At 64.4% G+C, this 57,671-nt stretch carries 53 protein-coding genes and 1 pseudogene (1 of these 54 only partly in view); 13 read left to right on the top strand and 41 right to left on the bottom strand.

What is annotated here, in order from left to right; all coding sequences use genetic code 11:
- The 20 genes from asnB (E5A74_RS04870) to E5A74_RS04775 form a co-directional block, all read right to left on the bottom strand.
- Positions 1–160 carry the beginning of an asparagine synthase (glutamine-hydrolyzing) gene (asnB, locus tag E5A74_RS04870; RefSeq protein WP_166745607.1) on the bottom strand. Its footprint begins 1,682 nt before the window's first position, so only the first 160 of its 1,842 coding nucleotides appear in the window; its start codon is at positions 158–160; its stop codon lies beyond the left edge, outside the window.
- Positions 160–1,155 (bottom strand): methyltransferase domain-containing protein, encoded by a 996-nt coding sequence (locus tag E5A74_RS04865; protein ID WP_166745606.1) that lies wholly within the window; start codon positions 1,153–1,155, stop codon positions 160–162. Before E5A74_RS04865 ends, asnB (E5A74_RS04870) begins: the two co-directional genes overlap by 1 nt.
- A 34-nt stretch (positions 1,156–1,189) precedes the next feature.
- On the bottom strand, positions 1,190–2,275 hold the full coding sequence (locus tag E5A74_RS04860; RefSeq protein WP_166745605.1) for a glycosyltransferase family 4 protein: 1,086 nt from the start codon (positions 2,273–2,275) through the stop codon (positions 1,190–1,192).
- 40 nt (positions 2,276–2,315) lie between these two features.
- Entirely contained in the window at positions 2,316–3,632 is a 1,317-nt protein-coding gene (locus E5A74_RS04855; RefSeq protein ID WP_135983092.1) for a glycosyltransferase family 39 protein, read from the bottom strand.
- A 13-nt stretch (positions 3,633–3,645) separates the two neighbouring features.
- Positions 3,646–5,100, bottom strand: coding sequence for a lipopolysaccharide biosynthesis protein (locus E5A74_RS04850; RefSeq protein ID WP_135983091.1), 1,455 nt, complete (start codon positions 5,098–5,100; stop codon positions 3,646–3,648).
- 2 nt (positions 5,101–5,102) lie between these two features.
- Entirely contained in the window at positions 5,103–6,200 is a 1,098-nt protein-coding gene (locus tag E5A74_RS04845; RefSeq protein WP_166745604.1) for a glycosyltransferase, read from the bottom strand.
- Between the two features lie 23 nt (positions 6,201–6,223).
- Positions 6,224–7,186 (bottom strand): class I SAM-dependent methyltransferase, encoded by a 963-nt coding sequence (locus tag E5A74_RS04840; RefSeq protein WP_135983089.1) that lies wholly within the window; start codon positions 7,184–7,186, stop codon positions 6,224–6,226.
- Positions 7,187–7,199: 13 nt separating this feature from the next.
- Complete coding sequence (asnB, locus tag E5A74_RS04835; protein WP_135983088.1) at positions 7,200–9,065, bottom strand: asparagine synthase (glutamine-hydrolyzing); 1,866 nt, start codon at positions 9,063–9,065, stop codon at positions 7,200–7,202.
- Between the two features lie 90 nt (positions 9,066–9,155).
- Entirely contained in the window at positions 9,156–10,361 is a 1,206-nt protein-coding gene (locus tag E5A74_RS04830) for a glycosyltransferase family 4 protein (RefSeq protein ID WP_135983087.1), read from the bottom strand.
- On the bottom strand, positions 10,358–11,155 hold the full coding sequence (locus E5A74_RS04825) for an AglZ/HisF2 family acetamidino modification protein (protein ID WP_135983086.1): 798 nt from the start codon (positions 11,153–11,155) through the stop codon (positions 10,358–10,360). Before E5A74_RS04825 ends, E5A74_RS04830 begins: the two co-directional genes overlap by 4 nt.
- The gene (gene hisH, locus E5A74_RS04820; protein WP_135983085.1) at positions 11,155–11,757 is read right to left on the bottom strand and encodes an imidazole glycerol phosphate synthase subunit HisH; all 603 of its coding nucleotides are present in this window, start codon (positions 11,755–11,757) and stop codon (positions 11,155–11,157) included. The genes E5A74_RS04825 and hisH overlap by 1 nt, the downstream gene beginning before the upstream one ends.
- The gene (locus E5A74_RS04815; RefSeq protein WP_135983084.1) at positions 11,754–12,929 is read right to left on the bottom strand and encodes an N-acetyl sugar amidotransferase; all 1,176 of its coding nucleotides are present in this window, start codon (positions 12,927–12,929) and stop codon (positions 11,754–11,756) included. Before E5A74_RS04815 ends, hisH begins: the two co-directional genes overlap by 4 nt.
- Before the next feature lie 10 nt (positions 12,930–12,939).
- The gene (locus E5A74_RS04810; RefSeq protein ID WP_135983083.1) at positions 12,940–13,854 is read right to left on the bottom strand and encodes a methionyl-tRNA formyltransferase; all 915 of its coding nucleotides are present in this window, start codon (positions 13,852–13,854) and stop codon (positions 12,940–12,942) included.
- Between the two features lies 1 nt (position 13,855).
- Positions 13,856–14,929, bottom strand: coding sequence for a DegT/DnrJ/EryC1/StrS family aminotransferase (locus E5A74_RS04805; RefSeq protein WP_206365759.1), 1,074 nt, complete (start codon positions 14,927–14,929; stop codon positions 13,856–13,858).
- A gap of 19 nt (positions 14,930–14,948) precedes the next feature.
- Positions 14,949–15,920, bottom strand: a complete 972-nt coding sequence (locus tag E5A74_RS04800; RefSeq protein WP_135983081.1) for a dTDP-glucose 4,6-dehydratase — start codon at positions 15,918–15,920, stop codon at positions 14,949–14,951.
- Positions 15,917–16,873 (bottom strand): Gfo/Idh/MocA family protein, encoded by a 957-nt coding sequence (locus tag E5A74_RS04795; RefSeq protein ID WP_135983080.1) that lies wholly within the window; start codon positions 16,871–16,873, stop codon positions 15,917–15,919. The genes E5A74_RS04800 and E5A74_RS04795 overlap by 4 nt, the downstream gene beginning before the upstream one ends.
- On the bottom strand, positions 16,870–17,367 hold the full coding sequence (locus E5A74_RS04790; protein ID WP_135983079.1) for an acyltransferase: 498 nt from the start codon (positions 17,365–17,367) through the stop codon (positions 16,870–16,872). Before E5A74_RS04790 ends, E5A74_RS04795 begins: the two co-directional genes overlap by 4 nt.
- Positions 17,368–18,480 carry a DegT/DnrJ/EryC1/StrS family aminotransferase gene (locus E5A74_RS04785; RefSeq protein ID WP_135983078.1) on the bottom strand — a complete coding sequence of 371 codons (1,113 nt, stop codon included), beginning with the start codon at positions 18,478–18,480 and terminating at the stop codon, positions 17,368–17,370.
- 38 nt (positions 18,481–18,518) lie between these two features.
- Positions 18,519–19,796, bottom strand: coding sequence for a Vi polysaccharide biosynthesis UDP-N-acetylglucosamine C-6 dehydrogenase TviB (gene tviB, locus E5A74_RS04780; protein WP_135983077.1), 1,278 nt, complete (start codon positions 19,794–19,796; stop codon positions 18,519–18,521).
- Between the two features lie 79 nt (positions 19,797–19,875).
- Positions 19,876–20,244, bottom strand: coding sequence for a MarR family EPS-associated transcriptional regulator (locus E5A74_RS04775; protein ID WP_135983076.1), 369 nt, complete (start codon positions 20,242–20,244; stop codon positions 19,876–19,878).
- Between the two features lie 202 nt (positions 20,245–20,446).
- On the opposite strand from E5A74_RS04775, the gene nusG reads away from it, so the two are divergent.
- Positions 20,447–20,968, top strand: a complete 522-nt coding sequence (gene nusG, locus E5A74_RS04770; protein ID WP_135983075.1) for a transcription termination/antitermination protein NusG — start codon at positions 20,447–20,449, stop codon at positions 20,966–20,968.
- Between the two features lie 15 nt (positions 20,969–20,983).
- Here the strand turns inward: nusG and E5A74_RS04765 are convergent, their stop codons facing one another.
- From E5A74_RS04765 to E5A74_RS04700, 14 genes are all read right to left on the bottom strand, one after another.
- On the bottom strand, positions 20,984–22,057 hold the full coding sequence (locus E5A74_RS04765; protein ID WP_135983074.1) for a hypothetical protein: 1,074 nt from the start codon (positions 22,055–22,057) through the stop codon (positions 20,984–20,986).
- A 163-nt stretch (positions 22,058–22,220) separates the two neighbouring features.
- Positions 22,221–24,383: a GumC family protein gene (locus tag E5A74_RS04760; RefSeq protein WP_240699645.1), complete on the bottom strand. Its 2,163-nt coding sequence runs from the start codon at positions 24,381–24,383 to the stop codon at positions 22,221–22,223.
- Positions 24,384–24,458: 75 nt separating this feature from the next.
- Complete coding sequence (locus tag E5A74_RS04755; RefSeq protein WP_240699644.1) at positions 24,459–25,037, bottom strand: polysaccharide biosynthesis/export family protein; 579 nt, start codon at positions 25,035–25,037, stop codon at positions 24,459–24,461.
- Positions 25,038–25,202: 165 nt separating this feature from the next.
- A complete protein-coding gene (locus E5A74_RS04750) occupies positions 25,203–26,642 on the bottom strand; it encodes an O-antigen ligase family protein (protein ID WP_135983071.1) in 1,440 nt (479 codons plus the stop codon).
- Positions 26,643–26,744: 102 nt separating this feature from the next.
- The gene (locus E5A74_RS04745) at positions 26,745–27,932 is read right to left on the bottom strand and encodes an exopolysaccharide biosynthesis polyprenyl glycosylphosphotransferase (RefSeq protein WP_206365758.1); all 1,188 of its coding nucleotides are present in this window, start codon (positions 27,930–27,932) and stop codon (positions 26,745–26,747) included.
- Between the two features lie 411 nt (positions 27,933–28,343).
- A complete protein-coding gene (locus E5A74_RS04740) occupies positions 28,344–29,354 on the bottom strand; it encodes an NAD-dependent epimerase/dehydratase family protein (RefSeq protein ID WP_135983069.1) in 1,011 nt (336 codons plus the stop codon).
- A gap of 252 nt (positions 29,355–29,606) precedes the next feature.
- Positions 29,607–30,416 carry a HesA/MoeB/ThiF family protein gene (locus E5A74_RS04735; RefSeq protein WP_135983068.1) on the bottom strand — a complete coding sequence of 270 codons (810 nt, stop codon included), beginning with the start codon at positions 30,414–30,416 and terminating at the stop codon, positions 29,607–29,609.
- Positions 30,413–30,778 (bottom strand): hypothetical protein, encoded by a 366-nt coding sequence (locus E5A74_RS04730; protein WP_135983067.1) that lies wholly within the window; start codon positions 30,776–30,778, stop codon positions 30,413–30,415. The genes E5A74_RS04735 and E5A74_RS04730 overlap by 4 nt, the downstream gene beginning before the upstream one ends.
- Positions 30,775–31,221: a dUTP diphosphatase gene (gene dut / locus E5A74_RS04725; protein WP_135983066.1), complete on the bottom strand. Its 447-nt coding sequence runs from the start codon at positions 31,219–31,221 to the stop codon at positions 30,775–30,777. Before dut ends, E5A74_RS04730 begins: the two co-directional genes overlap by 4 nt.
- Position 31,222: 1 nt before the next feature.
- Entirely contained in the window at positions 31,223–32,002 is a 780-nt protein-coding gene (locus tag E5A74_RS04720) for an alpha/beta hydrolase (RefSeq protein WP_240699643.1), read from the bottom strand.
- A 7-nt stretch (positions 32,003–32,009) separates the two neighbouring features.
- Positions 32,010–33,182, bottom strand: coding sequence for a bifunctional phosphopantothenoylcysteine decarboxylase/phosphopantothenate--cysteine ligase CoaBC (gene coaBC / locus E5A74_RS04715; protein ID WP_135983064.1), 1,173 nt, complete (start codon positions 33,180–33,182; stop codon positions 32,010–32,012).
- Positions 33,179–34,294, bottom strand: coding sequence for a hypothetical protein (locus E5A74_RS04710; protein WP_135983063.1), 1,116 nt, complete (start codon positions 34,292–34,294; stop codon positions 33,179–33,181). Before E5A74_RS04710 ends, coaBC begins: the two co-directional genes overlap by 4 nt.
- A 44-nt stretch (positions 34,295–34,338) precedes the next feature.
- Entirely contained in the window at positions 34,339–35,874 is a 1,536-nt protein-coding gene (ubiB, locus tag E5A74_RS04705; RefSeq protein WP_135983062.1) for a 2-polyprenylphenol 6-hydroxylase, read from the bottom strand.
- 5 nt (positions 35,875–35,879) lie between these two features.
- Positions 35,880–36,611, bottom strand: a complete 732-nt coding sequence (locus tag E5A74_RS04700; protein ID WP_135983061.1) for a class I SAM-dependent methyltransferase — start codon at positions 36,609–36,611, stop codon at positions 35,880–35,882.
- Between the two features lie 45 nt (positions 36,612–36,656).
- Between E5A74_RS04700 and mutM the strand changes: the two genes are divergently transcribed.
- The 4 genes from mutM (at position 36,657) to dnaA (ending at position 40,310) form a co-directional block, all read left to right on the top strand.
- Positions 36,657–37,466, top strand: a complete 810-nt coding sequence (mutM, locus tag E5A74_RS04695) for a bifunctional DNA-formamidopyrimidine glycosylase/DNA-(apurinic or apyrimidinic site) lyase (protein ID WP_135983060.1) — start codon at positions 36,657–36,659, stop codon at positions 37,464–37,466.
- A gap of 9 nt (positions 37,467–37,475) precedes the next feature.
- Entirely contained in the window at positions 37,476–38,153 is a 678-nt protein-coding gene (locus E5A74_RS04690; RefSeq protein WP_135983059.1) for a hypothetical protein, read from the top strand.
- A 94-nt stretch (positions 38,154–38,247) separates the two neighbouring features.
- The gene (rpsT, locus tag E5A74_RS04685) at positions 38,248–38,511 is read left to right on the top strand and encodes a 30S ribosomal protein S20 (RefSeq protein WP_135983058.1); all 264 of its coding nucleotides are present in this window, start codon (positions 38,248–38,250) and stop codon (positions 38,509–38,511) included.
- A 458-nt stretch (positions 38,512–38,969) separates the two neighbouring features.
- The gene (dnaA, locus tag E5A74_RS04680) at positions 38,970–40,310 is read left to right on the top strand and encodes a chromosomal replication initiator protein DnaA (RefSeq protein WP_135983057.1); all 1,341 of its coding nucleotides are present in this window, start codon (positions 38,970–38,972) and stop codon (positions 40,308–40,310) included.
- A gap of 232 nt (positions 40,311–40,542) precedes the next feature.
- Here the strand turns inward: dnaA and E5A74_RS04675 are convergent, their stop codons facing one another.
- The 5 genes from E5A74_RS04675 to secB form a co-directional block, all read right to left on the bottom strand.
- A complete protein-coding gene (locus E5A74_RS04675) occupies positions 40,543–41,583 on the bottom strand; it encodes a CAP domain-containing protein (protein ID WP_135983056.1) in 1,041 nt (346 codons plus the stop codon).
- Between the two features lie 101 nt (positions 41,584–41,684).
- On the bottom strand, positions 41,685–42,506 hold the full coding sequence (locus E5A74_RS04670) for a ThuA domain-containing protein (RefSeq protein ID WP_135983055.1): 822 nt from the start codon (positions 42,504–42,506) through the stop codon (positions 41,685–41,687).
- A gap of 25 nt (positions 42,507–42,531) precedes the next feature.
- Positions 42,532–43,536, bottom strand: coding sequence for a tryptophan--tRNA ligase (gene trpS, locus E5A74_RS04665; RefSeq protein WP_135983054.1), 1,005 nt, complete (start codon positions 43,534–43,536; stop codon positions 42,532–42,534).
- Positions 43,537–43,538: 2 nt separating this feature from the next.
- Complete coding sequence (gene murJ, locus E5A74_RS04660; RefSeq protein ID WP_135983053.1) at positions 43,539–45,122, bottom strand: murein biosynthesis integral membrane protein MurJ; 1,584 nt, start codon at positions 45,120–45,122, stop codon at positions 43,539–43,541.
- Positions 45,123–45,247: 125 nt separating this feature from the next.
- Positions 45,248–45,757, bottom strand: coding sequence for a protein-export chaperone SecB (gene secB / locus E5A74_RS04655; protein WP_135983052.1), 510 nt, complete (start codon positions 45,755–45,757; stop codon positions 45,248–45,250).
- Positions 45,758–45,922: 165 nt separating this feature from the next.
- Here secB and E5A74_RS04650 point away from each other — a divergent pair, with 165 nt between their 5' ends.
- Genes E5A74_RS04650 through E5A74_RS04635 form a run of 4 tightly spaced genes read left to right on the top strand, consistent with a single transcriptional unit; the run spans position 45,923 to position 50,219 of the window.
- Positions 45,923–46,567, top strand: coding sequence for a Tim44/TimA family putative adaptor protein (locus tag E5A74_RS04650; protein WP_135983051.1), 645 nt, complete (start codon positions 45,923–45,925; stop codon positions 46,565–46,567).
- A gap of 10 nt (positions 46,568–46,577) precedes the next feature.
- Positions 46,578–47,894, top strand: a complete 1,317-nt coding sequence (gene mltA, locus E5A74_RS04645; protein WP_135983050.1) for a murein transglycosylase A — start codon at positions 46,578–46,580, stop codon at positions 47,892–47,894.
- Positions 47,891–48,490, top strand: a complete 600-nt coding sequence (locus tag E5A74_RS04640; protein ID WP_240699642.1) for a Smr/MutS family protein — start codon at positions 47,891–47,893, stop codon at positions 48,488–48,490. The genes mltA and E5A74_RS04640 overlap by 4 nt, the downstream gene beginning before the upstream one ends.
- 55 nt (positions 48,491–48,545) lie before the next feature.
- Positions 48,546–50,219 carry a putative bifunctional diguanylate cyclase/phosphodiesterase gene (locus tag E5A74_RS04635; RefSeq protein WP_135983049.1) on the top strand — a complete coding sequence of 558 codons (1,674 nt, stop codon included), beginning with the start codon at positions 48,546–48,548 and terminating at the stop codon, positions 50,217–50,219.
- Positions 50,220–50,301: 82 nt separating this feature from the next.
- Here E5A74_RS04635 and dapE read toward each other — a convergent pair whose 3' ends face one another.
- Positions 50,302–51,420, bottom strand: coding sequence for a succinyl-diaminopimelate desuccinylase (dapE, locus tag E5A74_RS04630; protein WP_135983048.1), 1,119 nt, complete (start codon positions 51,418–51,420; stop codon positions 50,302–50,304).
- Between the two features lie 30 nt (positions 51,421–51,450).
- Between dapE and E5A74_RS04625 the strand changes: the two genes are divergently transcribed.
- Positions 51,451–51,903, top strand: coding sequence for a cupin domain-containing protein (locus E5A74_RS04625; RefSeq protein ID WP_166745603.1), 453 nt, complete (start codon positions 51,451–51,453; stop codon positions 51,901–51,903).
- 66 nt (positions 51,904–51,969) lie between these two features.
- Positions 51,970–52,116 (top strand): hypothetical protein, encoded by a 147-nt coding sequence (locus E5A74_RS20800; RefSeq protein WP_166745602.1) that lies wholly within the window; start codon positions 51,970–51,972, stop codon positions 52,114–52,116.
- Positions 52,117–52,131: 15 nt separating this feature from the next.
- Here the strand turns inward: E5A74_RS20800 and E5A74_RS04620 are convergent, their stop codons facing one another.
- On the bottom strand, positions 52,132–52,800 hold the full coding sequence (locus tag E5A74_RS04620; protein WP_135983046.1) for a glutathione S-transferase family protein: 669 nt from the start codon (positions 52,798–52,800) through the stop codon (positions 52,132–52,134).
- Positions 52,801–52,921: 121 nt separating this feature from the next.
- Here E5A74_RS04620 and E5A74_RS04615 point away from each other — a divergent pair, with 121 nt between their 5' ends.
- The gene (locus E5A74_RS04615; RefSeq protein ID WP_135983045.1) at positions 52,922–54,886 is read left to right on the top strand and encodes an alpha/beta hydrolase family protein; all 1,965 of its coding nucleotides are present in this window, start codon (positions 52,922–52,924) and stop codon (positions 54,884–54,886) included.
- Positions 54,887–55,124: 238 nt separating this feature from the next.
- Positions 55,125–57,671: pseudogene (locus E5A74_RS04610) on the top strand (hypothetical protein); the annotation flags it as partial.

Here is a 57,671-nt window from a genome sequence, read left to right as displayed (position 1 = left end):
CGATCGCGAGGCGACGATGGCCAAGTCCGACGAGCCCGTCGTCGGAGTGCCAGATGCCTTCGCCGTCCGGGCCGCGGTGCGCCATCGTATCGCGCATCGATACGAGCTGGTGCATCGAGACTGGCGCACGCGACGACAGATACCCCACGATTCCGCACATCAGCGGCGACTTCCAGTCGGTTTGATGCCACGCCCCACAAAGAAGCCCTTGTGAAACGTCACGATGTCTTCGAAGCCCGACTTCTCGAACCATCCCCGCAAAGCAGCCATGGATTGCGGCTGGTCATAGGCGGGCGCCCACATATCGAACGTGTCCAGCAACGCCCATTCCCGCTGCTGCCGAGGATCGAGAGGATAGTCCCCTTCATAGTTTACGACCGGGATCAGATAACGAAGATAGTGGCCGAGCCGGGGAATTCTTCCGACGACCTGGCTCACCGGATAGAGGATCGGGAATATCTTCTCCACGAGGCGGTACGAACGCTCGGCGCTCAGCTGCCTGGTTAGAGGACGGATCCAGTATTTGACGAAGAAGATGTTTTTCCAACCCGCCGGGTAGACGTCGACGGCGAGCCTGCCGCCCGGCGCCACGATGTCGGCAAGCTTGCGGAAGCTGATTGCCGGGTCCGGGGTGTGCTGGATGACCCCAAGACAATAGGCCAGCGGGAAGGTGTTTGGCGCAAACGGAAGGGCATTGATGTCGGCCTGAATGAAGTCGATGTCGCCCTTGTCGCGCAGATTGGCGCGTGCGGCGTCGATCGCGTGCGAAAAGTCGATTGCGATCACCCGTGCACCGCGTTTGAGGGCGACTTCCGCGAAACGGCCCGCGCCACAGCCCGCGTCGAGCACCAGCCGGTCGGCCAAATCTGCTTCGCGCCAGCCGGTATATTGATCGAACCTGTTTTCGGAGATCGGGTGCCCGCTATGGCTGTCCAGCTGGGTCTTGCTGAACATGTTCCACTGGACTCCAAAATTGTGCGCATAATTCTCCGCGGGAACGAAGCGGGCGACGCCGCCTGTCAGCGGATAAGTCGCAGCGCACTCCTTGCAGCGCAACGTCCCGGTTTCGACATCGTCGGCCGTTTCATTGGTCTCCAGTGCCAGGGATGCACTGCATTTGGGGCAGCGAAGGATGTCGAGTGTCGACTTGCGCATGTTCCTCCTTAATGTCGAATGCAGACGGCGTGGCTTACGCCGCGCGAAGCGTCCCGAGTTTCTCTTGCAGCGCATCGAAATGCGTCGGGACCTTCTCAATCACGCTGAGCACGGTATCGAGGCCGCGCGCGCCGATCCGTTGCCTGAGTTCCCGATCCCTCGCTAGCTCACGAACGGCAGCCGCGATCGCGTCGCTGTCGTTGACCGGTATCGCGAGGCAATTCTCGCGGTCCTTCATGACGGCCGGGATGCCGCCGACCATCGTCGTGATGATGGCGCACGATTTCAACATCGCTTCATACAGGACGCGCGCGAAGCCTTCGTGGTGCGAAGGGAGAATAAAGATATCCGCGGCGTCGAACGCGTTCATCACGGCGGCGCGATCGGTGACTTCTCCGGCGAGATGGACTGGTAGTTCGCGCGCATCGGCCAGCTCGCGCGCGAGCGGCTCTCCCAAGGCGCCAAGGCCGATGAGCGACATTTCGAAGTCAAGGCCTTCTGCGTGGAGCGTTTTCGCGGCCTCGATCAACTCAGGGACGCCTTTCTCCGCGTCGATCCGCCCGACGAACAGGAGTCGGAGCCGCGATCCCGCCTCCGACGGCAGACCGCGCCGATGAGCTTCCCCAGCATCGAGGTCGCGCGAGGACCGCACCACCGTCACATCCCGATTGAAGGCCTCGGCCTCTCCCGCCAGCGTCTCCGAAACCGTCATCACGAAGCGCGCCTTTCGCAGCACGCGGCCGTCAATTCCCTCCTTGTTTCCCAGCTGTCCGCCGCGGAGAAATACGCCGTAGGGTTTGTCTAAAAACAGACATAGCCGGGCAATCAGCTTGGGCAGCGTGCCCGGGTAAAACAAATAGATCAGGTCCGCGCGCCAGAAAGCCCACAGCAATCGGATCGCCCCCTGCAGGATTTTGGCTGCGCCGCGGTCGAGCCCGATCGTCGTGACCCGGCGCGGCGAGAGGATGTAGCCATAATAGTTGAGGCCAGCGGCGACGGGTTCCACCGGTTGAGCGAAGCTGAGTTGCGCGATCTCCGCGAGATCATCGAGCAGATGCCCGCACCCGCGGTCCACATGATAGGAACCGTCATCGCCGATGCCGCTCGGCCCGTTACCCACAACGAATAGCCGCGGCTGCCTTTGTCTGGTCCTCATTGGGTCAGCCACGCAGGAAATGAAGGGCGAGATAGGCAAGCGCCGCAGCAGCGAAGGTAGCGTAATAGTGCAGAAAGAAGCGCGTCGACGCATTCGCCACCGCGACCTCGCGTTGCGAGCGGGCCCACCAATATCCGATCGATGGATAGATGAAGAAAAGGGCCTGGCCGCCGTACCGCGGGATCAGGCCGCCGTAAATGACCGCAATAACGAGGAAATAGACGAGGCCGGCGAGAAGGAGCCTGGTCAGCAATGGCGTGGTGACCTGTCGAATTCGAAGCACCGCGAAAAGAAGCCACGGGAGGACAATCCCGAACCAGAGGATATTGAGATTGCGGAAGAAGAAGGTTGCGGGAAGGTCGTCTACGAATTGCGAGCTCCACACGTCGAATGGGAGCAGCACCTGGACTGCAGCTGGAATCGGAAAGAGCAGTATCTTGGCGGCAAATGGAAGAAGGATGTAGTATCCGATTACTTGTCCGGCAATTCCGGTAAGATCGAGATCTCCTTGCCCGAAGCGCGCGGTGATGACATTATTCTCGGTGACTGAACTCACCAGGAAGTTGCTGTCCAACTCATAGATGGTGAACTGGCGCGCGAAAGGCGCGATCACGACGAGCACCCCAAGAAAAACGATAAGAAGATGCGCGCGCTTCTTGAGCAACTGCGTGCCAATGAAGGCGAAGAGAATGACGATAAACATGAGCGCTGTCGCGCGCATGGAGATGATCAGCCCCAAGGCCACCACGGCATAGGCTATGGCGCCAACTCCTACCCGGTCTTCGCGAAACATCTTGGTGATCGACAGCAGGATGAGGGCGAAGGCCAGCGAGAGCGCCGGCTCTTTCAGTAGTACCAGCGAATAGAAGATGTGCGGCGTCGTCAACATACAGGCCAGCGACGCCAGAAAGGCCGCCTTGGGCGAGCTCGTCAGGAGTAATGTCGCGCGGTAGAGACAGGTAATCGCCAGAAGCAGGAAGATCGCATTTGCGATCAGCCCCGTCAGGAGCGTCGGCGAGAAAATCAAGAACAATATGGCGAGGATCAGCTGATAGCCGAGATAGTTAGAGCGGATCAGCGCCTGGAAGTTCGTTATGCCGTCCTGAACCAGGATCTGTGCCTGTTCGAAATATCCCTCGCCGTCGCTGCCCCCCAGATACGGGTGCATCCAATCGCTGCCGATGATGCTCGTGTTCGCGGTGACCGCGACGCCGATTGCGACAAACACCCCGTACAGGATCAGTGCGTTGGTGAACGCCGTGCTACGCTGCCCGCGTGCGAGCAGGAACGCAGCGCCCGGGATCATGATCAGGCTGATCAAAAAGTTGAGCACGTTAGTCGTTCGCTCCCTGGCGGCGCAGATGATATTTGGGGACCAGTTCGATCAGGTGCCGCCGCTCTTCGGCGTCCAAAACCAGCGTCCAGCCGCATGCGAGCACGATCAATGCGCCGCCCGCGGCGGCAAACATGGTGGCGTCGGGCGCCAAAGGCTTGGCCAACTCCGCCCCGATGCCGAGCAGCAGGCCGAGCATCGCCACAAGCAGAATGCGGTTGCCGTGCCATTCGATCGGATGGGCGGATTGGGCGAGGCGATACTCGACCAACGTCTTGACAGAAAATGAGATAACCGTCCCCCATGCCGCGCCTGCGATGCCGTACATATGCGTCAAAAGCGGGGTGAGTAACAACGCCAACGCGGTCATCACGCCGTAAGTGATCAGCTTGAGGTGGCTTTTGAGCGAGATGTCGATGCCAACCTGGGCGATGTCGCCCAAGCCTTTGACAACCAGCCCGAGGCAGATGGGGAATACCGCGGTTCTCCCGTCGAGAAATTCGTTCGTAGTCAGTATCTTGAGCAGCGGAACGGCAATGGCCGTCACCGCGAGCGCCGCCGCGACGCCAAAGATCGCGAAGAGCTTCAGGACCAGTCGATAAATGCCTTCGGCGCCCGGCTCGCGGAAATGTGAGAATGCGAACGGAACCCAGACGATCTGGAAGGCGCTGATCGGCAGCGTGAGAAGGATCGCGATGCGGCCGGCCGCGGCATAACGGCCGAGATCGGACTCGGTAAGGAGCGAGACGATCGATTGCCGTTCGATGAACGGCATGATGGCGTTAAGGGCGCAGATGATCCCGATAGGCCATCCGTAGCGGAGCATCGCGCCGAGTCCCTGCCGGTCCAGCGTGAGCCCGAACATCCCTTTCGTGGCATAAGCGCCATGGAGGACGGTCGCGAGGCGTGCGGCAAAGAAGATGGCGAGGACTTCCCCGGCGGAGGGGCTGCGGCTCAGGCATATCCAGGCCAGGAGCGCCATGGTGAGCAGAGTCTGGCCGACAGTGGAAATCAGATAATTATACTTGTCGTCATTCCAGATCATTAAATACTGGATATGCGAGATCAACGCCGCCAGCGCGGCCTGCCAGAACACAAGTCCAAGAAGCATCCCCTGCGGATAAGGTAGCGCCCCAAACATGAAAATACCGGCAGCGAAAAGGAGTGCCATGGGAACGGCTTGGATGGACACGATCTGGGACATCGTGCGCCGCTTTTCGATCAGATTGTCCGATTGAAAGTAAAATCGATTACCGACGGAGTCCAAGCCAAACACGGCAACGGCTGCGACAAGGTTAACTATCGTAACATAATAGTCCAAGGTGCCGAATTGCTCAGCGCCCATCGCTTTCGTCAGGATGGGGAATGTAACAAGCCCTGAAACCCGTGAAAGGACGCCAGAGACCCCATAGACGCTCATCCTTTTCAAAAGGAATCGGATATTGCCGGCAACCATCCTTATCTTCCCGAAGCGGAAGCGATGGAGTCGGTCAGGGCTCGCCAATCCTGCCTTACCACATCGGCGGAAAGGCGTGTCCGCACTGCGAGCGCACGCATCGCCAACCGTGCGCGGAGCGCGTCGTCCGCGATCAGCGTCTCGAGAGCGGCCGCGAGCGCTTCGGCGTCGTTCACCGGAACGAGTATCCCGTTCTCGCCTTGGGTGATGATTTCTCCGGGCCCGTAATCGCAATCGGTCGAGATGGCCGCGCAACCCATGGCCATCGCCTCGATCAATGCATTGGGGAATCCTTCGAAACGCGAGGCGAGGGTGAATATGCTGCTGCGCGCCAGGATCGCATCGACATCCTCTGTGAAACCGAGGAAATCGACCGCGCCCTCGAGCCCGAGGTCCAACGTCAACGCCTCGAGATGGTCGCGTTCCGGACCGTCCCCCAGCAATGCCAGGCGCCAATGCGGATTTTGCCGATGCACGGCGGCAAAGGCGCGGATGAGGACGGCATGCCCCTTATATTCGAAGAAGGAGCCAACGCAGGTGATCAGCGGCAACCGATCGGTCATTGGTAAAGGATCGGGAAGGGGCGTTCGAATCATGTTCGGAATGATTGTCGCCCGGGTTCCGCACTGGGCGAGGCACCACTCGGCAACGCCTTGGGTCTGGACCACGATGGCCGCCGCGCGGCGATAGGCCGCAAGGGCCAGGCGCCGCCAATGTGGCTTGAGCGCAAACATCTCTTCGGGATTGGTTCGAATCGAGGCGACGACAGGATGACCGGTCAGTCGCGCGACATGCATCACCAGAATGTTCGACACTTCGGAAAAACTGATGATCACATCCGGGTTGAGCCGCCAGATCAGTCGCAACGCCCTCAGCCATGAGGCGGCGAGAGCGAGGCCCCAGGCGACTTTGCCTCCTCCGGGCTCGCGTTTGCGCAAATGGACGCGCGTGACGAGCGGCGACAAAACATATCTGTCGGGGACTTCAGCGGATGCCCAACTAGCCAGCCAGACGCGCTCTCCATCCGCCGCGAAGCCGTTGGCAACTTGCGCGAGCTGCCGCTCGGCACCGCCACCGCCGAGGCTTTCATTGACGAGCAAAATGGATCGCGAGGGTCGTGGCATCAGGCATTGGTCGCCGACGCAACTGCCTTGATGGCTCGCCCGACATAACCGGTTCCGCCCACGAACACTTCGATGTCCGTGAGCTTTGCTTGCTCCAGCAGCGCCTGATAGCTCCGTCGAGTGACGTGCCGCTTGAAGTGATCGGTGTTGCGATCATGCGTATCCAGGCGCGACCATTCGTAGAGCGTATCCTTTGGAAGGTCGAAGTCCCCATAGTAGAAATTGATCGGCGACACGCGGCGCAGCAGCAATTGCGCCAAGCGATTATTCCGCACGCTCCAATGGATGGGAAAGAAGATTTTGGTCAGCTGATCGGTGACGTCGATCTGGCGCGCCGGAGAAAGCCTTTTGATTACGGCCCACCACGGCAAATAGAGCGATGTGAAATTGCCAAGGTGCCATTTATAGTGGTCGGTCACCAATTGTCCGCCCGGCTTCAGGACGCGGGTCAACTCGGTCAGGCTCGCAAGGGTGCTTGGCGTATGTTGCAGCACGCCGAGGCACACGACTGCATCGAACGTGTCGTTGGCAAAGGGAATGTGCCGGATGTCCGCCTGAAAAAGCGTCAGGCGATCATGGGACCCGTTATTTTCGAAGTTGGCCTCGACGGCGCTGCTGTAGTCGAAGGAATAGACCAGCGCGCCATGCTTGAGGAGAATCTCGGTGAAGCGGCCGGCGCCCGAGCCCGCTTCCAGGACCCGCTTGCCGGCCAGTTCGGAAAGGTCGCATCCGAACGCAATCCGCAGTCGATCTTCGGTGATGGTTGTGTCGGTGGCACTGTCCAGCTGCGTTCGCTTGAACTTGTTCCACTGCAGGCCGAAGGCTTCGGCATAATTGTCCGAGGCGACAAAGCGGGGAATGTCATGCAAAATCGGGTAGGGGCGCGCTCCGCCGATCAGAGCCGAACCTTCCCGACGCAGGGCCGCGCCGGTGGTCGGGCAGATAAAATGACCCAGATCCATCACGTTCCTCGAATTAACTGTGTAGCGGGAGCTCTACGCCGTGCTGACGCCGCCACTCCTCGAATAGCGTCAGGCCGAAAAGCTGCTCGCGAACTTGACGCCCTTTGTCCAGTCCCGCGAACAGACTCGCGACTTCGCTCCGCGAGAATGCCGAATCCGGATCGTACAGGACTTGCTCGACATGGGCGCGCCAGGGGCCGGCCCGCAGCCAGCGATCCAAGGGAATGGTGAAGCCCTGTTTGCGGACCGCGTCGAACCCGGCAGGGAGAACGCGTTTCGCTAGCTGGCGCAGGATGATCTTGCGTGCCTTGGGTGTCGCCTTCAGTGACGAAGGAACCCGGCCATAGGCGAATTCAATCACCTCGCGGTCGAGGAAAGGCGCGCGGATCTCGAGCGAATTCAGCATTGAGGCCCGATCGACTTTGACCAGAATGTCTTCAGCCATATAGTTGGCAAAGTCATAGCGCGTCATGCGCTGCACGGCATCCGTTTCAGCCGGAACCCGCCCCGCCCGCACGGCTTCCGCAGAAATGGGTGGCTTGCGTTCAATCAGGCCCGATCGCGCCTTTTCATCGAGCTGGATGGAGATCGGAGGCAGATCCCCCGTCAGGTCGGTGCCGAGCATGCGCAGCGCGCTGCGCATGCGGACTCCCGTAGGCAAGAGGTGCGTGGCGGCGCTCGCGAGCAGGCGCCTCGGCCACAAAGGTGTGTACCGCGAGACTTGCTCGAGCCGCGCCACCCTGCTGGCGCTGTAATAGCCGCCGAAGAGCTCGTCCCCGCCATCGCCGCCGATCGCAACCTTGCAATGTCGCGCGATTTGTTCGGACACCAGATAGGTCGGGATCATCGAGGAATCGATGATCGGCTCGTCATATTGGTAGGCCATTTTGGTGAGAATGTCCGGCTGGGGCATGTCCACAGCCAGAACCGTGTGATCCGTCGCGAAGTGATTGGCGACGAAGGCGGCATGTGCGGTCTCGTCGACATCGGCATATTCGGGAAAGCCGACGGTGTAGGTCTTCAGGCGTCCGCCAGCGCGCACGGCCAGAGCCGTGATGAGGCTCGAATCGACGCCGCCGCTGAGCAGCAGCCCGACCGGCACGTCCGCGACGAGCTGCCGCCGCACAGCACCTGTGAGCAGCGCTTCGAGCTCCTCGACCAACGCTTGCGAGTCTGGAGAGGCGCCCCCCGCATAGGCGGGAAGATCCCAGTAGCGCCAGGTCCGCGCGGTGCCGTTGGCGCAATTGAATTCGAGCGCGTGCGCCGCCGGCAGCTTGGACACGCCGGCGATCAGGCAGCGATTGCCGGGAACATAACCAAGACCGAGATAGCAATCGAGCGCGGCCGGATCGACAACGCGCTCGAAATCGCGATCCGCGAAAAGACCCTTGAGCTCCGATGCGAAGCGAAGCTCGCCGTCGCGGAGACGGTAAAAAAGCGGTTTCTCACCGGCGCGATCGCGTGCGAGGATCATCCGATTTTCCCTGACGTCGTGCAAGGCGAGTGCGAACATGCCGTCGAGCCGCGTCAGGAAGTCGCGACCCCACTGGCGATAGGCGGCCAGAACCACTTCGGTATCGGATGTCGAACGGAAGCGATGCCCCAATGCCTCGAGTTCGGCCCTCAACTCGATGTGATTGTAGATCTCGCCATTATAGGTCAGCCACAAACTGTTATCGGCGATCGCCATCGGCTGATGACCCAACGGGCTCAGATCGACGATGGCGAGCCGGCGATGCGCGAACATCACGCGGCGATCGTCGGACGTGTATGTGCCCGCGTCGTCCGGGCCGCGATGGATCAGCGCATCGCGACCGACGAGCATCCAGGGCAGCTCGCCCAAGGGGCGGGTAGATCCAATACCAATGATGCCGCACATCTTCCGGAGCTTCTTCGTTGAGGCTGAAACAGTGGTTCGCGTCTGAACTGTGGTCACCCGCGCAGCGTAGGGGGCCGCCCGCGGCTCCGACTAGACGCTGCTGGCGCCGCGGACCTGCCTGTTTGAGATATAGTTCACGTATTTGTCGACCGCCGCCTTGGCGATGACGCGTTCATACCAGTCGAGCCCTTGCTTCCCCATCGCGACATACCGCGTGGGATCCGCGAGGTAAGCGGAGAATTGGCCTGCAATCTGCGCGGCCGAAAACGCGTTCATGATCGGATAGAGGTCGGGGAATTCGGCCTGATAGAGCGCGTCGTCGCGATAACTCAGCAAAGGCTTGGCCGCGACCATGGCTTCGTAGAACACACCAGCCGCCATCCAGCTGTTCTGGAATTCTCCGCAAACGATATCCGCGAGCAGCAGGCCGACCATGATGTCCTTGCGATACATCTTCGGCATCCAGATCACCGAATCAGCTATGCCGAGTTCGGCGACGAGCTTCTTGGAGGCGTCGACGTCGTCGCCATATTCCACCGTCACCAGCCGCGCGCGCACGCCGGGATGGCTTTTGCGGAACTGCGCCCACCCCTCCAGCAGCTTGCGTGTGCCTTTCGCGGCCGGGGCGGTATCGGGGACCTTCCACACATGGCGGGCATGGCTGACGACCATCAGGTCGGCTCCGGCGCGGATACGCTTGAACTCTTCCCCCCAATGCGTCCTCGGCAGCATTTGCTCGAGCCGATTTGCCGCATAGGCAGGCGCGTATACCAGCGGGCTACCCTCGGTCCACCGTTCGCTATTGCCCGCAAACCGTTTCCATTGCTGTTCGTAGAGCGCGTTGGTCGGGGTCATGTGAAAGACTGCGGCGTGGCCGATTCCCCTGCGCTGCGCGACGACCGCAGGCCAAGTCTTGGCGACCCATGTGGGGCTGTGGAAGCGGAACCGCGGATATTCCCACAGGTCCCAGCCATAAGGTGCGAAAATGTCGAGCGGGATGCCGGCTTTCCACAACATCCCGGGCGCCATACCGCAGCCGATCAGGACGTCGTAACCATCGACGTCGCGCCGCACCTGTGCTGCGGAAACTTTGAGAAATCGCGTTTGCGCGCCCCAAGACAGCTTTCGCGTGTAACGCATGTAATCGAGATCGTAAGTGTCGGAGGACGGCAGGAAGTGATCCTGCTCATGCTCGTAGAGCAGAAGGTGCGTATCGAGCCCGCGATCGCGTAAGTAGCGCGTAAGCGCAAAGCCGCAATTATTGTTGTTGCCGATCACCGCGACACGACGCGTCACTTTGCGCCCTCCGGAACAGTCGCCGTATCGCGGAACGGCGCGGGGATCATCTCGAGGTCCGCGGCTCCGGGAAAGCTCACCAGCACGCCTTTACCTTTGCCTTGAAAGACCACCATGCTGCCGACGGCGACTGCCGAAGCGCCGGCCCCCACGGCGCATTTCAGGTCGACGACCGTGCCGGCGCCCCCCTGAGCGATCACCGGAACGCTGACTGCGCTGCTGACGCGCGTGATGAGATCGAGATCGAAGCCGGCCCAGGTCCCTTCGCGATCAATGGACGTAAGCAGGATTTCGCCAGCGCCGCGCCGCTCCATTTCCACGGCCCAGTCCACCACGTCGACACGATGCCGTTTACGGCCACCGCGCGATGCGACCCGTTCTTTCCCGCGCCAGTCGCGCCGTACATCGATGGAGGCGACTACTGCCTGGTTGCCGAACACTCTGGCGATTTCACCGATAACCTCGGGGCGCTCGAACGCTTGGCTATTGACGATGACCTTCTCGAAACCGATGCCGAACACGCGCGCGGCGTCCTCGCCGCTGCGAATGCCCCCGCCATAGGCCAGCGGCATGAAGCATTCGGACGCGATATCCTCGAGCAGGGCGAAGTTCGGCGCCCGGCCGGCAGGCGTCGCGCTAATGTCGAGGAAGGCGAGTTCGTCGACCTCTAGCTCGTTGAAGATCCGCACGGTGTTGCAAGGGTCGCCGATGTAGCGGAAGCGGCCGAAGCGCTCCGTCTTGACCAGGCTCTCGTCGCGCAACAGCAACGCGGGAATGACGCGCGTGCGCAGCATCAGATCTGGGCGAAGTTGGAGAGGAGTTGCATGCCGAACCTGTGACTCTTTTCGGGATGAAATTGTGCCCCGTAGATGTTCCCACGCTGGATCGCGGCGTCGAACTCTACGCCGTGCGTCGCGCGCAGCAGGGAATCGCCCCGGTCGTGAACTTGCACCGCGAAGGAGTGGACGAAATAGAAGCGCGCATCGGGCGGGAGGTCCGCGGTCAGTGGGCTCCGACGGGCGGTCCGGACGAGGTTCCAACCCATATGAGGCACTTTTAGCCTCGGTGACGCGGGCAGGCGATGGGCGCGTCCCGGTATCCAGCCGAGCCCCGGTAGCTGGCCCTCCTCGCTGCCCGATGTCAGCAATTGCATACCGAGGCAGATGCCGAGGATCGGCACGCCTTCGCCGGCCTTCCTGTCCAGCACTTCGCGCAGACCGCCTTCGTTAATCCGCGCCATCGCGTTGTCGAACGCGCCCACGCCGGGCAGCAACAGCTTTGTAGCGCTGCCGATCTCTTCCAGGTCGGAGGTCACCTGGGCCGACGCGCCGATGCGCCGAAACATGTTTCGGATCGAACCGAGATTCCCGATCCCATAGTCGACGATGGTGATCATTTTTCGATCGGCGCCGGAAAGCAATATTTCAGATAGAAGCTCATGGGCACCAGGTTGGCTTTGGATAATACAGCAAATACCGGGCGAAAGAGTTCGAATCTTTTTTTATAGGTAGGGAACTCCCACCAAGCGCGCGGCGGCTCGGACATCTTTTGATCAAATTCCTCGTCGGTGATGCCGAGTCGCTTCTTGAAGTAGGAGACGAGCTCGTCTTCCACTACCGGGGGTGTGTTATATTCCGCCCAAGCCTCTTCGCGCGATAACGCACCTTCGCGCGCCAAGGCGGCAAGCGTATTGTTGCGCATGTCGGTCGAGAATTTTCCGGGAAGATAGATGCTGTGCAAGAACGCGGTCATCCGATTTTCAAGATGATGTCCGCCATAGTATTTCCAGCCGAACCGCTGCTCCAGAAATCCCTTTGCGCGCTCCTTGGAATAATTCATATACCAGAACGGACGGATCTTTCGGATCCGGGCGGCCGCTGTCCACCAAAGCATCCGGCGAAATGTCATCAACGGGTAGGATTTCATCTTGCGCGTGCCGAAAAGGCGATGGATGCTTTGAATGTACTTTCCGTCGAAGTAATTGCGGCCCACCGGAGTAATGCCTTCCGTCGTGAAGGAGTGCCCCTCAAGGACATAGCGGATTCGGAACTTCCACGCCGCGCGGTACATGGTCTCCGCCAGAGCCAGATCGGTGGACGATTCGATCTCGGCAACACCGGATTTGAAGAAGGAGTGGAAGATGTCATCCGCCTCCTTGTTGTCTACGACATGCGTGTAGAGGTCGACGTCGAGCGCGCTCAAGACCTTGCGGATATTCTCCGTGGCAATGGCAGAGTTCCAAGTGTTGTCGTAATGGACTGCCAAAGGGCGCAGCCCCCACTCCTTGGCGAGGTAGACCATATAGGATGAATCGGTCCCACCACTAACGCCGATAATGCAGTCGTAAGGCTTCCCGCGGCCGGCTTTCTTAATCTCTTCGACGATCGCCTGAAGACTTGCTTCACCGGTCGACGAGCCGGTGCCGAATTCTTCTTTGAGCCGGTCGACCTGATGGCAATAGTTGCAGACACCATCGGCGTCGAACGTGATTCCGCTGACCCGCTCGTCGTAGATGCAACGCGAGCAGATCTGCACGCCCGCTTTGCGAATATCCTGATCCAGCAACATGGCGACGTCTTTATCCCAATCGGAGGCGCAATGAGCGCAGAACCGAACTCGCCGCGACGGACTGGCCGCGCTCCAGCTCGACTTCCACCAGCCGAACGGCGCCCGTTCCGGCAGTCACGACGACGTGCGACAGGCCGATCTCGGCAACTGCACCCGGAGCTCCCATAAAGAACCGCGGCTCAGGTTCGGTTCGCCAGATCGTCATGCGGCGACCGTCGGCGAGTACAGTGAAGGCGCCGGGGTAAGGGCGGGATTGGGCGCGCACGAAATCATGGATCCGCAAACCGGACCACGACCAGTCGACCGCGCCGTCCTCCGGAACACGCAGTCCGCAATAGCTCGGTTCGGCATCGGGCTGATCGCGCAACGCCAGCCTACCGCACTGCAACGCAGTCACGAAGCGATCGACCATCGACTCCGCTAATGCGTCGGCCTTGGCCAACGCATCCGCGATGGTTTCGTCTTGCGCAAGCGGCGCTTGCGCCTGTTCAAACAGGCGGCCGGCATCCATCTCGGCGACCATTTCGAACAGGCTGACTCCGATCTGCTGTTCGCCGGCGATGATCTGCCAGACCAGCGGCGCGTTTCCGCGGTATCGCGGCAGCGGCGAATAGTGAAAGCCGAAGAACTGCGTCGACGGGAAACGGTCCACCGGGATGATCTGATACCAGCCGTGCACGAGGACGACCGACGGCTCGTAACGTTCGATCAATTCGACGGTCTGGGCGGTGTTCGTTGAGATGTGAAACGGAACGGCGGCTTCGGCGGCGAGTGCCCGAAACTCGGGTTCTACGCTGCGCGGGTCGCCCTTTTCGTCGGGGCAGACCACGGCAAGGACCGAGGCCGCGGGCATTTCGCCGACACGTTTGCAGATCCGCAGGCCGGCGGCCTTGCTGCCGAGGAATAGGATGCCGCGTCGCGCCATGTCAGTTCATGTGCCGTGCAATGCGGTCGACGACGCGGTCGACCGGGACGTCATCATAGCAGGGCAGGGTAATCGTCGTCGCCTCGAGCGCGGCGGCAACCGGCTGAACGTCGTCGTATCGCTTGCGGAAATACGTCGTACCGCTGAGGCAATAGGTTCCGAGCGTCGTCTCGATGCCGTCGCCTTTCAGCGCCTGCACCAGCCGATCGCGATCCACCGTGTCCTGAACCCTGAAGACCAGAGACTGGACGTTGTGAAGAACATTCTCCGCAACCCGCTGAGGCGCCAGGCCCAGCGGCGCCAACGCAGTCGCGAAGGCGTCGCGGATCGCCAGCCGACGCTGAATCACCGCGTCGAGACGTCCAAGCTGCTTGCGACCCATAATCGCCTGCAGTTCCGGCAGCCGAAAATTATAGCCATAGTCCACGAAATCGAGGCCGAGGCCTTTCGAACCATCGGCGCCATGGGCCAATTTGACCCGCAGCCATTCGGCCCAATCGTTCCGATCGGTGGTGATCGCACCGCCTTCGCCGGTGCTCAGCAACTTCCTGGGATGGAAGCTGAAACAGGTCAGGTCGGCGATCGAACCGCATTTGCGGCTGTCTTCCGAACTGCCGATGGCGCAGGCGGCGTCCTCGATCAGGGGAATTCCGTGACGCTCGCAGATCGCCTTGATCGCGTGGAGCCCGGTGGGATTCCCGAGCGCGTCGACGAATATTACTGCCTTGGTTCGAGCGTTGATCTTCGCTTCCAGCTCTTCTGGGCGCATATTGTAGGTCTGCGAATCGACATCTACGAAGACCGGCGTCGCGCCGAGATCCTCGACGACATTTGCCGTCGCGGGAAAAGAGAAGTCGGACACGGCGATTTCGTCGCCGGGTCCGACGCCCAACAGCTTCAGGCAGACCCACAGCGCGGTGGTGGCGGAAGTGGCGAAAAAGACGTGGCGGGCGCCGACATAAGCGGCGAGCTCCGCGGCGAAAGCGCCGACATTTTCACCGCGCGTGAAGATGCCGCTCTCGAAGGCGGCGCGAAAGTCCTGCTCGACGTCGCTATAGTCGAGATAAGGCTTCATCAGGCGGATGGGTTCCACGTTACCTCGCAAACAGCTGACGGTAATAGGCGAGGGTGCGGCGCAAGCCCTCGTCGAACGGCGTGAGCGCATAGTCGATCAGCGCGCGCACCTTGGCGTTGCTCGCGTTATGGCAGAGCACGTCGGCGGGGCGGGCCGGCCCACGCAAGATCTCACCGCGATAGTCGAGCGCCCGCATAATCGTGTCGATCAACTCGGCCACCGAGATTTGGTTGTCGGTCGAGATATTGACCGATTCCCCGGCAGGCAGCTTCACGTAGAGCTTGACGACGGCATCCACCGTATCGCTGACATAGATGAAATCGCGGCTCTGCTGTCCGTCGCCATGAATTTCCGGCTTGGCCCCGGTGAAAATGCGTCGCGCGGTGATCGGAATGATGCCTGCCAGAGGCCCCTTGTGGTTTTGTCGAGGGCCGTAGTTGTTGAATGGCCGCACGATCATCGCATCGAGGCCGAACATCCTGACATAGCTTTCCACGGCGAGGTCGGCAGCGGCCTTTCCCGCGGCATAGGTGGTGGTTGCGCCGCGCGGATGCGCTTCGTCCATCGGCTCGTAAACGGCAGAGCCGTAGACCTCCGAGGTCGAGAAATGGCACAAAGTGCGAAACGCGCCCCGGCGCTGCAGCTCGAGTAGATTGATCGCGACGGTAACATTCGTCGAAAAGGCGTTGGCGGGGTTCTGGAAGGAATAGTTGAGCGCCTTGGTCGCGCAGTTGAACACCGTCGAGATGTCGTGTGCAGCGAAGATATAGTCGAGGCTGGACGCCAGCTCGGCGTCGTCGCGGTAGAATACCGCCCTGCCCGTCGCCAATGCGCTCTCGAGATTGTCCTCCGATCCGAGGAACAGGTTGTCGACGACCACCACCTTCGATGCGCCGTCCGCGAGAAGACGGTCGACGAGATGGCTGCCTATGAATCCGGCGCCGCCGGTTACCAATACTTCCTGACCGGCCAGGCTGGGGCGCGCTGTCATGCCAGCACCAGCTGCTGAATGGTCTCACAGATGTCCGCGGCGGCCAATGCTTCGGCCGCAGAAGGACCTTGCAGGTTGCCCGTCTGGCACATCGCGGCAAATGCCTGCAATTCGCTCAACAATGCCTCCTGGGGGCGCACCTCGATCGTTTCCTCGATCGCGCTGATCCGGTAGGGCCCCCCATCCCGATGCTGGATCTCGGATTGACGGTTCACGAGGAGCTCCTTGCGCATCAGTTCGCAATCGACGAACATGTCGATGCACGTGGCCTGAATTGAGCGCATCTTCTTTTCGGTGATCCGGCTGGCCTGAATGCGGGAGAAGCGGCCATTGGCATGCGTCAGAGAAGCCGAGGCGAAGTTGATCATCCCATCTGTCGCCCAGCCCTGCGCCGCGATGTTGCTGACCGGGCCGTTGAGGTAAATCGCGAGGTCGATGTCGTGGATCATCAGATCGGTAACGACGTCCACGTCAGTGATGCGCGAACTCAGCTTGTTGGTTCGCGTGAAATCCATGCTGATAACCTGGCGCGAGCCATCGACGACGCTCTTGAGCTGTTGGACGGCCGGGTTGAAGCGTTCGATGAAGCCGACTTGCACGTTCAGCCCGCGGGCTGCGATGAAATCGAGCAGCGTCCGCGTCTCGTTCAAATCATGCGCCAGCGGCTTTTCGACGAAGATATTCGAGACCTTCTCGGCGGCGCGGCGAAGATATTCGCTGTGCGTCACCGTCGGCGTGCAGATCACCACGGCGTCGACGCCCTCGAGAAGCAGCTCGAGGTCTGAACCCGTTACCGTACCATTTTCTTCGGCAAGGCGTGCGGCCAGCGCGGCGTCGAGATCATAAATAAAGGCGAGATCGACGCCCTTCAGCATCGAAAGGACGCGCAAATGGTTACGCCCCATCGAGCCGAGGCCGATCAGGCCCACGCGAACGGATTTGGTGTCTTTCATACGGGACCCACACGATTGCCGGCCTCGTCGATCTTCGCGACCGGACGGGCTGGATTGCCAACGACCAAGGTATAAGGCGGGACATCCCGCGTAACGACGCTACCGGCCGCAACCATCGCGAATTCACCGATGGTGATGCCGCAAACGATCGTGCTGTTCGCGCCTATGCTGCAGCCATTCTCCAGCCGGGTGGACGTGATCGTCCAGTCGGCGTTGAAGGCGCGTGGGACCTTGTCGTTGGTGAAGGCCGCATTCGGTCCGACGAACACGTCGTCGCCGATCGTGACGCCGTTGTAGACCGACACCCCGTTCTGGATCTTGCAGCGGGCGCCGATCGCGACAGCATGATCGATATAGACGTCCTTGGAAAGGATGCAGCCCTCTCCGATCGACGCTTCCTCGCGGACCTGGACGTTGATCCAGACCTTGGTGCCCGCGCCGATCGAGGCGGCCGGCGATACCGTCGCCGTCGGGTGAATGTAGGTGTCGGTCACTTAGTCCTCCAGCGTGCGCACAGTCGCGACGACATGGTCGACCTCGAACGAGGTCATGTACGCAAAAAGCGGGAGATTGATGACCTGGCGCGATAGCAGCTCGGCCCGGTCACCGCCATAATGAGCCTTCAGATAGGGCTTGGCACCTGGTTGCGAGGCCATCGAGCCGGGATAGATATTGCCGAACCCGATGCCGTTCTCCCGCAGCGTCGCTTCCAGTCGCGCCTTTTGTGCCGCGTCCTCGATGAGGCAAACATTACAATAGCCATTCTCTACATATCCGGCCGGGACCGGCATTGGCGAGACGCTTGTCGGCAGCGCGCAGCGATAGGTCTCCGCAACGGCCCGACGCGAGGCCAGGCGCGCGTCAAGGAAATCGAAGGAAATATTGAGGAACGCGGCCTGGAGCGCGTCGAGCCGCGAGTTCCAGCCGACATCGCCATAGCCGTAATGCGCGGTGCGGCCATGGTTGCCCAATCGCCGCACCTTGTCCGCCAGCGCCGCGTCGTCAGTGAACACCGCACCTGCGTCGCCCGCCGCGCCCAGCACCTTTGCAGGGTAGAAGGAGGTCGTGGAGATCAGCGCTCCCTTGAGCACGGGTTCGCCGTCGAGGCTTGCTCCGAAACATTGGGCGCCATCCTCAAGCAACGCCACGCCTTCGCGGGCGCAGAGCTGGCGGATCGCCTTGAGATCGCGGGATGCCCAACCATAGAGATGCACGGCAATCGCCGCCTTCGGGCGCTCACGAGCGATTGCCTGCTCGAGCGCACTCAGGTCGAGACCGCCGTCGGCCAGCGAAATGTCCACCGTGACCGGGGTGGCGCCGACGTTCACCACTGCCTCGAAGGTTGCCCAGAAAGTCGCATTTGGCACGAGAACAACATCACCGGCGCCGACATCGAGTGCCCGCAGGCCGAGCTGGATTGCGTCGGTGCCGTTGGCGCAGCCGATCGCGTATCCGACACCGAGGGTCTCGCATAGGCGCGCTTCGAGAGCTGCGACCTCAGGTCCGCCGATGAATTGCGCCGCTCCGCTCATGGCGCCGACCTTCTCGGTCCAACGTTGCTGGAAGCCCGGCTCCCAGCGCGAAATGTCGATGAAAGGAACTTTCATGGAGTTTGCGATGCCTTTTGAAGGATGCCGGAGCCGGGTTAGAGCCGCAGATCCGCGGCGCCTTGCGGCAGCGCGAATTTCAGGTCGTACAGCACGTGATTTTCCCTCGCGAAGGCCCGGATCGCGGTCTCTCCCATCGCTACGAATTCCTCGTGCGCGACTGCGAGGACGATGCCGTCGTAGGTGCCAAGGGCCGGGTTGTCGATCGGCGTGACGCCATATTCCGCTTCGACCTCTTCGGAATTGACCCATGGATCATGGACGTCGACGGTCACGCCAAACGCTTCCAGTTCGCGGACCACGTCGATCACGCGCGTGTTGCGGACGTCGGGGCAGTTTTCTTTGAAGGTGAGGCCTAACAGCAAGACCCGGGCGCCGTTCACCTGGATCTGCTGTTTCAGCATCGCCTTGATGAGTTGCCCGGCTACATAGGGGCCCATGCCGTCGTTGAGGCGGCGCCCGGCGAGGATGATCTCAGGATGGTAGCCGATCGCCTGCGCCTTGTGCGTCAGATAATAGGGGTCGATGCCGATGCAGTGCCCACCTACCAGCCCCGGGCGGAAGGGAAGGAAATTCCATTTCGTGCCGGCAGCGAGCAGCACCTGTTCGGTGTCGATGCCCAGCCGATTGAAGATGATCGCCAGTTCGTTGATCAGGGCAATGTTGAGATCGCGTTGAGTGTTCTCGATGACCTTGGCCGCTTCCGCCACACGGATCGAGCCCGCCTTGTAGGTGCCCGCCGTGACGATGCTGGCATACAATTGGTCGACGAACTCGGCGATTTCGGGCGTTGAGCCGGATGTGACCTTGCGGATCGTCGGCAGACGGTGCTGTTTGTCGCCGGGGTTGATCCGTTCCGGACTGTAGCCGGCGAAGAAGTCGCGGTTGAAGACCAGGCCGGAGACACGCTCGAGCACGGGCACGCATTCTTCCTCGGTGGCGCCGGGATAAACCGTCGACTCGTAGATTACGATATCGCCGTGCTTGAGTACCTTGCCCACGGCCTCGGAGGCGCGGATTAGCGGCGTGAGGTCAGGCCGCTTGTGCTCGTCGATCGGTGTCGGGACCGTGACGATGAAGACGTTGCAGTCCACGATGTCGGCCAGAGCGGTCGAGAAGGTCAGGCGCTCGGCGGCCGAAAGCTCCTCGCGCTCCATCTCGAGGGTACGGTCATAGCCGGCGCGCAATTCGGCCACCCGCGCGGCATTGATGTCAAAGCCGACCACCGAAAGCCGCTTGCCGAATTCTGCGGCCAGCGGCAGGCCAACATATCCCAGGCCGATAACTGCCAACCGAGCTTCGTCTACCGATCGCATTAGGGCATTAACTCCGATTTCGGGTGTCCCGCGGAGGCATTGCGCACCGGGGCGCGCAGATGCAGCGCGGCGTTTGCGTTCACTCGCCCGTTTCCGGCGAATGGATGAGCGGCTGTTCGCCCTCCTCGAGCAAGGCGTCGATTTCGGCCTTGATCGCTTCGTACTCCTTCATCTTGCGATGCAGGAACCTCGTGGTCAGCATTGCCCTTTCGGCGATCCCGCTCGGTGTCAGCGCGTAGGCATAACGCAGCTTGTTGTCGGACTGCCGAAAGTTGGAGACTTTCACGTGTCCCTTTTCGATCAACGCCTTCAGGCAATAGTTCACGCCACCCAAGCTGATGTCGAGGGCGTCGGCGATGTCGCGCTGACTATAGTCCGGGTTCTGCTCGAGCATCCGGAGCACTTTGAAGCGCACATCTTCCCGAAAAATGTCGCGGCGTTCTGTCATATCAATGGCGGGGGAGGGTAAAGCTACCGCACGGCTAGCCCGGTGGACTAACCGCGAAACGAGAGGCAGCGTTCGTGCGTGAACGCATACGCTAATATCGGCTGATTGCAAATCGTTTCGTGCTACAAACACGGCAGCCGGCGGGGGGCCGCCAAAGCGGCGGCGGATTGACTCCGCGAAGGTCGGGTCTATGCGTTCATAGATGAACAAGTGGCCCCAAGTTCCGAACCCTGTCTGGTATCTGGTCCAGACCAAGCCGAGCCGGGGCCTCCTTGCCGAACGCAACCTGAGACGACAAGGATTTGGCGTTTTTGCGCCCAGGATCGCGGCGAAGCGGCGCGCACGGGGAGGGTATGAAGAGGGATTCCGCGAACTCTTCCCCGGCTATCTTTTTGTCAGCGCGGGGGCGAGTGCGAGGTGGCGTGCGATCGACAGCACCTTGGGCGTTCAAAGGTTGGTGGCGTTCGGAAGCGACGGCCCCTCGCGCGTGTCGAACGAGCTTATTGAACTGCTCAAACGGCGCTGCGACGCCGGCGACACCGTCCAACCTCTGCCGCTAAAGGTTGGCGACGCGGTGAAAATCGTTGCGGGGCCCTTCTCCGAATATGTCGCATCCGTGGAGAGCATGCCGTCGGAAAAGCGCATCTGGGTGTTGCTCGATCTCTTGGGTCGGGAGACGCGAGTATCACTCGCGCGCGAGGACCTGGAGCCTCAACCCGCGTGAGAGGCCGTGAGCGAATCAGCGTGTGAAATCGAGCGTCCTGACGACGAACTCCAATCCTTGGCTGTTCTCGCCCGCGATGTAATTCAGCTCGAGAACTTGGGCGGCGCAGCTCTGCGGAACCATCGGTCCGACTGCAACCGTGCCCTTTTGAGCGATGGGGGCGTCGGCGCTACGCCAGATCGTCTCGGTTTCCGTGCCGCGCATGCATTTCAGATCCCACCACGCGCGGGAGTTGCCGTCGTTCACCACGGGATCGCGGGTTTCGCTGAACCGATAGGGGCCTGGTGCCAATTGCAGGACGCGGCGAAGGGCTACGCCGCGCTCACCGAAACTCGCAATTACGCGAGCCTCCCGTTGCACCGAATTCGTCGCATTTTCGAACGATACGCTGGAGGCATCGCTGACGACCGGGGCCCAGGCCAAGGCGCCGAATTGCTGGTCCACCGTCGTGGCGTTGAAGCCGGCGGAAGCGAGTGCCGCGAGATTGGCGCCGGGGAGACGCCGAAGGAGCTCGCGCGCCTCCCCGAGATGGCCTTCCTGGGCCAGCCCGGTGAACATCGCGGCAGAATTGGTCTGCATCAGCGCACGGGCGCGCGGATTGTCGGCAGCGATCAACAGCCTGGCGATGTCTTTGGCGGCACCCTGCCGAGCGGCATGCGTGACGAACGGGTCCATCCACGCGACATCGGGTCGGACATAGGGCACCAGCGCCTGGCGGATTGCATCGTCCGACAGCGCTCCAGCGAGGATCGGAAACAAGGTCGGTCGGGAAATCTCATGCGTGCGGAGCGCGACATCGTAATGGCGCAGTGCCCCCACATAGTCGTTGGCGGCGACTGATTGCTCGATCAGTAGCAGCTGGATGATCAGGTCGCGACGCGAAACCCGCTCGGCCAGCAACGCGAATGCCTTGGCTTTCTCCGCTTCGCCAGCGTGGGCACTTTGCACGGCTATGACGCTGAGAGGCAACGCGGCCAGAGCCTGTTCGCGCAACGCGTCTCTGGCGACCGAAACTATCCGAGAGTCGCGCGGTCGCTGTAGAAGATCGTGTTGCGCGATCGCCAGCGCCGCCCAGCGATCGCCCGTCACGCGCAGCGCTAGCTCCGGCTTTTGGTAGCGCGTTGCCGCAACCAGCGCAGAGACTCCGCTGGCAGCTGCCAGTGTCAGACCGACTGCGGCGCATCCCAGAACCCGTACCAGCTGACCGCGCGAAAGCTTGGGGCGCCGTAGCGCAGCTACAGCAGGCCGCCGCCTATTCCGCATCGCTTTTCTGCCCATAGCCATAGCCATAGCCATAGCCATAGCCATAGCCATAGCCGGCTTGGCGCTTGCTGAACTTCGTCAGGATGGCGCCATAGACGTGCGCATGCGCCTGCTGGAGGCGTGCCAAGGCCGAACGAAGCCCCCGGACTGCAACGCCACCGGCCTCGATAACGAAGACGCACCCTTCGACCGCGCGCGTGATCAGGGGCGCGTCCGCCAAGCCAAGGATCGGCGGACTATCGACAACGACATGGTCGTAATGCTGCTCCAGCTGCTTCATCAGCGAGAGGAGTCGATCACCGCTCAGCAATTCCGCTGCACTCGGCGGGGTCGGTCCGGCACTGATGATCTCAAGACCTTTGAGATTGGTCGGCCGGACCATCGCCTGCCAATTGTCGTCGCCGGTGAGATAGTTGCTCAGGCCCGAGCTGTTCGGATGACCGAAGAAGCCGTGGACCGACGGCGAGCGCATATCGGCATCGATCAGCAGCACCTTCTTGCCAGTGCGGCCGAGCACGGCCGCGAGCGCCAGCGAGGATGTAGTCTTGCCTTCTGCCGGGCGCGAACTCGTCATCATCACCGAGCGCGGGAAGCCGTGAGCGGTAGAGAAGGCCAGGTTGGACTGGATACTGAGATAGGCCTCCGACATTTCGGATTTGGCGTCGATCAACGACTGCGCGGGATCCTCGCTTTCGAGCTCGGGCACGGTGCCGAGCAAGGGCAGCTGAAGCTGCTGGCCCACGGCGCCCGGCTCGCGCAGGCCTTCGTCGATCTGCTCGAGCCCGAGCACGCCAAGGAATGCAAGGCCGATGCCTCCTGCGAAGGCCAAAGCAAGATTGATCATCAAATTGGGAGAGGATGGCTGACCAGGCACCTGCGCCACGTCGACGACCGCGATGTTGTTGGCTGAGACGCCTGCGACACCGATCTCCTTGTAGCGCTGCAAGAGGCTGTCATAGAGTTCGCGGTTGGTGTCAGCTTCGCGCTGATAGATATTATACTGGATCGCGTCGATCTTCTGCTTGGCAAGGCGCTGCTTCAGCCCCTCGACCTGCTGGCGCAGTTCAGCTTCGCGCTTCACAGCTTCGCCATATTCGCTCGAACGGGTTGCCGAGACACGAGACTCTTCGCGGGCGATGCTGCCGTCGAGAGCCCGGACCTGTTGGGCGAGCGCCTTGGCTGCCGGATATTCCGGCTCGAACTGCGCGAGCATCTTGGAATATTCAGAGGCGACTTCGGCGCGGCGCTGGCGCAACGTCGCGAGCGCCGCATTCGTCGTGCCCTCGGCCGCGGTCGCGCCGCTGGCGCGACGCCTGCTTTCGGCAGCGATGCGAGCTGCGGTCGCTTCCGCCAAGGCCGCGTTGATCGCCTCGAGATCGCTCGACACCAGCGTCCGGTCGACTTGGGTCTTACCTTGTGGGTCGGTTATGCGTCCGAGCGTCACGATGCCCTTGTCGGCAGCGTAGCGGACAACCTCACGTTCCGATGATTCGAGCCTGCCGCCAAGATCGGCAAGCCGGCTCTCGAGGAACTTGCGCGCATCGGCCGTCGAGGCGAAGCGACGGTCCAGGCTGGATTCGATGAACTGCTGCACCCAGGTATTGGCGACCTCGGCCGAAATGCTCGGAGAGGCGCTCGAGTAGCGAATGTCCACGAGCCTCGAGCGCAAGGTCGGGACGATCCTGACGTGCGCCAGGAGCAGCGAGACGGCGGACCGCTCGCGCGAAGCACGTTCCGCCGGAGTGAGCGTGCCGCTGTTGCCACCGGAAAGCAGGCCATTGCTGAAGCTCACGCCGTGCGCAGCGAAGAATGCGTCGTTGGTAGCCAAGTGCAGCTTGCGAGCCACGCGCTCGGCAAGCGAGCGGGCCGAGAGCAAAGAATACTGAGTCTGATAGAATTCGTCGCCGCGGCTCGCCTCGGGAGATTCGAGACCCTCGACCTTGGTGACGTTCTGCTGCTCGCGGCTGATCTCGATGCGCGTGACCGCGGTGTACTGCGGGGTCGCGAGCAGGGTGACGATCACACCCACCGCGAGCGCCGAGGCGAGAATCACGAGGATCGCCCACTTCCACCGCAGTACGACCTGCCAATATTGCAGGAGGACCGGCGGCGCGATGACCTGCGTCTGCTCGGGCGCGTCCAGCGTCTGCACTGATTCCACCCGGGAGGGGGCGTCCGATCCGACTCTATTCAACATCTCAAACTTTCTCGGCTTCCAGCGAAGCGATTATTGAAGGGCGATGATAAGCGGCGTCGTCAGCAGTGGAACGACGGAAAGCGCGTCCCTGAACAGCTTGCGTGCCTGCGATTCGCCCACCACGACGACGTCGTTCGCGTACAGTTGGGGATCGTCGTACATGCCCCGGCGGATCGCCTTGAGATTATACAACGCTGCCATGCGCTGACCACTCACGGTCCGGAAGATCACAACGTCTTCCTGCTTGGCGAACTCGCTTAAGCCCTTGGCGGTAGCGACCGCCCGCATCAGCGTCATCTGTCCGATCACCGGATACAGGCCGGGCTCACGCACGGCACCGTCAACAGTGATGACTTGACTTACCGTCTCCTTCAGATTGACGGTCACCTGAGGATCCCGCACGTAACGGCCGCGAAGCCGCTGTTCGATGACATCTTCGATTTCGGGAGGCGTCTTGCCCGCCGCTTCGATCACGCCGGCAAGCGGAAACGAGATCCTGCCGCCGGCATCAGTCTGGAATTCTTTCTGGCTAAGTTCGGGGACCCCGAACACGTCGATGACGAGCTTGTCGAACGGCCCGATAAGATAAGGCCGGTTCTGATCTACCAAATCCGTGCGAGAGGGCGGCGGAAGCGCAGATGCGTTGACGACCGAAAGGCGCGAAGAAGGCTGCGCACCGTCCGTCTGGACAGGGCCGAGTGGGCTTGGGCCGGCGCATCCTGCCATCAAACAGCACAACGCCACTGCAAAGACACGAAAATTCATTGCTTGCCCTCAACCCTGAGCTTGGTCAGCTAGACGAGCAGCACCTAAACTTCCACCATTTTTAGTGGACGTTGCCGTAAAGGTCCGGGCCCGCGCCGCATCGCCAAGCCAGAAGATTGCGACAACCGCAAGGCAGGCAATCGAGGGCGCTCTCAGCGGATAATCGGCAACGCTGGCGAGGCCGAGCATTGCGAAAAGCACCGAGGCGAGCCGCCCGAAGGTCCGCTCCGCACCGGGCGTAGCATTGCGCCACGCCGCAAGCGAATCGCGAGCGATCACGACAACCGCGGTGAGAAGTAGGGCGCAGCCGATCAGGCCGCCCGTCATATAGACCTCGAGCCAGTCATTATGCGCGTGGTTGAGATAGGAGAGCCGAAGCAGCTTCTCCGGCTCGTGGACCTGGAAAACCTCGGCAAAGCTCCCGATTCCCGAGCCCGTGGGGAAATAGGTCCACGCCATATCGACAATCGGGCCCCAGACCCGAAATCGAAGGTCTTCCAGCTGGTCCGCGGCGGTGATCCGGCTGAGCGTCTTGGCGCGCGTGAAAAGCACCATCAACAACGCAATCCCCGCAACGATCGCGACTGCAAGCACCATCGGACCCGCTATGGTGCGCGTCTTGCGCTTCGTCGGAATATCGAGCGCTGGCCGGCGATAGAGAGCAACCGTGGACGCAATGCCGATCAGCCCCAGCACGAAGCCGGCGCGCGATCCCGTGACCAACAGCAGGGGAAATATGACCAAGGCCACCGCTATCATGAGCCCGGTCCGGACGCGCGCCTGCTCGGGAGTGCGGACGCCGGTCGAGGCAAGAACCGCCGCCATCGGGAAAATGCACGCGAGGAAGATTGCCTGATGGTTGCGATTGGCGAACAGACCTACTGCGGCATCATGGTTGGTGATGCGGTAAAAATAGAGGGGGCTGCTATAGCCGCTGGTTACCTGGAGCAGGCCGATCAGCCCCGAGATCACGCCGAATGCAATGAAGAACGGAAGCAGATCTCGCCGTTGCCGGGGTGGGATCTGGACGCACAAGAGTAGGACGACGAGCGGCACCAGTAGCGAATACAGCGCGTTCCAGGTCGCAAGCGGAGCCATGCTGATAGGCCGCCAGGTCGGCCCGAGGCCGGTCGCGGTATCGATTTGCGCCACAATTTCGCGCCCCGGAAGCATGTGCCAAATCACCGGCGGAAGAGGGACGAGTTGAATCGCGACATAGACTATTACTGCCGCGGCGAAGGCGAATAATCCCCGGTTTTCCGTAACTTGTTCGCGCCGAAGCGTGGCTAGCGCGACCCCGCAAAGCAAGCCCGCCAACGGACGGAGGATGACGAGCGACGCGACGTCGCCTCGCGCGCCCCCACCCAATAACGCAGTGACGCCGAGAAACGCCAGGAGCAGCCAAAATTGGACCGACTTCGGATATCGTTTCCCGGAGGGGCGGTGCAAGGGGTGTTTCCTTCGATCAGCAAGTCACGATGCGGGCGGGCCGGGGCCGGGGCCGGGTGTTCGAATAACCTCTCGCCCTCATTCGTCAATCCTGACGACCGTCTATTTGGCTCCGCTACCGCTTGCCATGGTTCGAATGGTCTTGAGGACAATCAATATGTCCAGCCAGGCCGAAAAATTTTTGACGTAGTAAAAGTCGAGATTGAGCTTCTCGCGGACATCATTGACGTCGGAGACGTGGCCCTGATTGACTTGCGCCCAACCCGAAATCCCCGGTTTGATGATGTGGCGATAGTGATAGAACGGGATTTCCTTCTCATACCACTTGGTGAGTGCAACGGCTTCGGGCCGCGGCCCGATCATGCTCATCTCGCCCTTCAGGATGTTGAGCAGCTGCGGCAGCTCATCAAGCCTGGTTCTGCGCAGGAGGGCACCCGCGCGCGTGATGCGGGGATCGCCGTCTTGCGTGATCGCACTGTGCCGCTCGTCATTCGGGGTTGCGGCGCTTTGGTGCATCGTGCGGAATTTGTAGACCGTGAAGGGTTTGGCGCGAAAACCGGTGCGCTGTTGCTTGAACAATGCCGGTCCGGGTGAATCTAGTCGGATCAGGATAGCGACTGTGATCAACAGCGGGGAAAGGAAAGCCAGCGCGATCAGCGCCATCATCATGTCGAAGGCGCCCTTGACCTTCAGGTAGAGATCGTTCGGGTTTAGTGCTCCTAGCGTATTCTCGGACAAGTGTTCGATCTCCACGCGTCCCGAAAGCTGCTCGATGGCCTGCTTCACATGATAGACGGGTGTGCCTTCCAGCGCGAAGGCGGCGATTCGGCTGCTCCACGCGTCCCCATGCTCTGCGTGAAGGTCTACGACCACGCCTTCGAAGCGGGGCGTCGGAGCGTCGGGTGAGGGGACGACGTGCCAGATAACGCGGTCGAAGGTGGGAAGTGTGCCCAGGCTGCCATTGGGAACCACGCCAAGAATGACCGGCCGACGAACGACGAACTTCAAATGAATGTATGTGAAGAAACCGATCGTCAGCACATAGCTGGTGAGCAATTGCAGTCGACTATAATCTAGTCTTGCCATAATCAAAACGATGGCAAGTAGTCCGTATGTAACCGAAAAGGCTGGAATGATGTACCCGCCAGAGGTTAGTCCCGGAAAAACGTGGAGTCTCCTGAAGCCGACATACCCGGCAATAAGTGCTACTATCCCCCCTATCGCTGTATTGTATTGAGTTGATTCATTGATGCCGACGCCGCTGATCACTTGGCTGGCGATGAGCGGCATGGCTATGGCGAAAAGCGCTCCAAGAAGAATCTGATAGCGCTTGCGTTTGATGAAATCCCTGCCGCTATGATTTCTACGCTCAAGCGCATGCGCACTTATCGGGGAGGGCGCGCGCCTTTCGGTTTCGGTCGTGGATGTCATAGCGAACTATTGTTCTTCTTGCTCGCCGACGAGGCCGCCGGTTCGTCCTTGAAACATCGGCGCGCTAGCGCAATGGCTTGCTGTTTAGCCACAAGGCTGGGCGTTGTCAGCCGATATCGACAGCGTCTCGCCCGATCACCGTAGTCGCTGCGCCAGCGGGAGTGCGGAAGCACTCGCAGGCAGATCGCGAGCGGACTCATGTCGAGGCAAATCCATCTGTCGCGGTCCGTCGCACCGGTTCTCGCGATCCGCCGCTGGCGGAAGTACCGGTCAGGAGCCGTAATGGTCTCGGTACCAATTGACGAAATTCGAAACGCCGACGCTCGGTGGCGTATTCGGCGCATAGCCGGTGAGCTGCTGGAGCAACGCAGATGAGGCCTCTGTCGCGGGAACGTCGCCCTGCTGCATAGGCAGGAAGTTCTTCATCGCCTCGCGGCCAAGCGCAACCTCGAGCGCGCCGATATACTCCATCAGCGGCGTAGGTTGACCGTTGCCGATGTTGACCGAGCGGAAGGGGGCGACGGGGGAGAGGCTGTCGCCTTCCACCGGCTCGCGTCCGGGCACCGCTTCGGTTAGTCGCACGATCGATTCGGCGAGGTCGTCGATATAGGTAAAGTCGCGGACCATGTTGCCATTGTTGTAGACGTCGATCGGGCGCCCCTCGAGGATCGCCTTGGTAAACTTGAACAGCGCCATGTCGGGCCGGCCCCACGGGCCGTAGACCGTGAAGAAGCGGAAAAAGGTCATCGGCGTGCCGAACAAATGGCTGTAGCTGTGCCCCATCAGCTCGGTCGCGCCCTTCGTAGCTGCATAGAGGCTGAGCGGCGTCTGGGTGCGCTGCGTCTCGGTGAAGGGCATCTCGGTGTTGGCGCCGTAGACCGAACTGGTCGAGGCAGCGAGCAAGTGGCGGACCGGATGGTGCCGGGCGAGCTCCAGCACGTTGTGCGTGCCGATGATATTGGCGCCGATATAGCTGCGCGGTGCGTCGATCGAGTAGCGAACGCCGGCCTGGGCCGCGAGGTGGATCACAGTGTCGGGCCTGAACGCCGTCCAGGCCGCGCCGAATGCGTCGGCGTCCTCGATCGAAACCCGGGCCAACGAAAAGCCTTCATGATTGCCGAGAATGTCGGTCCGCGCTTCCTTGAGGCCAACGTCATAATAAGCCGAGAAATTGTCCACGCCGAGCACCGCGGCGCCCTGCTGGAGCAATTTGCTGCAAGTATGGAAGCCGATGAATCCCGCCGAGCCCGTGACCAGGACTCGCTTGCCGTTGCTTGCCATATACTCCTGCCTGTTAGATTTGCCGGTCCCCACCGACGAAGCTGCTAGGGCTACGAGCGGTTCAGCGTCGAGATGTCAAGTCGAACAGGCGCGGGGACTCCCATTGCAGTCAAACTTCGGTTAACTAACGTCATCGACGCAGGGAGTTACGGCCGTGCAAGAGCCGGAGAGGAAAGAGGACGAAGCGGCGGATACGCTGCTTCGCGGACGGAATATCACCGATAGCGCGCCCCATCTGATCGAGCCGAAGGCCTATGCCTTTGACGGCTGGTCGATGGTGCCGTTCGAGCCCGAATCGACCTGAGGCGCCCCGCAGGCCGGGCAGCCTGGATCCTTGGGCAGGGTTAGTGAGCGGAAGCGCAGCGACAGCGCGTCGACGAGCAGCAGCTTGCCGGCGCTGTCCTCGCCGAACGGCGCGATCGCGCGGATCGTCTCGAGCGCGGCGAGGCTGCCCATCAATCCGGTGAGCGCGCCGAGCACGCCCTGTTCGGCGCAGCTCACGCCCTCGCGCTCCGGGGCGGAACCGACGAAGCAGCGATAGCAGGGCTTGTCGCTTTCCCAGCCGCGGAAGGTGCCGAGCTGGCCCTCGAACTCCGCGACCGCGGCGGAGACCAGCGGGACGCGGGCAGCGAGCGCGGCGTCGGCGACGAGCAGGCGGGTGGCGAAATTGTCGGTGCCGTCGATGATGACGTCGGGCCGGACGAGATCGAGTATCTCCGCGACATTGTCGCCGTCGATCCGCACGCCGAGTCCGGCCGGCCGGATCGTCGGATTGAGCCGCTCCATCGCCTCCACTGCAGTGGCGGCCTTGTCCTTGCCGACATCGTCGGTGCCGAACAGCGTCTGGCGCTGGAGGTTGGACAGCTCGACCCGATCATTGTCAGCGACCGCGAGATACCCGATTCCCGCCGCCGCGAGATATTGGAGCGCCGGCGAGCCGATTCCGCCCGCGCCGATCACCAGCACGCTTGCCGCCTTCAGCTTCGCCTGCCCGCTGCCGCCGACCTCGCGCAGCACGATGTGGCGGGCATAGCGTTCGAGTTCTTCGTCGCTGAGGGTCATGGCGTCCAGCTGAAGCTGAGCTGCGCGCGGTACCAGATCTGGCCGGTGCCCGAGCGCGGCAGGAGGTTGTTGCGCGCGAAGCTCGCTACCAACGCCGCGGCATATTGCTCGACGGTGGGGCAGCGGATCGCGCGGGGGACGGCGGTGCGGATGCCGTTGGCCTCGTCGACGAGCACCGCGACCTCGACTTCCATCGCGCCGGGCTTCGCCAGCGGACATTTGCGCGCGATCGCCTCGCGCCGGACAAAGGCATGCATCTCGGGCGTGACCAGCGGCGGCGCGCGCCAAGGCAAGGGGGCCAGCCCCTTCCAGTCGAGCGGCGCGGTCTGCAGCGCCGCCGCAAGGGCGAGCGCGGCGATCACATTCCGGTCGAGCCGAAGCCGCCGGCCCCCCTCACGGTTTCGTCGAGCGCGGTCACTTCGTCGAATTCCGCGCGCTGGACGGGGGCGGGGACGAGCTGCGCGATCCGGTCGCCGCGCGCGATCGCGAAGGGAGCGTCGCCGAGATTGGCGAGGATCACCTTCACTTCGCCGCGATAGTCGCTGTCGATCGTTCCGGGCGTGTTGAGGCAGGTGACGCCGTGCTTGAGCGCGAGCCCCGAGCGCGGGCGGACCTGCACCTCATAGCCCTCGGGGATCGCCATCGCGAAGCCGGTGGCGACGGCATGGCGCGCGCCGGGGGCGATCGTCACCTCCTCGGCGGCGACCACGTCCATGCCGGCCGCGCCATGGGTCGCATAGGCAGGAAGCGGAAGGCCGGCGCCATGCGGCAGGCGCTGCAGCGCGATACGAATAGAGGTGAGCATGTCAGCCTTTCTTGGGGAGCGCGGCGGCGAGGCGTTCGGCCGCGCTCAGCACTTCGGGATCGTCGAGGATCTCATGGCCCTTGCCGGGCAGCACCCGATAGTCGGTGGCGATGCCGCGCAGCGCCAGCGCCTCGGCATAGGCGCGCGAGAATTTGGGCGGCGTGATCGGATCGTCCGCGCCGACGACCAGCACCGCCCGCAGGTCGAGCTGGGCGCCGCCCACCGTCTGGAGCGGATCGAGGCTGCGCACCGGTTGGTCGAACGGCGCTGCGGGCAATCGCGCCTTCATGTGCTGGCGCCATTCGGGAAGGCTGCACGGGCAGGCGGCGAGCAGCAGCCCGTCGACCAGCTCGGGCCGGGTGCCGGCGAGATCGGCGGCCATCGCCGCGCCGCCCGAATGCCCGATCAGCACGAGCCGCGCCTGCGGATAGCGCGCCCGCAGCCGGCGGAGCGAATCGCTGACCGCGTCGAGCCGGTCTGGGGTGTAGTTGTCGCCGGTGGTGAGGCCACGGTCGCCGGGCGAGCGATTGCCCTGCGGATCCGCATAGCCGGGACGCAGCAGGGCGACGACGCGGGCATCGGGGATGTGCGCGGCCAGCGTCCGGGCGAAGTCGTATTGATAGCCGGGGTTGGCGGTGGGCGCGTCGCCGTGAAGAACCACCAGCAAGGTCGCCGGGTGGGCGACCCCGAAGCTGCGCGCATAGAGCTCGGCGGCGGGCTGGCTGGCGGTTTGCGGCGCGGCCGAATCCGTGGCGCAGCCGGCGAGGAGTAGCGGGAGCAAGGCGAGGCTAGAGCGCATCGGCGATCCGCTCCGCCAGCCGGCGCGCGACTTCGGCCTTGGGCAAGCGCTCCCAATGCTCGACGCCGTCGGCGGTGACGAGATGGACGGTGTTTGCCTCACCTCCCATGACGTCGCCCGAAACGTCGTTGGCGACAATCCAGTCCGCGCCCTTGCGAGTCCTTTTTGCGGTGGCGTGTTCGATCACCTGCTCGGTCTCGGCGGCGAAGCCGACGACCAGCCCGGGGCGATGCGGGCCGCGGGCGAGAAGCGCGAGGATGTCCGGATTCTCGAAGAGCTCGATCACGGGCGGGGTCTCACCCTTTTTGCGCTTCTGCGCGGTCGCCTCCGCATGCCAGTCGCCGACCGCGGCCACCATCACCGCGGCGTCGGCGGGAAGCGCCGCGTCGACGGCATCGGCCATTTGCCGTGCGGTCTCGACGTCGATGCGGGTGACGCCGGCGGGCGTCGCGAGCGTGACCGGACCGCTGATTAGCGTGACCCGCGCGCCGAGACGAGCGAGCGCCCCGGCGATCGCGAAACCCTGCCGCCCCGAGGAGCGGTTGGCGATGTAACGGACCGGATCGATCGGCTCATGCGTCGGCCCCGCGGTGACGAGGATGTGCTTGCCGGCCAGCCGCCGCGCGCCACCGTCGAGCTGCGCCTCGATCGCGGCGAGGATCGCCTCAGGCTCGGGCAGGCGCCCGGGGCCAAATTCGCCGCATGCCATCGGGCCTTCGTCGGGCTCGAGCACGGTCACGCCGTCGGCGCGAAGCTGCGCTACGTTGCGGCGCGTGGCGGCGTGCTGCCACATGCGGACGTTCATTGCCGGCGCGGCGAGCACCGGCTTGTCGGTGGCGAGCAGCAGCGTGGTGGCGAGATCGTCGGCCAACCCGGCGGCCATCTTCGCGAGCAGATCGGCGGTGGCGGGGGTGACCACGACCAGATCGGCCTCGCGGCTGAGCTGGATATGGCCCATCTCGGCCTCGTCCTTGAGGTCCCACAAGGTCGAATAAACCTGGTTCTCGGAGAGGGCTGCAAAGGTCATCGCCGTGACGAAATGGCTGCCGCCTTCGGTCAGCACCACCTTCACGCCGATTCCCGCCTTGCGGCACAGCCGGACGAGCTCGCAGGCCTTGTACGCCGCGATACCGCCGCCGACGATCAGCAGGATGCGTTTCATCGCGCTACCCTTGTCACGGTGATGCGGCGCCTGTCGAGAGCGGGACGGAAAAGGTCGCGCAAGCCATCGGGCACGAAGACGAGGCCGGCGAGGAAGACCGGGGCGACCATCAATCCCCAGTAGAAGGTGTCGCTGCGGGCGAAAATCGCGATCAACGCGGCATAGGCGGCCAGCGTGGCGACCATGCGCAGCCCCAGCGGATCGTTCCACGCCGCCCAGCCGAACAGCGCGAGCCCGACGATCAGCGCTGCGGCCGCGGTGGGAAGCAGCTGAAGCGCAGTGGCGAGAGTCAGTGCCTTGACGAAGAAGCCGAAGCCCAGCAGCCCGTGCCAGCCGGGCGAGGCGGGATCGTGCGGTCCGGTCACGCCGGTCACGGCCCAAGCATGCGCCGCGAGCGCGGCGGCGAACAGCGCGAGCGCGGCGAGCCAGCCCAGCGCCTCGCGCCGCTCGCCTTCCCGCCAGGCGAGCGCCAGCATGACGAGCGCGTAGAGGACCGCCGTCTCGCGGATCAGCATCGCGACCAGCCCGAAAGCGACCGGCTCGAGCCAGCGCCCCGGACGGCGCAGCCCGAGCGAGAGCGCGATCAGCAGGCCGGCCCAGATCTCGTGAAAGGGCGCGAGATCGGCCTGGAAAAAGGCGAGCAGCGAGCCGGCGAGCAGCACGAGTGCGGCGACCCGCGGCAAAAGCCGGGGAAGCGCCTCGCTCAGCCGCAGCATCCAGATCAGCCCGACATAGGCGGCGAGCAGCCAGAGCAGTATTTCCGGACCCCAGACCGGCAGCGCCGCCTGCACCACCGCGAGCGAGGGCATGCGCACGGTGAAGAACGGCCGCAGCGGATAGCCGCCGGCGCGCAGCGTGTCGGTCGCCACGGTGTAATAGTCGCCGCCCCCGCGCACGCCCGCTATTATCTTCTCGTAGACCATCAGATCGGTCTGCTCGGACTGGCTGGACGCCGGACCGGTCGCGACCGCGGCGGGCGTGGGCGCGGTCAGCGCGAGCAGACAGGCGAGCAGCAGCAGGACGAGCAGGCCGATCACGATGCGTGCACGCGGCTTGCCGATGGCCGCGAAGCGACCGGGGGTGGCGAGCCAGAGAGTGGCGGTGCGGGCCATGCTCGCGCCGACCTACACGGGCGTTCGAGGCAGTGTCGAGAGGGTCAGGCGAACGCCACCCACATCGCCGCCGCGCTCGCCGCCGCCGCCGCCGCCGCGACCGCCGCATAGCGCCAGCCGCCGCCGACGCGCACGACTTCGATCTCGCGGAGCGGCGGAGACGGCGGCGCGCCACCCGGCGCCGGATAGCGCAGCTCGATGTTGCGGATCAGCTCGGGCAGTCGGGCGAGCGTGCGCAGATCGGTGATGATCCGATCGGCGACCGCGGCCTCGGGCCCCAATTCGGTGCGAATCCATTCGCGGACGAACGGCGCCGAGGTCTCCCAGAGATTGATGTCGGGGTCGAGCCCGCGCGCCACGCCTTCGACCATCACCATCGTCTTCTGGAGCAGCAGCAAATGCGGCTGGGTCTGCATGTCGAAGTCGCGGGTGATGTTGAACAGCCCGTCGAGCATCGCGCCGACGCTCATGTCCTTGACCGGCAGCCCGCGCATCGGCTCGCCGACCGCGCGCAGCGCGGTGGCGAATTCGGCGACATTGTGGTGGGCGGGGACATAGCCCGCCTCGAAATGGATCTCGGCGACGCGCTTGTAGTTGCCGGTGATCAGCCCGTAGAGGATCTCGGCGAGCCAGACACGGGCGCGGCGATCGATCCGGCCCATGATGCCGAAATCGATCGCGGCGATGCGACCGTCGGGGAGCGCGAACAGATTCCCCTGGTGCATGTCGGCGTGGAAGAAGCCCTCGGCGATTGCCTGGCGCAGGAACGCGCGGATCAGCTTGCCCGCGAGCGCGGTGGTGTCGTGCCCCGCGGTGATCAGCGCGGCGCGATCCGAAAGCTTGATCCCGTCGAGCCATTCGAGCGTCAGCACCTTGCCGGTGGTGCGCTGCCAATCGATCTCGGGAACGTAGAAATCGGGCTCGGCGGTCATGCCCTCGGCGAGCTCGGAGGCCGAAGCGGCCTCGCGGCGCAAGTCGAGCTCGCGCGCGGTCCAGCGCTTGAAGGTCTCGATGATCAGCCGGGGGCGCAGCCGCGCGGCCTCGCCGCCCATGCCCTCGACCTGCGCGGCGGCCCATTCATAGGTGTCGATCGCCTTGGCGAACTCGGCCTCGATCCCCGGGCGCAGCACCTTGACCGCGACCTGGCGGCCGTCGGTGGTCACTGCGCGGTGGACCTGCGCGATCGACGCGGCGCCGACCGGCGCCTCCTCGATCGAGGCGAAGAAAGTCTCGAGCGGCCGGCCATAGCTGGTCTCGATCCGCTCGCGGATCACCACGAAGGGTAGCGGCGGCAGCGCGTCCTGCAGGCGGAGCAGGTTGCTCGCGGCGGCCTCGCCGACGAGGTCGGGGCGCGTGGCGAGCGTCTGGCCTAGCTTGATCGCGGCGGGTCCGATCGCCTGGAAGGCATCGGCATAGCGCGGCGTCGCCGGCACCCGCGCGCCGAAACGCGCGAGCCGGGCGATGCGGCGGACGGGCCTGGGTGTGTTGGGATCGCGCTCGATTCCGCGCAGCGCACCGTGGCGCGCGAGAATGCGGCCCCATTTGAGCAGGCGGAAGAGGTGGATTGCAGGTGCGGTCACTTCGGCTAGATCTTCCAGCCGCTGTGAATTGCCACCAGCCCGCCGAGCAACGGCTCGACCTTGGTCTGGGTGAAGCCGGCGTCGCGAATCATGCCCTCGAATTCGGGCATCGGCGGGAAGCGGCGGATCGATTCGATCAGATAGCGGTACGAATCGGCGTCGTTGGCGAGCAGCTTGCCGAGCCGCGGCACGAGATGGTGCGAATAGGCATCATAGACCTCGGCGAAGCCGGGCCACTGGGTGGTCGAGAATTCGAGCACGTAGAAGCGGCCGCCGCGCTTGAGCACGCGGTGCGCCTCGCGCAGCGCCGCAGGGATGTCGGTGACGTTGCGAATCCCGAACGCGATCGTATAGGCGTCGAAGAACTTGTCGGGCCATTGCAGCCGCTCGGCGTTGGCCTCACTCCACACCAGCCCGTCGATCCCGCGCTGCGCCGCCCGCTCGACGCCGACCGCGAGCATCTCGGGATTGATGTCGGCGACCGTGATCGCCGCGCCCGAGGGCGCCATGCGGAAGGCGATGTCGCCGGTGCCGCCCGCCATATCGAGGATGTGCTCGCCGGCGCGCGGCTTCACCCGGCGGACGAACAGGTCCTTCCACAGTCGATGCAGCCCGCCCGACATCGCGTCGTTCATCAGATCGTATTTCGACGCGACGCTGGAGAAGACCTGTCCCACGCGAGCGGTCTTTTCGGACGCGGCTATGTCTTCATAGCCGAAGGAGACGGTGTCGGGCATGGCTGCGCTCTAGCGGGGGGCGGGGAGCACCGCTAGGGGTTTGGCATGCCAGAACTTCCCGAAGTCGAGACGACGGTTCGCGGACTGGAGCCGGTGTTGCAGGGCGCGCGGATCGAGCGCGTGACGCTGCGCCGTGGCGATCTGCGCCGGCCCTTCCCGCCGGATCTCGGCCAGCGGCTGACCGGGGCGACCGTCACCGGACTCGGCCGGCGCGCCAAATATGGGCTGGTCGACACCGATCGCGGCGATACTTTGGTCTTCCATCTCGGCATGTCGGGGCGCTGGCGGATCGATCCCGAGGAACTCGGCAAGCACGACCATTTCGTCATCGAGACCGCGCAGCATCGGCTCGCGCTCAACGACGCGCGGCGATTCGGCTCGCTCGATCTGGTGCCGACCGTGGAGCTGGCCGAATGGCCCGCCTTCGCGGCGCTCGGCCCCGAGCCGCTCGGGCCGGACTTCACCGCCGCGCATCTGGCGGCGGCGTTCGAAGGCCGCATCGCACCGGTCAAGGCGCTGCTGCTCGACCAGCGCGTCGTCGCCGGGCTCGGCAACATCTATGTCTGCGAGGCGCTCTATCGCGCCCGAATCGCCCCGACGCGGCCGGCGGGGACGATCTCCAGGGCGTGGCTGGTGAAGCTGGTCGAGGCGATCCACGAAGTCCTCGAGGCGGCGATTCGCGCCGGCGGGTCGACGCTCAAGGACTATGCCCGGCCCGACGGCGAGCTCGGCTATTTCGCCAAGGAATGGCGCGTCTATGGTCGCGAGGGCGAGCCGTGCCAATGTGGTGGGCTGGTCGAGCGGCGAGTCGATTCGGGGCGTTCGACCTTCTGGTGCCCGGCTTGCCAGAAATAGGGAGAGACGATGTTCGCACTGCTTGCCCTGCTCGTAACGCAAAAGATCGAGCCGCCCAGGATCGACCCGTGCAACGAATATGCGGGCCTGGGCTATGCCGTAGCGTACAGCCCCGCCGTCCCACGACAGGGAGATACGCTCGAACTCACGGGATATTCGGTACGGTTCAACGGCGGCCCCGTCGAGCCGGTGCCCGCCAAATGCGTGCGCGACTGGAAGGTCGAAGGCGAGGGCGTGAAGCTGCTTCGCGGCGGCAGGATCGCGATCGACGCGAAGGCAGTGCCCGGCACCGAGATCCGGTTCTCGGCGCAGATCGGTGGTGAGCAAGGTGGCCGCGGCTATGGCAGCTTCAAGATCATCGGTCTCGATCAGAAAGTGCTGTCGGGAACGTTCGGGGTCCGCACGCAGGAGCGATGCGACACGCCGAAGATCGCCGAGATGAGCTTCAGTGCCGAGGGCTATTACAGCTACACGCTGCCCGAACACATGGTCGAGACGATGGTGTCGGGGAGCGGACGGTATCGCTGGGACGGCGACACCGGCAAGCTCGAGCTGGGAGGAACCGCGGAACCGTTCGCGGCGCAGCGAACCGGCACCGCCAAATGGATCGACGGTGCGCTGGTGCTCGAAGGCGTGGATCCGGGTGGGTCGTCGGGTTCGTGCCGGATCACGCTCGGAGGCGGTTGACCCGAATCGCCTCAGGGGGTAAGGGGCCCGTCTTTCCGGGCGTGGGCGGCTTGTCCCGCGCCCTTCTACTTTTTGACAACGGGAACGGTACGGCATGGCGAATACGCCGCAAGCGAAGAAGCGTATCCGGCGGAACGATCGCCGCGCGGAGATCAACGGCAACCGCGTGAGCCGCATCCGCACCTTCATCAAGAAGGTCGAGTCGGCGCTCGAATCGGGCGACAAGGCCGCCGCCAGCGCCGCGCTCGCCGCCGCGCAGCCCGAGCTGCAGCGGGGCGTCGCCAAGGGCGTGTTGCACAAGAACACCGCCAGCCGGAAGTTCTCGCGCCTCAACAAGCGCCTGCAAGCGCTCGCATAATCGTCACATTTCCGTAACGATGACCCCGCCGGAGCTGCTCCGGCGGGGTTTTTCGCGTGCGCAGCAAGGCACTTGGCACCTGTAGCCAATCGGGACGGCCTAAGTGGCGGAAATCCGGCGATTCGCATGCTTCAGATTTATGAAGGTTAGCATAAGTCATTGATTTATCAGGTGGAAAATTGTGACATGACGGAAATCCGTGGGTTCCGGCGAGTCAACAAAACTATTTCACTTTCTTTGCATGTCGGCCCCTTGATCGACTCGATTTTCGGTACCTAAAACAGTCCTCCCGGTCGTGTTTCGAAGCCGGGCTAGTTTAAGCTCAGCGCGCTTGCCTGGGGGGCAATTCCGGCGGCGAGGAGCCTTAAGTCGTAGTGGTTTTACGCGCGGAAACTGCGTTTTCCGCGAAGGAGGGGTGCGTCGTCGTGACTCAGGTGCGGACACTGGAGCGGGGTGACATGGAGGCAGCAGTCAGCAAGGCGTGGAGCCATGTGCGCGGCAACCTTCGTCGTTCCGCGGGCCAGCGCCTGTTCGACCAGTGGCTAAAGCCGGTGGTGCTCGTCGACGGCTCGACCAGCGAGGCCGTGCGCCTCGGCCTGCCCTCGGCATTCATGACCCAGTGGGTGAAGAATCACTATTCGGAGCGGTTGCTGCTCGAGTTCCGCGCGGTGCTGCCCGACGTGCACAGCGTCACGATCGAGACGATGGCCGACGAGCCTGCGCGCGTGCTCAAGGCTGAGCCCGAAGTCGCGCCCGCGCCGCTGCCGCAGGGTGAGCGTCCGGCGTTCGATCCGCGCTTCACCTTTGCGCGCTTCGTCGTCGATTCGGCGAATCGGGTGGCGTTCAACGCCGCGAGGGCCGTCGCGCAACCGGGCACGCCGCAGTTCAACCCGCTCTATCTCCATGCCGGCACCGGCCAGGGCAAGACGCACCTGATGCACGCGCTCGGTCATGCCTTTCTCGAGGCGAACCCCGAGGCGACGGCGATCTACGTCACCGCCGAGCGCTTCATGTTCGAGTTCGTCCAGGCGCTGCGCAACAGGGACACCCATGCGTTCAAGACGCGGCTGCGTTCGGTCGATCTGCTGATGATCGACGATCTCCAGTTCATCGGCGGCAAGGACGCGACGCAGGAAGAGTTCTTCCACACCGTCAACGAGTTCATGGCCTCGGGCAAGCGGCTGGTGATCGCGGCCGATCGCGCGCCGCAGGCGCTCGAGGGCTTCGAGCCGCGACTCGCCGGCCGGCTTGGATCGGGGCTGGTCGCCGACATCAAGCCCGCCGAGCTCGAGCTGCGCCGCGCGATCGTCGCGCGCAAGCTCGAGGACATGCCCGCGGTCGACATGCCCGACGAGGTCGTCGATCTGCTCGCGGCCCGGATCACCTCGAACGTCCGCGAGCTCGAAGGCGCGCTCAACCGGCTGGTCGCCTATGCCAATCTGTCGAACGAGACGATCACGATCGATTTCGCCGTCACCACGCTCGGCGAGGTGCTGCGCAACGCCCAGCGCCGCATCACGATCGACGAGATCCAGCGCGCGGTATCGAGCCATTTCGAAGTCAAGCAGATCGACCTGATCTCGGAGCGCCGCGCGGTGGCGATCGCGCGCCCGCGCCAGATTGCGATGTATCTCGCCAAGCGGCTCACCACGCGCTCGCTTCCCGAGATCGGCCGCAAGTTCGGCAATCGCGATCACTCGACCGTGATCCATGCGGTGCGGCGGATCGAGGAACTGCGCGGCAAGGACGTCGAGATCGACGGCGCCGTGCGCGCGCTGATGCGCTCGCTCGAAGGCTGAGCGTACCGGTTACCGCCTCTCAGGCGAGGCGGCTTCCCACCCGGACGGGTGGGGGCGGGGTGGAGGAGACGAGAGCGGGGCAACGCGATGGTCACGCCTCCACCCCGATTGTCGCTACGGACGGGTTTCGTGCTCCGAAGGCCGGAGCGGCGGACAGCGAAGGGCGGTCGGGCCTGCGCTTCGGCCTTCGCCGGAGCACGACATCGGCCGGACCAATTCGCCGACTGCTAGCTCAAGGCACGATCCGGAAGAAATAGCTGTAGCTGCGCTGCACGCCGCCCACGGCCACCCGGTCGATCGTCACATCGTAATAGATATTCGCCTGAAGCCCGCTCACGGCGAATTGCAGGTTGTTGGGCAGGCCATAGCCTTGCGTGTCATAGGCGATCCGCGAGACGGTCAGCGCCGCGCCGCCGCGCTGGCGGACGGTGATCGCCGCGTTTGAGAAATCGACATTGGTGTTACCCCATTTGTTGGTCTTGTTCGCGATCACGCCGAACGAGAGCAGCGCACGGCTGTCGAACAGCCGCGCCGGATAGTCCTCGAACGGCCAGGCGACATAGTCGGGCAACGTCCCGGTCGGCCCCGCCGGGCCTGCCGTATCGAACACCTTCATCGCCGCAGCATCCGCGCGATTGCTGGTCTCGTAGCGCCCGGCGACCCGGCCATAGGCGATCGATCCGAGGAACGGATCGAGCAGCCAGCGACGATGGCCGACATTCTCGGCGATGATGTTCTGCACCTCGGTGAGCCAGCCGGCGATGACCTGCTCGTCGCTGATCAGGCTCAGCCCGGTGCCGATGCCCCCATAGAGATTGCTCGATCCCGAGGCGGCGGCGCCTGCGGCGGTATAGCAGCGCCAGCTGCTCGGCGGGGTGTGGCTGAGCTGGCCGTTGGCCGCCTGCATCAGCGCCGATTGCTGCGCCCCGGGCTCGTCGGCGGGGGAATAGGTCGCCGGCGGCAGATGGTGGAGCGCGCGGACCGCGTTGAGGGTCTGCAGCACCTGGCTGGTCACCACCGGCTTGAGCGCGCCGGGCTGGCACGCCGCGATGTCGGCCTGGGTGGTGTAGAGTGCCGCGGCGGCAGCGAAGAAGTCGCCCGGCGCGGGGGTTGGGGTGGGGAAGGGCACCGGGGAAGGGCTGGGCGTCGGCGTCGGCGCGGGCGTGTCGACCGGCGGTACCACCACCGTACCGCCCCCGCCGCTGCCGCCGCCACCACCGCATGCGGACAGCGCCAGCAGCGGAATCATCAGCAGCGTCAGTTGTTTACGCATAGCCTGCCCTCACGCAGGAGCGCCCCAACGCGCATCCTGGGCGTCAGGGTAACGCCTTAAATATGTTGGTGTTTCCTCGTCACGGCGCGATCGGCGCAGCGTCAGTCGCACCCCGTGCCGCGCTTGCGCGCGGCCCAGCCGATCGCGCCGTCGACCAATGCGACATGCGCCGGCTCCGACCAGCTCTCGGGGTCGTGGCCGAGCGCCGAGTAGAAGATTCGGGCCTTGCCCTCGCATCGCCACCAGATCAGCGCATGGTGATCGCCCATCCGGTGCTTGGGCTCGAGCCGCATGCCGGTCTCGTCGAGCCGCGCGAGGACATGCACGTCGGCGCGCGGCGGCGCCGTCCACGCATAATATTCCTCGGTCCAGCGCCAGCGCGGCGACAAATGGCGAGTGGCGGGGTGGTTGCGGTCGACGATCAGGTCGCTGGTCTGGAACTGGTCGGCGCCGCCGGGATGGCCAGTATAGCTCCCGCCGGTGCCGAGGATCTGCTGGTACCAGCCGGGATGGCTGCCGTCGCCGCCGCCGTGCAGCGCGACGAAGCCGCGGCCGCTCGCGAGATATTCCTCGAACGCAGCGCGCTGGTCAGGCGTGAACATGTCCCCGGTCGCGCTGGCGAAGACGATGACGTCGAAGCGCGCGAGCTGCGCCGGATTGAACACCGCCGCATTCTCGGTGGCGTAGCTGCTCCAGCCGCGCGCGCGCACGAGCTTCTCGACGGCGGCAACCGTGGCGGGAATCGAATCGTGCCGCCAGCCATTGGTCTTGCTGAAGATCAGCACTGCCGGCCGCTCGAGCGCGGGCAAAGTGGGGGCGACGGAATCGAAGGTCGGCGTCGGGCGATGCGGGTCGGGGGTGGGCGTGGTCTGTCCCATCAGCGCCAGCGCGCCGAATCCGATGAGCAGCTTCGTGCGGAACATCCTCGTCTCCCCCTTTACGACCTCGTCAGACCTGCAACCCTACCGCTTGTTGCGCCGCCTTGAGCGTCGGTGCGGCGAGCGCGTTGGCGCGTTCCGCTCCCCGGGCGAGCTGCGCGCCGACCGCGGCGCGATCGTCGAGCAGCTGCGTCAGCCGGTCGCGCACCGGCGCCAGCACCGACACCGCGAGATCGGCCAGCGCCGGCTTGAATGCGCCGAAGCCCTGCCCGGCGAATTCCTCGACCACCGATTGCGGCGTGCGTTCGGCGAGCGCGGCGTAGATCGTCACGAGGTTCTTGGCCTCGGGGCGCTCGGCGAGGCCGTCGAAGTTGTCGGGGAGCAGATCGGCGTCCGATTTCGACTTGCGAATCTTGGCCGCGATCGTGTCGTTATCGTCGATCAGGTTGATCCGGCTCATGTCCGAGGGATCGGACTTGGACATCTTGGCGCTGCCGTCGCGCAGGGACATGATTCGCGGCGCCGCCTTCGAGATCAAAGGCTCGGGCAGCGGGAAGAGATCGACCTCGAAGTCGGTGTTGAACTTGGTCGCCACGTCGCGGGCGAGCTCGAGATGCTGCTTCTGGTCTTCGCCGACCGGGACGTGCGTCGCCTTGTAGACGAGCACGTCGGCGGCCTGGAGCACCGGATAGGTGAACAGGCCGACGCTGGCGCCTTCGCGGTTCTTGCCCGCCTTGTCCTTCCACTGGGTCATGCGGTTGAGCCAGCCCATCCGCGCGGTGCCCTGCAGGATCCAGCACAATTCGGCATGCGCGGGCACGCGGCTCTGGTTGAACAGGATCGCGCGATCATCGATCCCCGAAGCCATCAGCGTGGCGGCCATCTCGATCGTCGAATTGGCGAGCTCCTGCGGCGACACGTTGCCGGTCAGCGCGTGGAGGTCGGCGAGGAAGAACAGGCACTCGCCCCCATTCTCTTCAAGCGCGTCCTGCATCGCCACCCACTGCCGGATCGCCCCGAGATAATTTCCGAGATGGAGATTGCCGGTGGTCTGGATGCCGGAAACGACGCGCATGTTCACTCCTTGGGTGCCGCCTGGGCCTTGCGGCGGATCAGGGCCTTGAGATCACTCAGGCGATAGGCCCGGGTGATGAAGCAGGCGACGACATAGATCGCGCCGCCCGCGCCTACCAGCACGCTCAGCGCGGCGAAGCGCATCCAGATCGTACCGGTGAGATAGGGATCGAGCAGCCGCTCGCCTGCGAACAGCGCGCCGCCCATCAGGATCGCGGCTATCGCGAGGCGGGGAATGCGGCGCTTGAGCTGCGCATCGGCGGCGAAATGGCCGCGCTTGCCGAGCGCGCGATAGAGCATCCAGACATTGACGCTCGACGCGATCGCGGTCGCGAGCGGCGGGCCGACATGCTTGATGAGCGGGATCAGCGCGAGATTGAGCGCGAGGTTCACGCCGACCGAGATGGTAGCGAATCGCATCGGCGTGCGCGTGTCCTCGCGCGCGAAGAAGCCCGGGGTGAGCACCTTGACCAGCACATAGGAAGGCAGGCCGATCGAGAAGGCCGAGAGCGCCCAGGCCGAGCGTATCGTATCCTCGGCGGTGAACTGGCCGTGCTGGAACAGCCCGCGCAGGATCGGCTCGGCGGCGACGACGAACGCCACCGTCGCCGGGAGGGTCAGGAACAATGCCAGCTCGATGCCGCGATTCTGCGTCTCCATCGCCTCGGCCTCGCGCCCGGCGCCGAGCAACTTCGAGATGGTGGGGAGCAGGATCGTGCCGAGCCCGATCCCGATCAGCCCGAGCGGGAGCTGGTTCAGCCGGTCGGCATAATAGATGTACGAGATCGAGCCTTCCTCGAGCAGCCAGCCGGCCATCGCGGTCGAGACGATCAGGTTGATCTGGACCGCGCCCGCGCCGGCGGCGGCGGGGAGGATCAGCTTCAGGAGGCGGCGGATCTCGGGATCGAGCCGTGGACGGCGCGGGCGAAGCGATACGCCGGCGGCGCGGCAGGCAATCCATAGCCAGGCAAGCTGGAGCAACCCGCCGATCGGCACCGCGATCGCCTGCGCGCGCGCGGTCTCCTCGGGCGTGCCGTGGAAGAACAGCAAGGCCGAGACCATCGCGAGGTTGAGCAGGATCGGCGCGGCGGCGTTGACCCAGAACTTGTCGAGCGAATTGAGGATGCCGCCGAGCAACGAGGCGAGGCTGATCAGCATCAGGTAGGGAATCGTGATCCGCGACAGTTCGACCGCGAAGGCGAACTGCTCGGACGTGGGATTCTGCCTGGTGAACCCGCCGGCGAGTCCCCAGGTGAGCGGCCAGGCGGCGGCCAGCATCACCAGAGTCATTCCGGTCAGGAAGACGAACAGCACCGCCAGTGCCTGTTCGGCAAAGGCCAAGGCAGGGGCGAGCTCGCCATCATTCTCGCCGACCTTGCGGTTGAACATCGGAATGAAGGCGGAGGCGAACGCCCCTTCGGCGAAGAAGGCGCGGAACATGTTGGGCAGGCGAAAGGCGACGAGAAACGCGTCCGACGCGAAGTTCGCTCCGACAAAGGCGGCCTGCAGCGAATCGCGGACCAGCGCGAGAATGCGACTGGCGAGCGTGAGTCCGCCGATCGAACCAAGGCTGCGCGCGAGCTTCATGCGCTGCGCATCATGCTGAAGTCAGGCGCGACGGCCGCCGTGCCGACCGAACGTCCGGGAGATGGGCCCCCGCTTTCGCGGAGGTGACGATCCTTGGTCACTATGCCCGATCCCCCGGAATAACGTCAGGCGTTGCCGGCGATCTCGCCCTGCGGCTGGTCGCCGGCCTGGGCGCGCTGCTGCAGGTAGATGCCGGTGAAGTCGATCGGCTCGAGCATCAGCGGCGGGAAGCCGCCGTCGCGCACGGCGTCGGCGATGACGCGGCGCGCGAACGGGAACAGGATGCGCGGCGCTTCGCCGAGCAGGAAAGGCTCCATCTGGTCCTGCGGCACGTTGCGGAGCGCGAACAGCCCGGCATAGGAGAGATCGACGATGAACGCGGTCTGGTCCTCGGCCTGCGCCTTGACGTCGATCTTGAGCACGACTTCGTAGACGTCCTCGCCGACCTGGCCCGAGCCGATGTTGAACTGCACGTCGATGGCGGGTGCCGTCTGCGACTGATAGACCTGCGGGGCGTTCGGATTCTCGAACGACAGGTCCTTCACATATTGCGACAGCACACCCGCGACGGGCGCGGTATCGGCGCCATTGGCTGCGGGCTCGCCGAACTCGGCGATCGTGTCGTTCTCTGCCATCGAAGATTCCTCTGTTTACCGGAAAGTTTCGCGCCCGTGACGCGTTTGTTCAGCGTGCGCGCCTAGCAGGGGCGCGAAGGCAGTTCAATCGGGCGGCGTTTTCGCGGAATTTGTAACCCGCGGCGCGAAGGCCTATGTATCTCGGCGACGAGGCTCGGAGGCTCAGTGTTCTACGTTATCCTGTTCGCGATGATTGCCGGTTTCCTGGCGCTTCGGCTGTATTCGGTGCTCGGCAAGCGCACCGGACACGAGCAGGCGCTGCCCAAGCCGGCTGAGGAGCGCGTCGCCGCGCAGCCGATGCCGCGCACGATCGACGTGACTCCCGAAATCCGCGAAGGCGCCGGCCGCCCGATCGAGGCGGGTGCCGAGGCGGGGCTGCGCGCTGTGGTCTCCGCCGATTCGGGCTTCGACGTCGGCCAGTTCGTCGAAGGTTCGAAGGCGGCTTATCGCATGATTCTCGAAGCCTTCTGGAAGGGCGACGAAGAGACGCTCGGCTGGCTGGTCGAGGACGAGGTTCGTGGCGGGTTCGCCGAAGCGATCGCCGACCGCAAGGCCGCCGGCCATGTGCTCGACAATCGCCTGGTCGCGATCGAGCGCGCGGTCATCACCGACGCTTCGGTGGAAGGGCGAGTCGCCCGAATCACGGTGCGCTTCGATGCCGATATCGCCGCCGTGACGCGCGACCAGGACGGCAATGTCGTCGCCGGCTCGCTCACCGACGCGGTCGAGACGCACGACATCTGGACCTTCGCACGCAACCTGCGCAGCGACGATCCCAACTGGAAGCTGGTCGAGACCGACGAAGCATAAGGGGCACATTATGCGTCTGTGGGGGGCAGTCGCATCCGCGGCTCTGTTGAGCGCCTGTTCGGGCGGAATCGTACCGCCCGAGGCGGGGTCCGCCCGGGCGGCCGCGTCGCGGCCGGCGCCGGCACCCACGCCTTCGCGTGCACCCTCGCGACCGGGCAGCTTATCCGAAACGCCGATTCATCTGCCTGCGCGTCAGCCGACGCCCGCGATTCCGCTGCCGGCGATGCCCGCACCCGCGGCGTCCGCCAGCACCACCACCGCCGCCGCGGCGGGCGTGGTGCCCGGTCCCGCGCTCGACACACTGCCGATCACTCAGGAGAGCGCCGAGCGCGCGCTCACCGCCTATCGGCTAAGCTGTTCCGCGCTCCAGCGGCGCACCGACAGCACCGGGCTGACCCAGGGCGCCGATTGGGCCGATTCGTGCCGCGCTGCCGCCAGCTGGCCGGCGCGCGACGCGCGGAGCTTCTTCGTCCGCTATTTCGAGACGGCGCAGATCGGTGACGGCAAGGCCTTCGCCACCGGCTATTACGAGCCCGAGATCCATGGTTGTCGTGAAAGGCGCGCGGGCTGCGAAGTGCCGATCTACGGCGTGCCGAGCGATCTGATCGACGTCGATCTCGGGCTGTTCTCGGACGATCTCAAGGGCAAGAAGATCCGCGGTCGCGTCGACGGCAGGAGCTTCGTCCCCTATTTCGATCGCACCCAGATCGAGGAGGGCAGGCTGCAGAGCCGCGCGCCGGTGATCGCGTACGCCAATGATCCGGTCGAGATTTTCTTCTTGCAGGTCCAGGGCTCGGGGCGGCTGCGACTGCCCGATGGCGGAGTGATGCGGATTGGTTATGCCGGCCAGAACGGCCGCGACTATACCGGCATCGGCAAGCTGATGCGCGATCGCGGGCTGCTCGGCCCCGGCCAGGCTTCGATGCAGGGGATCATGGCGTATCTGCGCGAGCACCCCGAGGAAGGCCGCGCGATCATGCGCGAGAACAAGAGCTTCGTCTTCTTCAAGGAACTCACCGGCGCCGGCCCGCTCGGCGCCATGGGTCTGCCCGTCACCGGCTGGGCGAGCGCTGCGGTCGATCCCAAATTCGTGCCGCTGGGCGCGCCCGCCTTCCTCTCGATGGACCGCACCGACGCGACCGGGCTGTGGGTGGCGCAGGATACCGGCGGTGCGATCAAGGGCGCCAATCGCTTCGACACCTTCTGGGGCGCCGGCGACGATGCGCGGGCGATCGCCGGCGGCATGTCGGCGCGCGGCACGGCGTGGCTGCTGCTCCCCAGGGGCGTGCTCGCGCGGCGCGCGGCGGCGGTGGCACCGACCCCGTGAAACGGACTCTGGCGCCCGAGGAAGCGGCGCTCTGGAAACGCGTGATCGCGACGGTGAAGCCGCTCAAGGCGGCCAAACCTGCGGCAAAAGTGCAAACTCCCCTCCCGGCAAGAGAGGGGCAGGGTGTGGGTGCGAGCGGCAAGGCCGCGAGCCCGTCCCCCGCCGCACGCAAGTCGCTCGAAGCTATGGCTTCTCGCGCCCACCAGCCCCTCCCTGCACGCAGAGAGGGGAACAACACCCTCGACGCCAGCTGGGACCGCCGCCTCTCCCGCGGCCTCGTCGCGCCCGAATCGAGCATCGACCTGCACGGCCACAGCCTCTCTGCCGCCTATGATCGGCTCGACTACGGGCTCGAACAGGCGATCCGGCATGGCGATCGCGTGCTGCTCCTCATCACCGGAAAGCCGCCGCGCCCCGAATCCGAACGGCCGCATGCCCGCGGCGCGATCCGGGCGGCGGTGGGCGACTGGCTCGCCGCCTCGCGCCATGCCGATCGTATCGCCGCGGTCCGCGGCGCGCATCCGCGGCATGGCGGCAGCGGCGCGCTTTATATCGTGCTGCGCCGCCCGAGGGGCGCGCCGCCACGAAATTCTTAACTTCTGTCTGCAAGGGTGCGCCCCGGGAGATTTTAGCGGGGGTAGAACGGCCGAAGTGGAAGGGTTTTCGCTAAGGAGCCGGGCGATCGCATTTGCGATGTGTGCCGGGGCGGTGGCGTTCATCCTTGCCGTGGCCGCTGCGTCGGAACGCGTCCTCACCGTCGAATCCGCCGGCCGCGCGCTGATCGCGGCGATCATCTGCGGGGTGATGTGCTGGGCCTCCGCTGAGCGCAGCATCGCCTCGACCGCGGGCGCGATCGACGCCGCGATCGACCGCCTCGCCGCCGCCGCCAACGGCGATCTCCAGAGCGAGATCCCCGAGGAAGTCGAGCAGTGCGTGCCGCCGCTGGCGCGGGCGATGGACGGGCTGTTCCACCAGCTTCACGAGAATCTCGAAAGCGTCCAGCGGCTCGCGATGTTCGATCCGGTGACCGCGCTCGCCAACCGCACCAATTTCCGCCGAACCGCCGAGCGCCTGCTCGCCGAGCTGCCGCAAGGCGAGATCGCGGTGCTCTATTTCATCGATCTCGATCGCTTCAAGGCCGTCAACGACACGATGGGCCATGCCACCGGCGACGTGCTGCTCGGCATGGTCGCCAATCGATTGCGCGCGGTCGGCGACCGTTTTGCTGCCGAGGGGGCGATCCGCGCGCCGCTGATCGGCCGCCTCGCCGGCGACGAGTTCACGATGTTCTTCCCCGGAATCCGCGGCGAGCGCGATGCCGAGCGGATCGGCCGCGGCATCCTGTTCGCGCTTTCCGAGCCCTTCGACCTCGCCGATCAGGAAATCTCGATCGGGGCCTCGATCGGCATCGCCATGCGCCCCGAGCACGGCACCACGCTGCACGATCTGATGCGCGCCGCCGATGCCGCGATGTATCATGCCAAATCGCTGGGCCGCGGCCGCGCCGAGCATTTCACCGAGTTCCTCGCTGCGCAGATCGCCGAGCGCGCCCAGCTCGAGAGCGATCTCCGTGCCGCGGTCGACAAGGATCAGTTCGCGCTGGTCTTCCAGCCGCAGGTCAGTGCGGCGGACGGGCGGATCGTCGGCGCCGAGGCGCTGCTACGCTGGCGGCACCCCGACGGGCTCAAGCTGCCCGGCGCCTTCATCCAGCGCGCCGAGGAGACCGGGCTCATCGTCGAGATCGGCGAATGGGTGGTCAGCAACGTCGCCGAGACGATCTCGCGCTGGGGCAAGCTCGGCATCGAGCAGCGGCTCGCGGTCAACATCAGCCAGCGCCAGATCGACCACGCCAATTTCTTCCGTCGGCTGCGCGCGGCGATGCACGCCGCACGTGCGCCGGCCAGCCTGCTCGAGCTCGAGATCACCGAGACGCTGGCGATGCACTGCTCGAGCGAGGTGCTCGATGCGATCGCGGCGCTCCGCGCAGACGGCGCCAGCGTCGCGATCGACGATTTCGGCACCGGCTATTCGAACCTCGCGCGGCTGCGCCAGCTGCCGGTCGACCGCGTCAAGCTCGACCGCAGCCTGATCGAGCACGTCGTCGAGCAGCCCGAATCGCGCACGATCGCGCAGGCGGTGATCGGGCTGGTCCATGGCCTCGGCTGCGAAGCGGTCGCCGAAGGGATCGAGAGCGAGGCGCAGGCCGCGGTGCTCCGCATCATCGGCTGCGATGTCCTGCAGGGCTATGCCGTCGCCACCCCGATGGCCGAGGAGGATTTCCTCACCTGGGCCCGCGGCGTCGAGCCCCGCCGGATCGCGAGTTAGCTTTCCGTCATCCCGGCGAAAGCCGGGACCTCGTGCGACATGCGCCTCGGCTTGAGATTCCGGCTTTCGCCGGGATGACGGTTTAGCCGTGCACCCGCCGCAGCACTTCCTCGTACACGTCCGTCAGCGCGGTCAGATCCGCCAGCGCCACCGCCTCGTCGAGCTTGTGCATCGTCGCGTTGACCAGCCCGAATTCGACCACGGGGCACAGCTTGACCAGATAGCGCGCGTCCGACGTCCCGCCGCTGGTCGATAGCTCGGGCACGATCCCGAGCTTCGCCTCGATCGCCCCGGCGACGAGTTCCGAAAGGGCGCCGGGCTGGGTCAGGAACGACTCGCCATAGACGGTGCCCCTGACCTGCGCGCCCGGGGCGTGGCGCTGGACGATCGCCTCGATGCGGGCGATCAGGTCGTCGCCGCGCTGCATGTCGTTGAAGCGGATCGACAGCCGCGCCCGGGCATTGCCGGGAATGACGTTGGTCGCAGGGTTGCTGGTATGGATGTCGGTGACCTCGATGTTCGAGGCCTGGAACCAGTCATTGCCGGTGTCGAGCGTGATCGCGTCGATCTCGGCGAGCGCCGCGACCAGCTTCGGGATCGGATTGTCGGCGAGGTGCGGATAGGCGACATGGCCCTGCTTGCCGGGAACGTCGATCCAGATCACCGTCGAACCGCGCCGCCCGATCTTGATCGTGTCGCCGAGCCGCTGGGCCGAGGTCGGCTCGCCGACGAGGCACAGATCGGGCTTCACGCCCCGCTCGGCCATCCGCTCGATCAGCTTCGGGGTGCCGAAGGTGGCGGGGCCTTCCTCGTCGCCGGTGATGATCAGGCTGAGCCTGCCCTCCGCCGGGACGCGCGCCGCCGCGGCGACGAAGGCGGCGATCGCGCCTTTCATGTCGACCGCGCCGCGCCCATAGAGCAAGTCGCCGCGGACTTCGGGCGCGAAGGCGCCGCTCGCCCAGCCTTCGCCCGGCGGAACGACGTCGAGATGTCCCGCAAAGGCGAAATGCGTGCCCTGCGACCCGCGCGTGGCGAGCAAATTCTCGACCGGCCCGTCGGGCGCCTCGCCCTCGACGAAGCGCGAGACCGCGAAGCCCATCGGGGCCAGCGCCGCCTCGAGCACGTCGAACACCGCGCCGCGCGCCGGCGTGATGCTTTCGGCGGCGATCAGCGCCTTGGTGAGTGCGACGACGTCGGGCAAAAGGCTCTCCACAAGTTGATGGAGGCGGCATTGCCCAAGCTCGATCTCGATACAATCCCGCAAACCAATGCCACCGGCTATCCCGCGCCCTTTTCGGACGCGGTGCAGGGCCGCTGGTACCGGCGGCTGGCCCCGGCGAGCGGGATCGGCGATTTCGGCTTCAGCCATGTCACGCTCGCACCAGGCGCCTGGTCGTCGCAGCGCCATTGGCACGAGGGCGAGGACGAGTTCGTCGTGATGCTCGCCGGCGAGGCGGTGTTGGTCGACGATGCCGGCGAGACCATGATGCGCCCCGGCGATGTCGCCGCCTTTCCCAAGAATGACGGCAACGGCCATGTCCTGCAGAACCGCAGCGACGCCGAATGCGTGTTCATCGCGGTCGGGCGCCCGAGCGCGAGCGCCTGCCACTATCCCGATATCGACATGCACCTGCCCATGGGCGGCGGGCCCTTCCGCCGCAAGGACGGCAGCGCCTTCCCGTAATCGCCCCTAACGCCCGGTTAAGCAAAGATTCACGCAGGCCGTGTGAGAGTGCGGAGCATGCGAAGGATGCTCCTCCTTGCCGTTGCGATGTTCAGCTTCGCCGATCTTGCCGTCTTTTCGGGCCGGCATCTGGCGGGGATCGGCGATGCCGCGCGCGATCAGATCGAGAGCGTCCGGGTCAAGGCCGACGAATATTCGCGCAAGCCGATCTGAGCCCGGCCCGGCCGCTCAGTCGTGCGCCGGCATCTCGAACTGCTCGATCACCCAATCCTCTTCCTGCGCCCCCGCGATCCAGTCCTGCATGAAGGGATGCTGGAGCACCGCGAGCATATAGGGCTGGGCGAAGCGCGGCACCGGCAGCGAATAGGTCACGATCCGCGTCACCACCGGCGCGAACATGATGTCGACCGCGCCGAAATCGCCGAACAGGAACTCGCCGTCGCCGCCGAAGCGCGCGCGGGCCTGTGCCCATAGCTCCATGATCCGGCTCAGATCCTGCGCCACGTCCGGATCGGGAGCCGTCGCCGGATAGACCTGGCGGATGTTCATGCTGTGCTTGCGGCGCAGCGCCGTGAAGCTCGAATGCATTTCGGCGGCCATCGAGCGCGCCATCGCCCGCGCCGCCATGTCCTCGGGCCAGAAGCGCGTGCCGCCGGCCTTGTCGTTGAGATAGTCGACGATCGCCAGGCTGTCCCACACTACCGCCTCGCCGTCCCACAGGATCGGCACCTTGCCCGAAGAGGGGGCGAACTCGGCGCCCTCGCGACGCCGGTCCCACTCGGCGTCGTAGAGCGGCACCACGACTTCCTCGAACGGCAGGCCGGACTGCCTGACCGCGAGCCAGCCGCGCAGCGACCACGAGCTATAGGCCTTGTTGCCGATGATGAGCTTGAGCATGGCGCCTCCTAGCCACTTCGCATGCTGCGAGTCGAGGGCGCTCGGCGCGGTAGAGGCTTGCGCCGGCCGCGCGGACGCGACAGCATGGCGCCGGGCAAGAATGGGCAAAACGGGGGATAAGATGTTGCGTTGGCGTGCGGGCCTGCTGTGTGCGGGCGCTCTGGTCGTGTCCGCGCCGGCCGCGGTGCCGGCGCAGAGCCAAGGGGCGAGTCCGCCGCCAACCAGTCCGGGAACGCAGACCAACCCGACGCCGTTCGACGTGTCGGTGTTCGCCGAACTCCCCGCGATGGAGGGCCCCGAAATCTCCCCCAACGGCAAGTTCATCGCGGCCAAGATCGCCGTTGCGGGCACCCAATATTTCGCGATCGTTCCGCTCGACGGCGGCAAGCCCAAGCTCATCGGCCTCGGCGAGAACGACCTCAACAAATGGAGCTGGGTCAATGACGATTGGCTCGTCATCGGCGTCGGGCAGCTCGTGCCGATGGAAGGTGACAGCTGGTACGTGACGCGTTCGCTCGGCGTCAGCGCTGCGGGCAACAAGATCGTCAAGCTCGCCGCGAACGATGCGGCGCAGGATGCTGACGACATCGTCTGGATCGCCACTGACGGCACGCCGCGCGTTCGCATGGCGCTGCAGACGTCGATCTATTCGGACGATCCCGGCTTCTGGCCGCAGGTCGAGGAGATCGACGTGTCGACCGGCCGGCGCAAGCCGGTGCTGCGCGGCCGCGAGGGCATCTGGAACTGGTATGCCGACGGCAGCGGCGCGATCCGCATGGGCATCGGCATGTCGCTCGACGGCCGCACCCAGCGCGCGGTCTATCGCGAGAGCGGCGAGGGCTCGTTCAAGACGATCGACAAGGTCAAGACCCATCGCGACACGCTGACGGTCCCCGCGATGTTCCTCAAGGAGCCGGGCAAGGGCCTGATGATCGCCGACGACGCCGACGGCTTTTCGGCGCTCTACGAACTCGACCTCTCGACGCTCGAGCGCGGCAAGCAGCTGTTCGCGAGCAAGGGGTTCGATATCGGCGGGCTGCTCCCCGACGAGAGCGGCTTCGGCTATGTCGGCGTCTATGTGAACGAGGACAAGCCGGGAATCCGCTGGACCGATCCCGCGCTCGTCGCGCTGCAGGCCACGATCGCGGGGATGATCAAGGGCGGCGAGCCGCGCATCGTCTCGCTGAGCCGCGATCGCTCGGTCGCGGTCGTCCATGTCGGCGGCGCCAACGCTCCTGGCGCCTATTTCCTCTATCGCACCGCCGACCAGTCGATGCAGCGGCTGGTCACCAACAACGACACGATCGGGATGAAGCGCATGAACCCCGTGCGCACGATCCGCTACAGGGCGCGCGACGGGCTCGAGATCGCCGCGGTGCTGACGCTTCCGGCCGGCAAGAAGTCCAATCTGCCGCTGATCGTGATGCCGCATGGCGGCCCGTTCGCGCGCGATACCGAGGAATGGGACTGGTGGACCCAGTTTCTCGCCTCGCGCGGCTATGCCGTGGTCCAGCCCAATTATCGCGGCTCGTCGGGCTATGGCACGCCGTTCACCCAGAAGGGGCAGGGGCAATGGGGCCTCGCCATGCAGGACGATCTGAACGACGTCGTCCCCGAGCTGGCGAAGCTCGGCATCGCCGATCCCAAGCGCGCCTGCATGGTCGGCGCCTCCTATGGCGGCTATGCGGCGATGCGGGCCGCGCAGCGTGACGGCAAGCTCTATCGCTGCGCGGTCGCCTTTGCGGGCGTGTCCGACCTGAACCGCATGCTCAACCAGAACCGCAACTTCCTCGGCAGCGACGCCCGGCGCGACTGGCTCAAGATGCAGGCGCCCGATCTGAAGGCGGTCTCGCCGCTCAACTATCCCGGCGAGTTCTCGATCCCGCTGCTCCTCGTCCACGGCAAGAAGGACCGGGTGGTACCGATCGTCCATTCGCGCGCGATGGCGTCGAAGCTCAAGGGTGTGGGCAAGGACGTCGTCTATATCGAGCAGCCCGAGGCCGACCACCATTTCTCGCGCAGCGAGGACCGGCTCGAGTTCCTCAAGGCGCTGGAGGCGTTCCTCGCGAAGCACAACCCGGCTTGAGGGTGTGCACGAAAGCATCCACGGTCTGTCACCGTCTCACCGCGTGCAGCAAAATTCGCAGGTTAGCGAGGATTGCTTAGATCTGCGAAGAGTCCTAGAAACGCCGATCTAACTCAACATTAGCGCGCTCGCAAGGCTGTTGCTCGTTCGACGCGTCCGCATAATGCAGGAGTCCAGTCCAGATCCAGAGGCCTAGTCCGCCTCTTCGGCCACCTTGCTTGGAGCATTGAACAGTAAAATGGAAGAATTAGGTCCTCAGTATCGTTGGCGTTTTGTAGGCGTTTCACCCTTCGAAGCTCGTGATGGTCACGGTCTGATCAGCTACCATGGCAAGCTTTGGTCTTATGGTGGATGGAATCCGCTGGACAGCGAAAACTTTCCTCAGATTACGAACAATGAGATCTGGGTCTCGACAGACCCTGGGGCAAATGTATGGCAGCTCGCGACGCCGCATGCCGAATGGGACCCCCGGCATACCTTTGGCACTGTCATCCATGACGACCACGTCATCATAATCGGTGGCGATGTAATCCAGGGGAAGTATCAGAGCGACGTCTGGTCATCTGACGACGGGTACACATTCACCTTATTGAATGGCGACGCGCCGTGGGGCCCGAGAACGCTGTTCCTGTCGGCGTCATTTCAGGGGCAAATCTGGGTTTTTGGCGGACAGACCTTGAGCGAGTTCGCTGGCGGCGGCCCCGACATCGCGTACCGGGATGCGTGGAAGTCCGCTGATGGGATCACCTGGACGCAGGCGGCTACCGACCTTCCCTTTTTGCCCCGCGGCCTTGTCGATAACCTCGTCGAACTTGATGGCTATCTTTGGGCGATCGGGGGCGGGATGTACGCTACGGCCGGATCGCCGTTCGAGCATCGCAACGACGTCTGGCGCTCAGCGGATGGGATCAATTGGGAATTGGTCCTCGACCACGCGCCTTGGGAGGCGCGGCGTTACGGCAGCGTCGAAGTTTATGACGGCCGCCTCTGGGTCGTTGGCGGCGTCAACGAGAACGGGAATATCGCCGACTCCTGGATGAGCGAGGACGGCATCAACTGGATTTCAGTCCCGGCCCCGTTTTCTCCCCGACACGCAGCCGGGTTGGCAGTGCATGACGGGCAGATGTATCTGACGTCCGCAGATCTGGCGGCGAATGACATCTGGGTTCTGCGTGAGGCGGTTGTGGTCTACGGAACACCTGATTCCGACACGCTCACCGGGCACGGCGAGGAAATATTGGTCGGTGGAGCGGGCGACGACCAATATGTCCTGAGCACCGATGACGAGGTTTATGAGACTATAAACTCGGGGCGCGATACCATCTATACGCGCGGCAACTTCTTGCTCACTGACGACGTATATGTCGAGGTCCTGTCTGCGGCCGATTCGACCATGGTCGATCCGCTCGAGCTTGAGGGCAATGTTCACGACAACCTCATCATCGGTGCGGCTGGCGACGATTTCCTCCTCGGAAACGGCGGTGCCGATATCTTGCGCGGCGGCGCGGGTGCCGATCGGCTCTTCGGCGGCGCCGATGATGACGAACTCGACGGAGAGGGCGGTGATGATCGCCTCGATGGCGGCGAAGGCGTGGACGTTCTCTCTGGCGGGGACGGCCATGATTGGTACTATGTCGACAACCCCGGCGATGCCGTCGTCGAAATGGCGGGCCAAGGGTGGGATCGCGTCTACGCATCGGCCAGCTACACGCTGACCGCCGGTGCCGAGGTCGAGGAACTGCATACCGCCGATTTTCTCGGCACTGCGGGCATCGATCTCACCGGCAACGGCGTCGGCCAATATTTGCTCGGCAATGCCGGCGCAAACCGTCTCGACGGCGGCGGCGGCACTGATACGCTCGCGGGCGGTGCCGGCGACGACATCTACGTCGCGGACAGCGACGACACCATCGTCGAGCTGGAAGGCGAGGGCGCGGACACGATTCTTGCCCGCACGAGCTTCGCGCTGGCGGGCGGCGTCCATATCGAACGGCTCGCGGCGGCGGATCCGCTGTCGACCGACGCGCTCGATCTGACCGGCAACGAACTGGACAACAGCATCAGCGGCAGTGCCGGCGCCAACCGTCTCGACGGCGGCGGCGGCACTGATACGCTCGCGGGCGGTGCCGGCGACGACATCTACGTCGTGGACAGCGACGACACCATCGTCGAGCTGGAAGGCGAGGGCGAGGACACGATTCTTGCCCGTACCAGCCTCGCGCTGGCGGGCGGCGTCCATATCGAACGGCTCGCGGCGGCGGATCCGCTGTCGACCGACGCGCTCGATCTGACCGGCAACGAACTGGACAATAGCATCAGCGGGAATGCCGGTGCCAACCGTCTCGACGGGGGCCGCGGGGCGGATGCCCTTGCAGGCGGCGCTGGCGATGACGTTCTGATAGGCGGCGAAGGCGACGATACAATCGACGGTGGCCTGGGTGCAGATGTCCTTGAGGGGGGCGTCGGCGACGACGCCTATTACGTCGACGGTGACGATACCGTCGTCGAGCTGGAAGGCGAGGGCGAGGACACGATTCTTGCCCGCACGAGCTTCGTGCTGGCGGCCGGTGCTCATGTCGAACGGCTTGTGGCTGCGGATCCGCGGTCGACCGATGCGCTTGATCTGACCGGCAACGAGCTGGACAACAGCATCAGCGGCGGTGCCGGCGCGAACCGTCTCGACGGTGGTGGCGGCGCCGACACGATGACCGGCTTCGACGGCCACGACTGGTACTATGTCGACAATGCCGGAGACGTCGTCGTCGAGGCGGTCGGTCAGGGGTGG

Source organism: Sphingomonas naasensis, assembly GCF_004792695.1.
Lineage (GTDB): Bacteria > Pseudomonadota > Alphaproteobacteria > Sphingomonadales > Sphingomonadaceae > Sphingomonas > Sphingomonas naasensis.
Note: the sequence above shows the minus strand (reverse complement) of the source record. Positions and strands in the feature narration are given on the sequence as shown.

Excerpts from the sequence above, each read along its gene's own strand:
- E5A74_RS04775 (WP_135983076.1), bottom strand. The coding sequence starts at position 20,244 with ATGACAGAACGCCGCGACATTTTTCGGGAAGATGTGCGCTTCAAAGTG.
- E5A74_RS04710 (WP_135983063.1), bottom strand. The coding sequence starts at position 34,294 with ATGGCCCGCACCGCCACTCTCTGGCTCGCCACCCCCGGTCGCTTCGCG.
- E5A74_RS20800 (WP_166745602.1), top strand. The coding sequence starts at position 51,970 with ATGCTCCTCCTTGCCGTTGCGATGTTCAGCTTCGCCGATCTTGCCGTC.
- E5A74_RS04840 (WP_135983089.1), bottom strand. The coding sequence starts at position 7,186 with ATGGATCTGGGTCATTTTATCTGCCCGACCACCGGCGCGGCCCTGCGT.
- dut (WP_135983066.1), bottom strand. The coding sequence starts at position 31,221 with ATGCTCACCTCTATTCGTATCGCGCTGCAGCGCCTGCCGCATGGCGCC.
- E5A74_RS04620 (WP_135983046.1), bottom strand. The coding sequence starts at position 52,800 with ATGCTCAAGCTCATCATCGGCAACAAGGCCTATAGCTCGTGGTCGCTG.
- E5A74_RS04825 (WP_135983086.1), bottom strand. The coding sequence starts at position 11,155 with ATGCTGCGCACGCGCGTCATTCCCGCGTTGCTGTTGCGCGACGAGAGC.
- nusG (WP_135983075.1), top strand. The coding sequence starts at position 20,447 with ATGAACAAGTGGCCCCAAGTTCCGAACCCTGTCTGGTATCTGGTCCAG.
- asnB (WP_135983088.1), bottom strand. The coding sequence starts at position 9,065 with ATGTGCGGCATCATTGGTATTGGATCTACCCGCCCCTTGGGCGAGCTG.
- E5A74_RS04670 (WP_135983055.1), bottom strand. The coding sequence starts at position 42,506 with ATGTTCCGCACGAAGCTGCTCATCGGATTCGGCGCGCTGGCGCTGATG.
- E5A74_RS04745 (WP_206365758.1), bottom strand. The coding sequence starts at position 27,932 with ATGCCGCTCATCGCCAGCCAAGTGATCAGCGGCGTCGGCATCAATGAA.
- hisH (WP_135983085.1), bottom strand. The coding sequence starts at position 11,757 with ATGATCACCATCGTCGACTATGGGATCGGGAATCTCGGTTCGATCCGA.
- trpS (WP_135983054.1), bottom strand. The coding sequence starts at position 43,536 with ATGCGCGTCGTTTCCGGCATCCAGACCACCGGCAATCTCCATCTCGGA.
- mutM (WP_135983060.1), top strand. The coding sequence starts at position 36,657 with ATGCCAGAACTTCCCGAAGTCGAGACGACGGTTCGCGGACTGGAGCCG.
- E5A74_RS04740 (WP_135983069.1), bottom strand. The coding sequence starts at position 29,354 with ATGGCAAGCAACGGCAAGCGAGTCCTGGTCACGGGCTCGGCGGGATTC.
- E5A74_RS04675 (WP_135983056.1), bottom strand. The coding sequence starts at position 41,583 with ATGCGTAAACAACTGACGCTGCTGATGATTCCGCTGCTGGCGCTGTCC.
- rpsT (WP_135983058.1), top strand. The coding sequence starts at position 38,248 with ATGGCGAATACGCCGCAAGCGAAGAAGCGTATCCGGCGGAACGATCGC.
- E5A74_RS04700 (WP_135983061.1), bottom strand. The coding sequence starts at position 36,611 with ATGCCCGACACCGTCTCCTTCGGCTATGAAGACATAGCCGCGTCCGAA.
- E5A74_RS04615 (WP_135983045.1), top strand. The coding sequence starts at position 52,922 with ATGTTGCGTTGGCGTGCGGGCCTGCTGTGTGCGGGCGCTCTGGTCGTG.
- E5A74_RS04815 (WP_135983084.1), bottom strand. The coding sequence starts at position 12,929 with ATGTTGCTGGATCAGGATATTCGCAAAGCGGGCGTGCAGATCTGCTCG.
- E5A74_RS04850 (WP_135983091.1), bottom strand. The coding sequence starts at position 5,100 with ATGGTTGCCGGCAATATCCGATTCCTTTTGAAAAGGATGAGCGTCTAT.
- E5A74_RS04735 (WP_135983068.1), bottom strand. The coding sequence starts at position 30,416 with ATGACCCTCAGCGACGAAGAACTCGAACGCTATGCCCGCCACATCGTG.
- E5A74_RS04785 (WP_135983078.1), bottom strand. The coding sequence starts at position 18,480 with ATGAAAGTTCCTTTCATCGACATTTCGCGCTGGGAGCCGGGCTTCCAG.
- dnaA (WP_135983057.1), top strand. The coding sequence starts at position 38,970 with ATGGAGGCAGCAGTCAGCAAGGCGTGGAGCCATGTGCGCGGCAACCTT.
- secB (WP_135983052.1), bottom strand. The coding sequence starts at position 45,757 with ATGGCAGAGAACGACACGATCGCCGAGTTCGGCGAGCCCGCAGCCAAT.
- murJ (WP_135983053.1), bottom strand. The coding sequence starts at position 45,122 with ATGAAGCTCGCGCGCAGCCTTGGTTCGATCGGCGGACTCACGCTCGCC.
- E5A74_RS04800 (WP_135983081.1), bottom strand. The coding sequence starts at position 15,920 with ATGACAGCGCGCCCCAGCCTGGCCGGTCAGGAAGTATTGGTAACCGGC.
- E5A74_RS04795 (WP_135983080.1), bottom strand. The coding sequence starts at position 16,873 with ATGAAAGACACCAAATCCGTTCGCGTGGGCCTGATCGGCCTCGGCTCG.
- coaBC (WP_135983064.1), bottom strand. The coding sequence starts at position 33,182 with ATGAAACGCATCCTGCTGATCGTCGGCGGCGGTATCGCGGCGTACAAG.
- mltA (WP_135983050.1), top strand. The coding sequence starts at position 46,578 with ATGCGTCTGTGGGGGGCAGTCGCATCCGCGGCTCTGTTGAGCGCCTGT.
- tviB (WP_135983077.1), bottom strand. The coding sequence starts at position 19,796 with ATGCGATCGGTAGACGAAGCTCGGTTGGCAGTTATCGGCCTGGGATAT.
- E5A74_RS04690 (WP_135983059.1), top strand. The coding sequence starts at position 37,476 with ATGTTCGCACTGCTTGCCCTGCTCGTAACGCAAAAGATCGAGCCGCCC.
- E5A74_RS04810 (WP_135983083.1), bottom strand. The coding sequence starts at position 13,854 with ATGGCGCGACGCGGCATCCTATTCCTCGGCAGCAAGGCCGCCGGCCTG.
- E5A74_RS04805 (WP_206365759.1), bottom strand. The coding sequence starts at position 14,929 with ATGAAGCCTTATCTCGACTATAGCGACGTCGAGCAGGACTTTCGCGCC.
- E5A74_RS04865 (WP_166745606.1), bottom strand. The coding sequence starts at position 1,155 with ATGCGCAAGTCGACACTCGACATCCTTCGCTGCCCCAAATGCAGTGCA.